The following is a 51,819-nucleotide window of genomic DNA, read 5'->3' on the forward strand; positions in this document are numbered from 1 at the left end:
CCTCCCTCCCACCCTGTCGAGCATTCCTGTGCAGACCGTGCATCTGACCCTGTTGTGCCACGCCCGGACGAACGCCCAGCGAACCGGCCATTTCGGCCACGATGAGGATGACCTTCTCCCTGGTCTGGAAAGGCTGCCCAGGACGTGCCAGCCGGTGCTGTGCGCACCTGAATTACGTACTCGGCAGACCGCTGCATGGGTGAGCGATGTCCCCGAGATCGATCCGCTGCTGCGGGACGTGAACCTGGGCCGCTGGCAGGGCCTGTCGCTCAAGCAGGTGCAGCACGACGAGCCTCAAGCCTTGGCTCGGTGGACAAGCGACCCCGACAGCGTGGTCCATGGCGGAGAGTCCATCGGCGGCTTGTGTCAGCGAGTGGCGTATTGGCTGCAGACGCGCAGCACGATACCCGGCAATTGTCTGGCGGTGACCCACCCCTTCGTCATTCGCGCCGCCCTGATGCACGTACTGGGCAGTTCACCGGCCAGCCTGCACCGCATGGACGTGCTGCCCTGTGCCAGCGTTCATCTGGTCCATACCGGCCAATGGCGCCTGCGCCTGATTCAGAACGCCAGCTTGTAGCCGATCAGCAGCAGCATGGTCGCCAGGCAGGGGCGCAGGATGCGATCGGATACCCGGCCGGCCAGATGGCTGCCCAGGTAGATGCCTGGCAGCGAGCCCAGCAGCAGGTAACCCAGCAGCGACCAGTCCATGTTGCCCATGCTGGCATGGCCCAGGCCTGCCACCAGGGTCAGTGGCACGGCGTGGGCGATCTCCGTGCCGACCAGGCGTCGCGTGACCAGGAACGGGTACAGCAGGAACAGCGCCACCGTCCCCAACGCCCCGGCGCCGATCGAAGTCAGCGTGACCATCACGCCCAGCACCACACCCGTGAATACCGTCAGCACGTTCAGCGTACGGTCGCTGAGGTGGTAGTGATCGCCGGCATGGCGGTTGGCGAAGGCCTGCAACCTGGAACGGAACAGGATCGCCAGGGCCGTGATGATCAGCACCACGGCCAGGCCCTGCTTGATGATGGCATTGAGCGCCGAGGTGTCGGCGTGCAGGGTGCCCAGGAACCACAAAGTCAACGCCGCGGCCGGCACGCTGCCCAGGCTCAGCAGCCCGGTGATCTTCCAGTCGATGTTTTGGTTGCGGCTGTGGACCCAGACGCCGCTGGCCTTGGTGATGGCCGCGTACAGCAGGTCGGTGCCGACGGCCGTGGCCGGGTTGATGCCGAACCAGAGCAGGATCGGCGTCATCAGCGAACCGCCGCCGACCCCCGTCATGCCCACGATGAAGCCTACGACAAGCCCTGCAAGGGTGAAACCGAACGAACCTACATCCATAACGCTCTCGACTGCCCAACTGTGCCCGTGATCGGATGGAGCCAGCATATAGAATTTTTTATAGCGAAATAGACTTGTTGGTTATTAGGTTATAACCGGCCATAGGGGAGGGGGTGTCGTAAGTTGCAAGCCGCAAGTTACAAGCGGATCGATGTCGCTTTGGCATAGCGAAGGGGCTCTCGCCACGAGGTGCTGCAAGCCCAGCGATACGGTATCGCTCTTGGCTTGCAGCTCGTAGCTCGCAGCTTAGATCCGGAAACTCCCGACCAGCTGCTTGAGGCGACCGGCCTGCTGGCCCAGCGCATCGCAATGACGCAGGGTCTGGTTGAGGTTTTCCACGCCCTGTTGGTTGAGGGTGTTGATCTGGGTGATGTCCAGGTTGAGGCTTTCGACCACGGCAGTCTGTTCCTCGGTGGCCGTGGCCACGGACTGGTTCATGCCGTCGATCTCGCCGATCTGCCGGGTCACGCTGTTCAGGCGTTCACCGGCCTGGTTGGCCACCTGCACGCTCTGCTCGCTCGAGACCTGGCTGGCGTTCATGGTGTGCACCGCTTCGCGCGACCCCACCTGCAGCGTGGTGATCATGCGGTGGATCTCCTCGGCCGATTCCTGGGTCCGGTGGGCCAGGTTGCGCACCTCGTCGGCGACCACCGCGAAGCCGCGACCGGCTTCCCCGGCACGGGCGGCTTCGATGGCGGCGTTGAGCGCCAGCAGGTTGGTCTGCTGGGAGATGCCCTTGATCACGTCGAGGATCTTGCCGATGTCATCGGTGCTGGCGTTGAGCACTTCGATCTGTTCGCACGACTCGCTGATCTTCTGCGACAGCGCGGTCATCGCCTGGATGCTTTCCTCGACCACGCGACGGCCATCGTGGGCTTGCTCGCTGGCGCCACTGGCATGTTGCGAGGCATCGGCGGCATTGCGCGCGATTTCCTGGGTGGCGGCACCCAACTGATTGATCGCCGCCGCCACGCTGTTGGTGCGCAGGCTCTGCTCCTCCGAACCGATGATCGAGGCGTTCGAGGCGCTCATGACCTTTTCCGACAGATCATGCACCAGGCGCGTGGCCGACGAGACTTCGGTGATCGAGGCATGGATGCGTTCGACGAAGCGGTTGAACGACCCGGCCAGCTCGCCGAACTCGTCCTTGTTCTGCACGGCCAGACGGCGGGTCAGGTCACCTTCGCCCTCGGCGATGTCGTGCATGGCACGGCCCATGGTGGTCAGCGGGCGCATCAGCACCGGGATCAGCAGGCCCAGCAGGCCGGCGATGGCGATGACCGCGACGATCATGGCGATGATCGCCGAGACGCGGAACTGGCCGAGCGCCGCATAGGCCTGGTCCTTGTCCACCACCAGGCCGACGTACCACTGCGCCGACGGCAGGCCGTCGATCGGGGCGAACGAGACGATCCGTTCATGCCCGTCGAGCACCACGTCCTGCATGCCCGGCTCGACCCGCAGGCCGCTGTCGGGGTAGAGATCCTTGAGGAACTTGGTCAGGTGGTCCTTGTTCTGGCTGACGATGACCTGGCCGTTCTTGTCCACCAGGTAAGCATGGCCGATGCCGCCGAAGTCGACCTTCTCGATGATCTGCACCAGGCTGTCGAGCGACAGGTCGCCGCCGACCACGCCCAGCAACGGACCACCGTTCTTGGGCTTGACCGGGACGGTGATGGTCACCACCAGACCGCCGACGGAGGCCTGGTAGGGCGCGGTCAGCACGGTCTTGCCGGCGGTTGCGGCCTCGCCGTACCACGGACGCTTGCGCGGGTCGTAGTCGGCCGGCATCTGCACGTCCGGGCGCTGGGTGAACACGCCGTTGTTCTGCCCCAGGTAGGTGAACTGGAAGTTGCGCAGGTAGGACGGCTGATCGATCAGGCTGGCCACGTTGCCATTGCCGGCAGCGGCTTGTTCGGCAATGTCCTCGGCCAGGTTCTCCACGATCAGGATCCGGCCGCTCATCCAGTTCTGCACGCTGCTGGCTGCCAGGGCGCCCGACTGACGCATGGACGAGTCGAGGTTCTGGGCGATGGTATGGCGCTGCAAGTAATCGTTGTAGAGCGTGAACAGGGCGAACGCCAGGATGACGATGCCGCTGGCACTCAGGAGGATCTTGTGGCGGAACTTCAGGTTCATGCGCGTTGACCTTGCATCCGTTGAGAAAGGGGGCGCGACTCGACACCGTGGCGAGAACGACCCGTTTCCCGCGTATCGGCAGAGAACGGCCAAGATTGAATGCCTGGGTCAACTATTTTGCGCAGCCTCCAGGGGTGGTGCGATCCAGGTCGCTGATGAGACCATGGCTACGATATCCATAGTCTTTCGCTGCTCTTTATAAGACCTGCCATAGCCAAAACCAATCGGCAGCATCAGCTTTGCCAATGAGCCATCGGCCGGTCGATTGGCTAGGATACTCCCCGTCAACGCATTTAAACCCATGAAGGAGCGCTTTCTGATGCCACTCATCAACAGCCAGGTAAAACCGTTCAACGCTACCGCCTACCACAATGGCGATTTCGTTCAACTGAGCGAAGCCGATCTTCAGGGCAAGTGGTCCGTGGTGTTCTTCTACCCGGCCGACTTCACCTTCGTGTGCCCGACCGAACTGGGCGACCTGGCCGACAACTACGCTGAATTCCAGAAACTGGGCGTGGAGATCTACGGTGTGTCGACCGACACCCACTTCACCCACAAAGCCTGGCACGACACCTCCGACACCATCGGCAAGATCCAGTACCCGCTGATCGGTGACCCGACCCACCAGATCGCTCGCAACTTCGACGTGCTGATCGAAGAGGCCGGCCTGGCCGATCGCGGTACCTTCGTGATCAACCCACAAGGCCAGATCAAGATCGTCGAGATCAACGACGGCGGCGTCGGCCGTGACGCCAGCGAACTGCTGCGCAAGGTCAAGGCGGCCCAGTACGTCGCCGCTCACCCAGGCGAAGTCTGCCCGGCCAAGTGGCAGGAAGGCGAGGCCACCCTGGCCCCATCGCTCGACCTGATCGGCAAGATCTAAGGCCATGCGCCTGCTGCGGACGGTGAACGACCGTCACCGGTAATGCTTCACCGCCCTGCAAAACGCCCGGGCGCTTGTGCCTGGGCGTTTTCATTTACAGCATTTGAAAGAAGGAAATCGCCCGCATGTTGGACGCCACGCTTAAATCGCAACTCAAGACCTACCTGGAGCGGGTTACCCAGCCGATCGAGATCGTCGCTTCCCTCGATGACGGCGCGAAGTCCCGCGAACTGCACGACCTGCTGGTGGAAATCGCCGGTCTGTCGAGCCTCATTACCCTGAGCGTGGACGGTGACGATGCCCGTCGCCCGTCGTTCTCGCTCAACCGCCCTGGGGCGGACATCGGCCTGCGTTTTGCCGGTATCCCCATGGGGCATGAATTCACTTCCTTGGTCCTGGCCTTGCTGCAAGTCGGTGGCCACCCGTCCAAGGCCAGCGCCGAGGTGGTCGAGCAGATCCGCGGGCTGCAGGGTGAATTCGTCTTCGAGACCTACTTCTCGCTGTCGTGCCAGAACTGCCCGGACGTGGTCCAGGCGCTGAACCTGATGGCGGTACTCAACCCCAACGTTCGCCACGTGGCGATCGACGGCGCGCTGTTCCAGGCCGAGGTCGAGTCGCGCCAGATCATGGCCGTCCCGAGCCTCTACCTCAACGGCGAGCCGTTCGGTCAAGGCCGCATGGGGCTGGAAGAAATCCTCGGCAAGATCGACACCAGTGCCGGCACCCGCCAGGCCGAGAAGATCAACGCCAAGGAGGCCTTCGACGTGCTGGTGGTCGGCGGTGGTCCAGCCGGTGCTTCGGCAGCGATCTATGCCGCACGCAAGGGTATTCGTACCGGTGTCGCCGCCGAGCGTTTCGGTGGCCAGGTGCTCGATACCCTGGCGATCGAGAACTTCGTGTCGGTGCACGAGACCGAAGGGCCGAAGCTGGCCGTCGCGCTCGAAGAGCACGTCAAGCAGTACGACGTCGACATCATGAACCTGCAGCGCGGTGAAGCGCTGATCCCTGCCGCCGAAGGCGGACTGCACGAGGTGCGCCTGAACAGCGGTGCTTCGCTCAAGGCCAAGACCGTGATCCTGGCCACCGGTGCGCGCTGGCGCGAGATGAACGTGCCGGGCGAGCAGGAATACCGGGGGCGTGGCGTGGCCTACTGCCCGCACTGCGATGGTCCGCTGTTCAAGGGCAAGCGCGTGGCGGTGATCGGGGGCGGCAACTCCGGCGTGGAAGCGGCCATCGACCTGGCGGGGATCGTCGCCCAGGTGACGCTGATCGAGTTCGACGGCCAGCTGCGCGCCGACGCCGTGTTGCAGCGCAAGCTGTACAGCCTGCCGAACGTCACGGTGATCACCAGCGCGCTGACCACCGAGGTGCAGGGCAATGGCGAGAAGGTCACGGGCCTGAGCTACAAGGACCGCACCACCGAGGTCGTGCATGCGCTCGAGCTCGAAGGCATCTTCGTGCAGATCGGCCTGCTGCCCAACACCGACTGGCTCAAGGGCACGGTCGAGCTGTCGCCGCGTGGCGAGATCATCGTCGATGCCCGTGGCCAGACCAGCGTGCCGGGGGTGTTCGCCGCCGGTGACGTGACCACGGTGCCGTACAAGCAGATCGTCATCGCCGTGGGCGAGGGTGCCAAGGCCTCCCTGGCGGCGTTCGACCATCTGATCCGCACCTCGGCGCCTGCCTGAGCCGTCGCGCCGTGTCGCTTGTCAGGCGACGCGGCCCTCGACGGTAAAATCCGCTGACATGTCCATGCAGGGCCCCTCCGGCCAGTGTCTATAGTCAAACTAGACACTGGCCGGAGGGGCCCTGCATGCGTTTGATCAGCCGTGAACCCTGGTGGCTCGTGCCGCCACGACCCGGTCAGCAGGAGCACGACCTGCACTGGGGCTACCTGGAAATCTATGCCGATGGACGCGCCGTGTTCATCGACCAGCGGCCCAGCGACCGTGAGCTGGCCGAGCGCAAGAGCTGTCGGCATTTCCCCGAGCCGGATCCGGTGTAGTGCCGCGCAAGATCAGCCTTCCCATTCGGCCAGACGTGTCTCGAGCGCGGCGATACGGCCCTCCAGGGCCTCGAAACGCTGTTCCGTGGCCGCGTCCGTACTGCCTGCGCCGCGCTCTGCGGTTGCGGCCTGGCGGGCGCTCAGAATTGCCTCGATCTCGGCGGGGTCGCCCAGCGCGTGGGTGTAGCGGTCTTCTCGCTGGCCTGCCTGTCGTGGCAGGTGCACCGCCAGTTCACGTGACACCAGGCGTTCGACCTGATGCTGCACTTGCGCCAGGTCCTCGAACGCGTGCAGGCGGCTGCTGCGGGTCAGCAGTTCGCTGAGCGTCTGGGGGCCGCGCAGGAACATCAGGCCCAGTAACGCCAGTTGCGCCGGCACCAGCTCCAGCGCCTTGTCGACGCGCTGCTCCCAGCGATCGGCGCGATTGCCCATCTGCAACCGGGTCAGCCCCTGGCTTTCCAGCGCGCGCAGGGCTTGCCCGACCTGGCCGGTGGTGAGGCTCATCACCGGCTCGCGGCTGGTCTTCTGGTTGCAGGCCAGCACCAGGGCGTTGAGGGTGAGCGGATAGGTCTCGGGACTGCTCGCCTGTTTTTCGATCAAGGCCCCAAGGACGCGGATCTCGACGGCGTTGAAGCGTGCAGCGCTGGCATTTTCAGAAGCTGACATGGCCCGATCTCATGAAGAGGAAGTGCCCAAGCCTAGGGGCGTCCCTGCCCGAAGACAAGCCGAAACCTGAGCAAGGCCTGTGGCTACCAATTGAACAGTTCGCGCCGTGCGCCTTCGGTGATGGCCAGGATCCCGGGGTGCTTCACTTTGCGCTCCACCGAAATGGCATAGAACGACTCGCGTACCGCTTCGGTCTGGCCGATCAACTGCACGTCGTCATGGCGACAGACTTCCTCGGCGATCACGCTGGGCGCGATGAACAGACCGCTGCCGGACTGGCCGAAAGCCTGCATCAAGGCACTGTCGTCGAACTCGCCGATGATCCGGGGCTGCACCCGTTGTTCGCTGAACCAGCGCAGCAGGCGGTTGCGGACCATGGTTTCCTGCCCGGGGACCAGCAGGGGCGCGTCCTGCAGGCAGGCAGGGAAGGGCGCCGTCAGCCGGGCGGCAAGCGCCGAGGTGGCGAAGAAGCTCAATCCGCACTCACCGAGCTTCTGGCTGTAGCCCTTGATGTCCAGGTGGCTCGGCATCGGACTGTCGGAGATCACCAGGTCCAGGCGCTGGATGGCCAGGTCGGCCAGCAGGCGTTCGAGCTTGTCTTCACGGCAACTGATGCGCAGCGGGCTGTCCAGCTCCATGGTCGGCGCGAGCAGGCGGTAGACGATGGACTTGGGGACCACGTCGGCCACCCCGACCCGGAACAGGATCTGCTGCTCGTCCGGGCGTGCCCGCAGCATGGCCTCCAGCTCGCTGCCGATCTGGAACATCTGTTCGGCGTATTCCAGGGTCCGACGGCCCTGCTCGGTCAGCTCGAGCTGGCGCCCGACCCGTTGGAACAGTTCGATGCCGTAAGTCTGCTCGAGCAGCGTGAGTTGGCCGCTGATGGTCTGCGGCGTGAGGTTCAGGTGCTCGCTAGCGCGCGTGACGCTGCCGGTGCGGGCCACGACCCAGAAGTAGTGCAGTTGGCGATAGTTGAGCATAAAGGACCGGCGGATTCGGAAAACCCGAAGTATAACCCGTTTAAATACGAATTTTACTGAAGCGTGTGCACCTCTAGAATCCTTCCATCACGCGCATGAGCGCGACCTGAACAGGAATCAACGGGGTTTCTATGCTTGACTTCAAATCGATCGGTACGCCACTGGTGTTGTCCATTGCCTTGCTGGCCATGAGTGGTTGCGACGAGGCCCGGCAATCGACACGCCAGGCGCTCGACCAGGCCGCCGAATCGGCCAAGTCGGTCATCGACCAGACCCACGACGTGGCGCAACAGGCCTTGGACGAGGCGATGGGGCCTGCCGATACGCCGCGACAGCCTGTCGAAGACACCCGTGATACCCAGGACATCTGACCCTTCCACCTGACGCAGGAATGATTCATGGAATACTTGCTGGAACTCGCCTCGAGCCCCACCGCCTGGGTCGCGCTCGCCACCCTGGTGGCGATGGAAGTCGTCCTGGGCATCGACAACCTGATCTTCATTTCCATCCTGACCAACAAGCTGCCGGAAGCGTACCGCTCCAAGGCGCGGCGCATCGGTATCAGCATGGCGCTGGTCATGCGCCTGGCCTTGCTCAGCACGGTGGCCTGGATCGTCCAGCTGACCGAGCCGGTGTTCGAGGTGTTCGGCCATGCGTTTTCCTGGAAGGACATGATCCTGATCGCCGGTGGCCTGTTCCTGCTGTGGAAGGCGACCAAGGAAATCCACGAAAGCGTCGATCCCCATGGCGCCAAGGAAGAAGCCAAGGTCGGCAACACCGTGACCATCGGGTTCGCCTCGGCCATCGGGCAGATCCTGATCCTCGACATCGTGTTTTCCATCGACAGCATCATCACCGCCGTGGGCATGACCGAGCACCTGCCGATCATGATCATCGCCGTGATCAGTGCCGTGATCGTGATGCTGCTGGCCGCCGACCCGCTGGCCAAGTTCATCAACGACAACCCGACCGTGGTCATGCTGGCCCTGGGCTTCCTGATCATGATCGGCATGACGCTGATCGCCGAAGGTTTCGGCGCCCATGTGCCCAAAGGCTACGTGTATGCGGCGATGGCCTTCTCCACTGCGATCGAGGTGCTCAACATCATGGCGCGCCGGGCCAGGATGAAGAAGGAAACGGGTCAGGGTTGAGCGTCGCCTGACCGGTTGCAACGTGCTGAAGCCCCTTCGGGGGCTTCAGGCGTTTCTGGGGTGACGGGGTCGGCGTGCCTGTACGCCTGACGCACCTGAGCCTATGATCGGGGCGCCCTGCCTTTCAACCGTCCTGACCCTTGCAAGTGAGCGCCCATGCCATCGATCTCTCCACCATTGTCTGCCTTCGCTCGTCGTCTATTGGCCGTGTGCGTGACGACGGCCCTGTTGGCCGGGTGCGCCAGCGAACCGCCGACGCTGCCCAGCGGGCTGGCGCAGCGTGTCGAGATCGGCAGCGTGCCGTTCTATCGCGGATACGCCAACCACAGTGGCGCCATGGCGCTGGCCGCGTTGCTCACCCAGCAGGGCGTGCAGATCACCCCAGGCATGCTCGATGCCCCGTTGGGCTTGCCGGAGGCGGCGGATCGACTGCAGGCGCGCATCCCGCCCGTGGCCCGCGACCATGGCATGGTCGTCTACCCGCTCGACCCGCGGCTGGAGGCATTGCTGGTCCAGGTCTCGGCGGGCAATCCGGTATTGCTCAGCTACCGCGAAGGCACGGCCTGGTGGGGTGAGCCGCGCTATGCACTGTTGATCGGCTATGACCGCTACAAGCGCCATGTGCTGCTGCGCTCAGGGATGAACCGTCGGCAACTCATGGACTTCGACGATTTCGCCCAGGCTTGGGCGAAGGAGGGGCGTTGGGCGGTGCTGGTGCAGCCACCGACGCAACCTGCCGCGCAGGTGGATCGGCAGCGCTGGCTGCAGGCCGCCGATGAACTGGCGCGCGCCGGTCAGGAACGGGCCGCACGCCAGGCGGTCAGCAGCCTGGACCGCTGACCGGCAGGTACGGCGCCTGTCAGAAGCCCAGGCGATCGCGCAGGCTGTAGTACCAGGCGCCCAACGCACTGAACGGCACTCGCAGGGCCTGGCCGCCCGGGAACGGGTAGTGCGGCAGCCCGGCGAAGGCATCGAAGCGTTCGGCCTGGCCACGCAGCGCTTCGGCCAGCACCTTGCCAGCCAGGTGTGTATAGGTCACGCCGTGACCGCTGCACCCTTGCGAGTAGTAGATGTTGTCGCCCAGGCGACCGACTTGCGGCAGGCGCGACAGGGTCAACAGGAAGTTGCCGGTCCAGGCGTAGTCGATCTTCACCTGCTTGAGCTGCGGGAAGGCCTTGAGCAGCTTCGGTCGGATGATCGCTTCGATGTTCGCCGGGTCACGCGCGCCGTAGACCACGCCACCGCCGAAGACCAGGCGCTTGTCTTGGGTCAGGCGGTAGTAGTCGAGCAGGTAGTTGCAGTCCTCGACGCAGTAGTCCTGCGGCAGCAGGCTGCGGGCCAGGTCCTCGCCCAGCGGCTCGGTGGTGATCACCTGGGTACCGCAGGGCATGGACTTGGCGGCCAGCTCAGGCACCAGGTTGCCCAGGTACGCATTGCCGGCGACGATGATGAACTTGGCGCGCACCTTGCCTTGGGGGGTGTGCACGACAGGGTTGGCACCCCGGTCGATACGCACCGCCGGGCTCTGCTCGTAGATCGTGCCGCCGAGCGATTCCACCGCGGCCGCCTCGCCCAGGGCCAGGTTGAGCGGGTGGAGATGGCCCCCGCTCATGTCCAGCATGCCACCGATGTAGTTTTCGCAGGCGACGACCTCGCGAATCCGACGCTGGTCGAGCAGCTCCAGTTGCGTGTGGCCGTAACGCTCCCACAGGCGTTTCTGCGATTCCAGGTGGCCCATCTGCTTGGGCGTGAGCGCGGCGAACACGCCGCCGTCCTTCAGGTCGCACTGGATACCATAGCGCGCCACGCGATCGCGAATGATGCGCGCACCCTCGAACGCCATGTCGCCCAGCAGCTTGGCCTGCTGAGGGCCGACACTGCGCTCGATGACGTCGATGTCGCGGCTGTAGCTGTTGACGATCTGCCCGCCATTGCGACCCGAGGCGCCGAAACCGACGCGAGCGGCTTCGAGTACGGTGACCTTGAAGCCGTTCTCCAACAGGAACAGGGCGCTGGACAGGCCCGTGTAGCCCGCGCCGATGATGCACACGTCAGTCTCTACTTCGCTCTGCAGTGCCGGGCGCGCCGGCGCTGGATTGGCCGAGGCGGCATAGTAGGACTGGGGATAGGAAGTAGTGGCCATGCTGCAGCACCTCGTGTTTTATATTTTTAACGGATGCGCTGATTCTATCAATAATAATAAACGCATGCCAGCGGCCCGTTAAAAATTCCTGACGGCAAGTGAGCAGTGGGTCTGATCAGTGCAAGGTCGATAAAAGAGTGGAGATTCAGTGGCTTAGGAAAAATACTGGTTGACACGCCTGAGCAGGTGCGTAGAATGCGCCCTCATCGACAGGCACATAGCTCAGTTGGTTAGAGCACCACCTTGACATGGTGGGGGTCGTTGGTTCGAGTCCAATTGTGCCTACCAAATCGAAAAGAGGGGCGATCCGAAAGGGTCGCCCTTTTTTTGCGCGCGTTTTTCGAAGAAGGCGCCGCCATGCACGGAGGTGTAGGCCTGCACGCAAAGTTTCTGATTTTTTTGAAGAAAACGCTTTACAAGATCAGGGCGCACTCGTAATATGCGCGCCACACGACAGGCACATAGCTCAGTTGGTTAGAGCACCACCTTGACATGGTGGGGGTCGTTGGTTCGAGTCCAATTGTGCCTACCAAATCGAAAAAGGGCGATCTGCGCAGATCGCCCTTTTTTATTGCCCGCGAAAACCCGTCAGGTGGCTGCGGCCTTGTGTCGCAAGGTCCGCTTCGGTCACCGATGATCATTGGCCTGAGCAGTGCGCCGTCCCAGGCACGCCCCTGACGAGGCGGTCGACCGTGTTAGAATCCCCGCTTCTGAACGGGAGATGATGGCGTGCGCAAACTGGCAGTGGTAATGGCGGTGCTGGCTCTGGCTGGCTGTGACAACGAAGTCGAAGGCGTGCACAAGCGGGTCGCTGAAAGCCTGGCGCGCCCTGACACGGCCAAGTTCGCCAACGTGCGGATCTCCCCGGAAGGCACCATCTGTGGTCAGTTCCGTGGCAAAGACCAGGCCGGTCAGTACGAAGCCTACCGCAGTTACGTCGCTATCAAGCAGGGCAGCGACTACCAGATCATCGTCGACGAGTCGGGCAACGACCTGCGCATCCGTGAAGTGTGCGGCGGCGCCGACCTGCAGCGCCGCGCCGATGCGTTGGCCGACCAGCCGGCGCCCGAAGGCTGGGACGTCGAAGTCGTCCAGGGCGCCAACATGGGCGCCATGACCGACATGACGGCGCGCTTGCTGGAAAAAGGCATCCCTTCGTCCGTCGAGTACCGCAACGGCAAGCCGGTGGTGCTGATGGGGCCGTTCCCGAGCAAGGCCGAAGCCGAAGCCCGCAAGACCGAAGTCATGGCCAAGCTGGGTACCGACTCGGTGGTGATCCAGCACGGCGCCACGCGCTGAGGTTCTGAGGGGAGTATTGGTGCCGACCTCGCTGTCACAGCTATGCTCAATGGCACAGGCTGCGCGGGAGGGCCACATGTCTACCTTGGAGCGGGCGATCGCCTTGGCGGCCCAGGCCCATGAGGGGCAATACGACAAAGGCGGCAACGCCTACATTCTTCACCCATTGCGGGTCATGCTGCGCGTGGCGACGCCAGAGCAGCGCATCGTCGCCGTGCTGCACGACGTGCTGGAAGACACGCCCACCACCCTGGCCGACCTGGCGCGCCAGGGGTTTTCGCTGAAGATCCTGGCGGCCGTGCATGCCTTGAGCCGCCGCCAGGACGAGTCGTACCTGGACTTCGTGGTGCGCGTCGGTGATGACCCCCTGGCACGCGTCGTCAAGCTGGCCGACCTGGCCGACAACAGCGACATGTCGCGCATTCCCTGCCCTGGGCCGGATGACGTCGCGCGGATGGCCAAGTACAGCGAAGCGAGCGCCTACCTCAACACGCTGGCCTGACAGTCAACGGCAGGCGCCCAGGTCCACCGGGCCGACGAAGGGGTTGCCGTGGCCCATCAGGCAGGCCACGCGCTGGTTACGCTGGCGTTCCCACGGTTGTACCGGGTAGGTCTTGTCCCAGGCCTCGAGCAACTGGCGGTCCTGCTTCGACAGGCGCAGGGCGTAACGCTGGCTCATGTAGAAGTGCGTCCGCGCGATCATGCCGCGGATCGACGGCCGTGGCATCACCCGACGTGCCTTGAAATCGACCTGGGTCAGGCACTGGCCATACTGGCCATGCTTCTCGGGCAGCCAGCCGAAGCTGTAATTGCTGCGATCCCCGTTGACCTCGCCGATACTGGGCACCAGGTTGTGCAGATCGGCCTCGGCGCGCCGGAACACCTCATCGTTGCGTGCGCAGTTCTTGCGCCCGCCGTGCTGCCAGCACTGGCGCTGATGGCCGATCTGCCAGGCCGAGACGATGTGCTCCCATTCGATGCGCGAGGCGCGCTTTGGGTTCTTGCGCGGTGTGTACCCGCAGGTGCGTGGATCGACCTTGTTGCCGCTGTACTTGCAGCCGCAGTAGAACTCGGTGGATTGCGGCGCATACAGTGTCCAGGCGACTTTCTTCGCCTCCTGGAACGTGCGCGGCGCATCGGCATGGGCATAGGCAAGAGGCAGCGCGAGCAACAGGCCCGCCAGGGTGAGCGTCAACACGTTCATGGTCGGTCAGTCATCCTGCGGCACGGTCCAGAACAGCTGCACACCGCCATCGTCGCGATGGGCGATGGTCACGTTGTCGTTCTCGGCGATCTCGTCGAGCAACGTCAGCCAGTCTTCGGGCGACTCGCCCTCGAGCCGGTAGATCAGGGCTGCGCGACTGCGCTGGGCGGCGGGGCTGTTGATGATCTTCTGGATGCGGGTTCCCAGTAGCGCAAAGCTCGAGGGGGTGGCAGGTGCAGGGCTGGCCATGGCGGATCCTTGGTGGGCTGTATGCGCGTACAGTATTTCACCGTAGGACATTTCGCAACCAAGCATAAGTTTCTTTACCGTCACGCTCGGGGATATCGCCATCGCCCGTCGACCGGGCTGTCGTGTCTTTGGGAGGTACGGCGAGGTCGGCCTGTGCTCTGTTACGAAAACAGCAAAAGCTTATCTTTCAAATTGTAAAAATAACAATTGCCAATGCGAATTATTTCCACATAGCATTCGCTCGTTTTTCAGGCCCTTACGGTTTTCCCACTTTCAGGATTCGTCTATCGATGCGCCGCTCGATCGCCTCGCTGTGCCTGCTGCATGCCTTACCCGCCTTGGCCCTGGCCGCCGAAGCCCCTGTCACGCCGCCTCCCAGCATCGAACTGGGCGCGGTGAACATCGACGCCGATGCTGCGGATTGGCAGACCGCCACGAGCCCGGTGCAAGGCTACAAGGCCGAGCGCTCTGCCAGTGCCACGCGCACCGATACCGCACTGCACGAGACGCCCCAGTCCATCAGCGTGGTGCCCCGAGACGTGCTGCAAGACACCTCCGCCACGCGCCTGCAGGACGGGTTGGACTATGCTGGCGGTGTAGGGCGCGCCAACAATTTCGGAGGCCAGGGCCTGACCACCTTGACCGTTCGCGGCTTCACCACGGGCGAGTTCTACCGCAACGGGTTCCCCATCAACCGGGGTTACCCCAACGCGCCGGATGCCAACACCGTGGAGCGCCTCGAGGTGATCCGTGGGCCGGCGAGCACCTTGTACGGTCGGGGCGATCCGGGCGGCACTTTCAACATCGTCAGCAAGCAGCCGCAGCTCGACGACAAGGTCACTCTGGGCAGTCAGGTCGACGACCAGGGCCTGCGCCGTGCCACGCTCGATGCTACCGGCGCGCTCACCCAGGACGGTGCCTTGGCCTACCGGCTCAACGTGCTGGGTGAGGGCGGCGAGAGTTTCCGTGATGAGGTGGGCAGCGAGCGCTACGGTGTGGCGCCCGTGCTCAGCTGGCAGGTCGATGAGGCCACCCGGATCGTCTTCGAGGGTGACTTCATGCGCAACAACCACCCCCTGGACCGTGGCTTGACCCGCTTGCCCAGGCAGGCCGGCACGGCCTCGCGTGACACCAACGTCTGGGAGAAGGGCGGCGACAACCTGCTGCACAACGACAACGACATGGCCCAGTTGCGTTTCGAGCACCTGCTCAATGACGACTGGACCCTGACCGGTGGCATGCAGTGGCTGGACGGCTCGCTCAAGGGCAATGCCGTGGAAGCCAACGGGCTGCAGGCCGATGGACGCACCCTGGGGCGCAACTTCAACTACCGCGAACTGGAATGGACCAGTCGCGACTACCAGCTCAACCTGACCGGGCATTTCGACACCGCCGGCCTGTCGCACACCTTGCTGACCGGGCTCGAGTACGAGGACTACGACTACAGCTCGATCATCCTGCGCTCGGCGGGCGGCGCGAGCGCCTATCCGGTCGATCTGTTCAGTCCTGTGCTGGGGCAGCCGCGACCTGCGCTGACGCGCACGACGACCCACGATCGGGAGAACCTCAAGACCTGGGCCGCTTTCGTCCAGGATCAAGTCACCCTGACCGAGCGGCTCAAGGCACTGGCCGGTGTGCGCTTCGAACGCTTCGAGCACGACTACGAGGACAAGCTCAGCGATGCTCGCGACTTCTCCAATGGCCAGAACGGCGTGACACCGCGCGTGGGGTTGATGTACGACCTGACCGAGACCCTGGCGCTCTACGCCACGGCGTCACGCTCGTTCAAGCCCAACAGTGGCACCAGCCTGCAAGGCGGCGGGTTCGACCCGGAAAAGGGCAAGTCCTATGAGGTCGGGGTGAAGTGGGAGAGCCTCGACCGTCGGTTGAGCGTCGATGCCGCCGTGTACCACACGGTCAAGGAAAACGTGTTGACCCGCGATCCGAACGACCCGACCGGTACCTACAGCGTGGCCGCAGGCGAGGTCCGCAGTCGCGGCTTCGACCTGAACATCGCCGGCAACCTCACGCCCGAATGGCGAGTGATCGGCGGCTATGCCTACGTCGATGCCGAGGTGACGCGCGACAACACCCTGGCGCGCGGTATACGCCTGGCGAACATTCCGCGCAACAGCTTCAGCCTGCTGAACACGTATGAGTTCCAGGACGGTGTGGCGAAAGGGCTGGGGTTGGGGGTGGGCTTCAAGCATGTGGACGACCGTGCCGGGCAGACGGCAGCCTCGACCTACACCATGGACCACTACAGCGTGGTGGACCTGTTGAGCTTCTACACGGTCAACGAGCACGTGCGGCTGAACCTGGACGTGAAGAACGTCTTCAATACGCGGTATGACGAGGGGGCCTTCAACACCTATGTGTACCCAGGCGCACCACGCACCGTGCAGGCGGGTGTTTCCTACACGTTCTGATCGAACGGTGTGAGCGAGAGGGCCGTCCGGCCCTCTCGTCAGGCGGAGCGTTTAGTATTCCCAGAAGATCCGCTGCAGCTCTTTGCTGTCCTGGGTCTTGGTCATGGCGACCATGGCCAGGATGCGGGCCTTCTGCGGGTTCAGGTCATGGGCGACGACCCAGTCGTTCTTGTCGTCGGGCTGCTCGGCGTTACGCAGGACGAAGCCGCCCTGGTTGACGTGCGAGGAGCGGATGATCTGCACGCCGTTCTTGCGCAGCTCCTGCAGGGCCGGTACCACGCGGGAGGACACCGAGCCGTTGCCGGTGCCGGCGTGGATCAGTGCCTTGGCGCCGTTCTGGGCCAGGGCCTTGTACGCGGTGTCGGTCACGTTGCCGTAGCCGTAGGCGATGTCCACCTGCGGCAGGCTGCTGATCTGCTTGATATCGAATTCCGAGTCGACGGTGTGGCGCTTGGCCGGCAGGCGGAACCAGTACGACTTGCCTTCCACGACCATGCCCATCGGGCCCCAGGCGCTCTTGAACGCTTCGGTCTTGATGTTGACCGACTTGCTGACATCGCGGCCCGACTGGATTTCATCGTTCATGGTCACCAGGACGCCCTTGCCACGCGACTGCTTGTCGCTGGCGACGGCCACGGCGTTGTACAGGTTGAGCATGCCATCGGCGGACATGGCCGTGCCTGGGCGCATGGAGCCGACCACCACGATCGGTTTCTCGGTCTTCTCCACCAGGTTCAGGAAGTAGGCGGTTTCTTCCAGGGTGTCGGTGCCATGGGTGATGACGATGCCGTCGACGTCTGGGCTGTCGGCCAGTTCGGCGACGCGCTTGCCCAGTTGCAGCAGGTTTTCGTTGCTGATGCTTTCCGAGGCGATCTGCATCACCTGTTCGCCACGCACCTTGGCCAGGTTGCCCAGTTCCGGCACGCCTGCGATCAGCTTGTCGACGCCCACCTTGGCCGCCTGGTAGGTGGCGCTGTTGGCGGTACTGGCGCCGGCCCCGGCGATGGTGCCGCCGGTGGCCAGGATCACGACATTGGCCAGAGCCTGCTGTTGCTTGGCCTCTTCGGCGCTGACATGGGCTGGCAAGGCCAGCAGCAGTGCAAGGGCACTGGGGATGAAGGTCTTCATGGCGACGTGGATCATTATTGTTCTCGCTCTTCCTAAATGAGATGGGCTGTATTGCCCAGCAAATTCAGGCAGTTTTCGTACCAACCTGGTCACACTGCCTGATGGCGCAGCTGATGGACATTCGCGAGGCGTGGAGCCGGTGCGCAAGGCAGGCATGCAGGGGCGGGCGTTCGGTGCTCCGAACGAGCTGTCGCGGCCTCGTTCGGTTTTTCGTGCAGGTTCGTTCAGGCGTGGTCGCGTGCGGGGTGCGATGCCCACGCACGCCCGGTCACGGCGCAGGATCTTGCGCGGTGATGGCGCGCGGTGCGTGCCGCTCGAGTACCTGTTCAGTGAAGGCGCGTGCCGCCTGACCGCCCAAATCGCGCACCAGCAGGTCGATCGCGATCAACAACAGCTCTTCAGGGGTGCCTGGGCTATAGGCGCTCTGGCCCTCCGGCCACTTGACCTTGATGTCGGCATCGATGCTATGACGGCTCATGAGTGTTCTCGTGGCAGGGTGGACGTGGGTGAGCGGCAGGCATTCGTCTCCTCGCTCAGCGGAGCAGGCCAAGGCCTTGGGCATGTGAGGGTGTCTTGGGTGTGCATGGCGGACTCTACGGCATGAGCATGAAGGTCTGGGTTGGCCTGGCGGGCGTGCCGTTTCGAAGGGCGTAAGATCCGGTCACGATTGCAATGGGCCAGCCTGTGCGGATTTAAGGCACACTCGACAGGTTTTGCAACAAACGCTTGATGGCATTGTCGCATTAGGCAGCCCACGTGATCGATTAGGAGGATTCATGTTTCATACTCGCGCTTCCCTGGCGGCCTTGCTGGTCGCTGCAGCCCTGGCCGGGTGCAGTATCGGAGGGGGCTCGGACGATCGTGACGCTACGTCTGCGGCTGCAGCGGCCGATGAGGGCGGGCGCTGCTCGGCCAGCGGTGCCGACTTCGCCATGGGCAAGCCGGCCAGCGCCGACTTGCTGGAGCAGGCGCGCAAGGCCAGCGGCGCCCAGTATGCGCGTATCCTCAAGCCTGATGACATGGTGACGCTGGAATACCGTTCCGAGCGCCTGAACCTGAACGTGGATGGGCAAGGTGTGGTGAACCGCATCAACTGTGGCTGAGTGCGTCCAGCGGGGGGCGTCCGTGCGCTGCCCGTTGCGGTCGGTTCGGCGCCCTGGCAGGGACGACCTGCGGCACGGCAGCGTGACTGCGGGGCAGGGAGCGGCTCCTGCGGCACATGCTCGTACTGCCCGTTCCGGGTATAAAAAAACCCGCCAGAAGGCGGGTTCTTTTACAGCGGTAAGCCCGAATTACTCCGGACGAACCTGTGCAGCCTGCATGCCCTTCTGACCACGTTCAGCAACGAACGAAACGGTCTGGCCTTCTTTCAGGCTCTTGAAGCCGTCGGATTCGATGGCCTTGAAGTGAACGAACAGGTCGTCGCCGCCGCCTGCTGGGGTGATGAAGCCGTAGCCTTTTTCATCATTGAACCATTTGACGGTGCCTTGTTGGCGATTGGACATGGGTGAATCTCCGGAATCTTGAAATTTTTCAGTAGTGCGATGTGGCCGAGGCTACAGACTGCACGCGTCACATCATAGTCTAATTTTGCGCGTGTCGCGTCAATTACCTTTGCACAATCGTGATCCAGCGCAAAAGAACGATGAATCCTGTACGAAGCTTCAGCGCGCAGCGCAGGCCTTGGCCACGACAGCCTGGGCTTTTTCCATCAGCTTGGCATCGACGCCCTGCTTGCTGTCGAGCTGCTCGATCTCCTTGGTGCTGAAGTTCTTCTCGATCGCCCCAGCGCCGCATTCGCAGTGCTGCTTGGCAGCGGCGGCATCCAGGCCTTTGCTGCTCGCCACCTGGGTGCATTGAGCCATGTAGGCGTCTTTCTTGCCGGCTGGCCACGCTTCGGCGTGGGCTGCCAGGGGCAGCATCAGGGCACCTGCCGCGGTCAGGGCCAGAAGAGACTGAAATCGCATAACCGTTAACTCCTTCGGTAAGGTCTCATCAAGAGTAGGGTGGTTCCGGCAATTGTGACGGGCAATCAAGGCCACAAGTTCACCGGCAGGTTGGGATTCCCAAATATTCATAGGGTGGCTCGGCAGGGCGTGCTAGCATGACCGGCTCACGACGGGCCAGCCTGGCCTCGTCGTCATTCTTCCAGTCACTCTGGTTCGACCCTGGCAAGCTCAACGGCTTCTGCCACTGTGAGGCAGGCTTTCCCGCGGGAAAGGCAGGGCGGATCTTGTACTGGCTCATCCCAACCCACGTGACCTTTGGTAGGGGTCACCACTAGGAGAGGAGGCGCCATGCCCGTAATCACTCTTCCCGATGGCAGTCAGCGGTCCTTCGAGCAGGCCGTCAGCGTTGCCGACGTCGCCGCATCCATCGGCGCAGGCCTGGCCAAGGCCACCCTGGCCGGCAAGGTCGACGGCAAGCTGGTCGACGCCTGCGACCTGATCGACCACGATGCCACGCTGCAGATCATCACGGCGAAGGACCAGGAGGGGCTGGACATCATCCGCCACTCCTGTGCCCACCTGATCGGTCATGCGGTCAAGCAGCTGTACCCGACGGCCAAGATGGTCATCGGCCCGGTGATCGATGAAGGCTTCTACTACGACATCGCCTACGAACGCCCCTTCACCCCCGAAGACCTGGCGGCCATCGAAGCGCGCATGCGGCAGCTGATCGACACCGACTACGACGTGATCAAGAAGATGACCCCGCGCGCCGAGGTCATCGACGTCTTTGCCAGCCGTGGCGAGGACTACAAGCTGCGTCTGGTCGAAGACATGCCGGACGAGCAGGCCATGGGCCTGTACTACCACGAAGAATACGTCGACATGTGCCGGGGTCCGCACGTGCCGAACACGCGCTTCCTCAAGGCGTTCAAGCTGACCAAGCTGTCCGGCGCCTACTGGCGTGGCGATGCCAAGAACGAACAGCTGCAGCGTGTCTATGGCACCGCCTGGGCCGACAAGAAGCAGTTGGCCGCGTACATCCAGCGCATCGAGGAAGCCGAGAAGCGCGACCACCGCAAGATCGGCAAGCAGCTCGACCTGTTCCACCTGCAGGAAGAGGCGCCAGGCATGGTGTTCTGGCACCCGGCCGGCTGGACGGTGTACCAGGTGCTCGAGCAGTACATGCGCCAGGTCCAGCGTGACAACGGCTACCTCGAGATCAAGACGCCGCAGGTGGTCGATCGCGTGCTGTGGGAGCGTTCCGGCCACTGGTCCAACTACGCCGAGAACATGTTCACCACCTCGTCGGAAAGCCGCGACTTCGCCGTCAAGCCGATGAACTGCCCGTGCCACGTGCAGGTGTTCAACCAGGGCCTGAAGTCCTACCGTGACCTGCCGCTGCGCCTGGCCGAGTTCGGTGCCTGCCACCGCAACGAGCCCTCTGGCGCTCTGCACGGCATCATGCGCGTGCGCGGCTTCACCCAGGACGACGCGCACATCTTCTGCACCGAAGATCAGGTGAAGAAGGAGGCTGCCGACTTCATCCGCCTGACCCTCGACGTCTACAAGGACTTCGGGTTCACCGACGTCGCCATGAAGCTCTCGACCCGTCCCGCCAAGCGTGTGGGTTCCGAAGAGCTGTGGGATCGCGCCGAAGGTGCTTTGGCCGATGCGTTGAACGAATCGGGCCTGGAGTGGGAATACCAGCCGGGCGAGGGCGCGTTCTACGGGCCGAAGATCGAGTTCACCCTGCGCGACTGCCTGGGCCGTAACTGGCAGTGCGGCACGCTGCAGTACGACCCGAACCTGCCTGAGCGCCTGGACGCCAGCTACATCGCCGAGGACAACAACCGTCGTCGTCCGGTGATGCTGCACCGCGCCATCCTCGGTTCGTTCGAGCGCTTCATCGGCATGCTCATCGAGCATTACGCCGGTGTCTTCCCCGCGTGGCTGGCGCCGACCCAGGCGGTGATCATGAATATCACCGACAAACAGGCCGATTTTGCCCTTGACGTGGAAAAAACTCTGAATTCCAGCGGATTCCGTGCCAAGTGCGACTTGAGAAATGAGAAGATCGGCTTTAAAATCCGCGAGCATACCTTGCTCAGGGTCCCGTATCTTTTGGTTATAGGGGACCGCGAGGTCGAAACGCAAACCGTCGCTGTGCGGACTCGTGAAGGTGCGGACCTGGGCTCCATGCCCGTCACCCAGTTCACCGAGCTCCTGGCGCATGCGGTTTCCCGGCGTGGTCGCCAAGAATCGGAGTAATGACTATTAAGCGTGATATGAGAAACGATAAACGAGCTGCCCCGAAGGCCCCGATCAACGAGAATATCTCGGCACGCGAGGTTCGGTTAATTGGCGCGGATGGCGAGCAGGTTGGCATCGTCTCGATCGATGAAGCGCTTCGTATCGCTGAAGAAGCGAAGCTGGATCTGGTAGAAATTTCTGCCGATGCCGTACCTCCTGTCTGCAAGGTCATGGACTACGGCAAGCACCTCTTCGAGAAGAAGAAGCAGGCCAACGAGGCCAAGAAAAACCAGAAGCAGATCCAGATCAAAGAAATCAAGTTTCGTCCAGGGACGGAGGAAGGGGATTACCAGGTAAAACTACGCAACCTGGTACGTTTCCTTAGTGAAGGGGACAAGGCCAAGATCTCTCTGAGATTCCGTGGTCGTGAGATGGCCCACCAGGAGCTGGGCATGGAGCTGTTGAAGCGGGTCGAAGGTGACCTCGTGGAATACGGCACCGTCGAGCAGCATCCTAAGATGGAAGGACGCCAGCTGATGATGGTCATCGCCCCCAAGAAAAAGAAATAACCACCAGGGCACGGCAGGCCTTGCGGTTATGTTTATCCACTCAATGCGGAGTTCCGAACATGCCAAAGATGAAAACCAAAAGCGGTGCAGCGAAGCGTTTCTTGAAAACCGCTTCCGGCTTCAAGCACAAGCACGCTTTCAAGAGCCACATCCTGACCAAAATGTCGACCAAGCGTAAGCGTCAATTGCGTGGTAGCAGCTTGCTGCACCCGTCCGACGTCGCGAAAGTCGCGCGCATGCTGCGCGTTCGTTAATTCTGGTCAACGATAGAGGAAGTTACTCATGGCTCGTGTAAAGCGTGGCGTCATCGCTCGTAAGCGTCACAAGAAAATCCTGAAACTGGCTAAAGGCTACTATGGTGCACGCTCGCGCGTGTTCCGCGTTGCCAAGCAGGCTGTCATCAAGGCGGGTCAATACGCCTACCGTGACCGTCGTCAGAAGAAGCGTCAGTTCCGCGCACTGTGGATCGCTCGTATCAACGCCGGTGCCCGCACCAACGGTCTGTCCTACAGCCGTCTGATTGCTGGCCTGAAAAAGGCGTCGATCGAAATCGACCGCAAGGTTCTGGCCGATCTGGCAGTGAACGAAAAAGCGGCGTTTGCTGCGATTGTCGAGAAAGCTAAAGCCGTTCTGGCTTAAGTACCCACGACAATCACCCGGCGGCGCTCGCGGCGTCGGGTATTGAACGTCATCGATAGGGGAAGAGCCTGTAAAGCTCTTCCCCTATTTCGTATCTGGAGTCTGTACATGGAAAACCTGGATGCGCTGGTCTCTCAAGCCCTGGAGGCCGTGGAGCGCGCTGAAGACATCAATGCCCTGGAGCAGATCCGGGTTCACTACCTCGGCAAGAAAGGCGAACTGACCCAGGTGATGAAGACCCTGGGCAACCTGCCGGCCGACGAACGACCGAAGGTCGGGGCGCTGATCAACGACGCCAAGGAACGCGTCACCGTCGTGCTCAACGCCCGCAAGGCCGCGTTCGAAGAGGCCGCCCTGAGTGCGCGCCTGGCCGCCGAGTGCATTGATGTGACCTTGCCAGGCCGTGGCCAGACCACCGGTGGCCTGCACCCGGTCACCCGTACCCTCGAGCGCATCGAACAGTTCTTCACCCACATCGGCTACGGCATCGCTGAAGGCCCCGAGGTCGAAGACGACTACCACAACTTCGAAGCGCTCAACATCCCCGGCCACCACCCGGCGCGGGCGATGCACGATACCTTCTACTTCAACGCGAACATGCTGTTGCGCACGCACACCTCGCCGGTGCAGGTGCGGACCATGGAGTCCAGCCAGCCGCCGATCCGCATCGTCTGCCCAGGCCGCGTGTACCGCTGCGACTCGGATATCACCCATTCGCCGATGTTCCACCAGGTCGAAGGCCTACTGGTTGATCGCGACATCAATTTTGCCGACCTCAAAGGCACCATCGAAGAATTCCTGCGCGTGTTCTTCGAGAAGGAACTGGCCGTGCGTTTCCGGCCTTCGTTCTTCCCCTTCACCGAGCCGTCCGCCGAAGTCGACATCCAGTGCGTGATGTGTTCCGGCAAAGGCTGCCGTGTCTGCAAGCAGACCGGCTGGCTGGAAGTCATGGGCTGCGGCATGGTGCACCCGAACGTGCTGCGCATGTCCGGCATCGATCCGGAAGAGTACCAGGGCTTCGCCTTCGGCATGGGGGCCGAGCGCCTGGCCATGCTGCGTTACGGCGTCAACGATCTGCGTCTGTTCTTCGACAACGACCTGCGGTTCCTCGCGCAATTCCGCTAGGCCCGTACCCGACGCATATTCCAGGAGAACAGCATGAAATTCAGTGAACAGTGGCTGCGCGGTTGGGTCAACCCGCAGGTCTCCCGTGACGAGCTGGTCGCTCGTCTGTCGATGGCCGGTCTGGAGGTCGACAGCGTGACCCCGGCGGCGGGCCAGTTCAGCGGTATCGTGGTCGGCGAAGTGCTGGCCACCGAGCAACACCCGGACGCCGACAAACTGCGCGTCTGCCAGGTCAGCAACGGCAGCGAGACCTTCCAGGTCGTCTGCGGCGCGCCCAACGTGCGCCCGGGCCTGAAGATCCCGTTCGCCATGATCGGCGCCGAGCTGCCCGGCGACTTCAAGATCAAGAAGGCCAAGCTGCGCGGCGTCGAGTCCTTCGGCATGCTGTGCTCGGCGGCCGAACTGCAGATCAGCGAAGAGAACGATGGCCTGCTCGAGCTGGCGGCCGACGCGCCGGTGGGGAAGGACATCCGTGCCTACCTGAACCTCGACGACGCCAGCATCGAAGTGGACCTGACCCCCAACCGCGGCGACTGCCAGTCGCTGGCCGGTCTGGCCCGCGAAGTCGGCGCGCTGTACGGCGCGCCGGTCAGCCGCATCGACGTGCCGGCGGTTACCGTCGCGCACGATGAGGTTCGTCCGGTCGAGGTGCTCGCGCCTCACGCCTGCCCGCGTTACCTGGGTCGGGTGATTCGCAATGTCGACCTGTCCCGCCCGACGCCCCTGTGGATGGTCGAGCGCCTGCGCCGTAGCGACGTGCGCAGCATCGATGCGGCCGTGGACATCACCAACTACGTGATGCTCGAACTCGGTCAACCCCTGCACGCCTTCGACCTGGCCGAGATCAACGGCGGCATCCGCGTGCGCATGGCCGAGGCCGGCGAGAAGCTGGTCCTGCTCGATGGCCAGGAAGTCAGCCTGCGTCCCGACACGCTGGTCATCGCCGACCATGCCCGCGCCCTGGCGATCGCCGGCGTGATGGGTGGCGAGCACAGCGGCGTCAGCGCCGGCACCCGCGACCTGTTCCTGGAAAGCGCCTTCTTCGACCCGATCGCCATCGCCGGCAAGGCCCGCTCCTACGGCCTGCACACCGATGCATCGCACCGCTTCGAGCGCGGCGTCGACTCGCAGCTGGCACGTGAGGCCATGGAGCGCGCGACGGCCCTGGTGCTGGAGATCGTCGGCGGCGAGCCGGGCCCCATCATCGAAAGCGTCAGCCAGCAGCACCTGCCGTCGGTCGCCCCGATCACCCTGCGCGCCGAGCGCATCGACCAGATGCTCGGCATGCAGATGCCGGCCGACCAGGTCGAGCAGCTGCTCAACGCCCTGGGCCTGACGACCCGTGCGAGCGGGGCAGGGCAGTGGACCGTCGAGGTGCCAAGCCACCGCTTCGACATCAGCCTGGAAGTGGACCTGATCGAAGAGCTGGCACGCCTGTACGGCTACAACCGCCTGCCCGTGCGTTACCCGCAGGCGCGCCTGGCCCCGCAACCGCGTGGTGAAGCGCGCAGCGAGCTGCCGACCTTGCGTCGTCTGCTGGTCGCACGCGGTTACCAGGAAGCGATCACCTACAGCTTCATCGATCCGAAGCTGTTCGAGCTGTTCACGCCAGGTGTCGAACCCCTGCTGCTGGCCAACCCCATCTCCAGCGACATGGCCGCCATGCGCGCCTCGCTGTGGCCAGGTCTGGTCAAGGCCGTGCAGCACAACCTCAACCGCCAGCAGGACCGCGTGCGCCTGTTCGAGAGCGGGCTGCGTTTCGTCGGCCAGTTGGGTGCGCTCGAGCAGCAGCCCATGCTGGCAGGCGTGGTCACCGGCAGCCGTCTGCCCGAAGGCTGGGCCAACGGACGTGATGCGGTCGACTTCTTCGACGTCAAGGCCGACGTCGAAGCCGTGCTCGGTCATGCCGGTGCCCTGGACGCCTTCGCGTTCGTGCCAGGCAAACACCCGGCGCTGCACCCCGGTCAGACCGCCCGTATCGAACGTGACGGCCAGGAAGTCGGCTACCTCGGTGCCCTGCACCCGGAGCTGGCCAAGGCCCTGGGTCTGGAGCGTCCGGTGTTCGCCTTCGAACTGATCCTGGGCGAAGTGGCCGAAGGCCGTCTGCCAGCGTTCAGCGAACTGTCGCGCTTCCCCGAAACGCGCCGCGACCTGGCCTTGATCGCTGGCCGCGACGTCTCGGCCAGCGCCGTGCTCGACACCATCCGTGCGCACGCAGGCGAGTGGCTGACCGACTTGCGGCTGTTCGACGTGTATCAGGGCAAAGGCATTGATCCGGATCGAAAAAGCCTGGCGGTCGGCTTGACCTGGCAGCATCCATCGCGCACTCTTAATGACGATGAGGTGAATGCCACCTTGCAGACGATCCTCACCTCGCTCGAACAAGGGTTGAACACCACGTTAAGGAAATAGCGTATGGGTGCTCTGACGAAAGCTGAGATGGCTGAGAGGCTGTACGAAGAGCTGGGTCTGAACAAGCGCGAAGCCAAAGAGCTGGTCGAACTCTTCTTCGAAGAGATTCGGCACGCGCTGGAAGACAACGAGCAGGTCAAGCTGTCCGGATTCGGCAACTTCGACCTTCGTGACAAACGCCAGCGGCCGGGCCGCAACCCCAAGACAGGGGAAGAGATCCCGATCACCGCTCGCCGAGTCGTCACCTTTCGTCCAGGGCAGAAGCTGAAGGCCCGGGTTGAGGCCTATGCTGGAACCAAGCCATAACGACGAGCTGCCGCCCATACCCGGCAAACGCTACTTCACCATCGGTGAAGTCAGCGAGCTTTGCGCGGTCAAGCCCCATGTACTGCGGTACTGGGAGCAGGAGTTCCCGCAGCTCAACCCGGTCAAGCGGCGTGGCAACCGGCGGTATTACCAGCGCCAGGACGTGCTGATGATCCGCCAGATCCGTGCCTTGTTGTACGAGCAGGGCTTTACCATCGGTGGTGCGCGGTTGCGCATGTCCAGTGATGAGGCCAAGGAAGATTCTTCCCAGTACAAGCAGATGATTCGGCAGATGATCGTCGAATTGGAGGATGTACTGGGGGTCTTGAAGAAGTGATCCACCGAGGCGTGAAAGTTTTTTGAAAAAAAGCTTTCACTTATCAGATGGTTAGGGTACATTTCTCAACGCTTTCAGCGGTTTTGGAAGCAGCTGTACTTGTCGGGGCGTAGCGCAGCCCGGTAGCGCACTTGCATGGGGTGCAAGGGGTCGAGTGTTCGAATCACTCCGTCCCGACCAATAATCCCAATGACTTAGCCACCTTCGGGTGGCTTTTTCATTTCTGCGTGTGGGGAGTTTTTCGGGACATCATCCGATTTTCCTCTTCAAGATCGTCAGCACAGGCCCACGCGAGTCTGTTGTTGATACCATGTTCGCAGCCTCAATCAGTTTGCCCAGCTCAGCGCCGGAGTAGTGACTGGTGATGCTGCCGTTCTTGTGCCCAAGCAATGATTTGCGATCCTCTTCTGTCACACCCGCTGCCCGCAACCGGCGGCCGAAGGTGTGCTTGAGATCATGGATCCTGATCGAGGCATACCCAGGGTGAGCGGGGCGAAGGTTTTCCTCCTGCCAGAGTTTCGCCGCTCTCACCCGCGCCTTCTTCCAAGCCGAGTCATTCATCCTGTGCATGGCCGTGCCGTTGTACGGAAACACCCATTCCTTGCTGATGCCGCGCTGCTTTTCGATGATCGACTTGGCCACGCCATTCAGCACCACCAAGCGCTCGTCGCCATTCTTGACGCCCGACCGGGCGTGCCTCCCGCCGAAATCAGCGGGGATCAGGAAAACACTGGTCCCAAGTTCCGGTACCGCAATCTCCCAATCCCACCTCAGCTTGCACACCTCCTGCTCTCGGCAGCCCGTGTTCACCTTGAACAGAGCCATCGTTTGCAGGTGGCCAGGCAGCTCGCCGAACAGAATCGACTGCTCCTCCCATGACATCGGGTATGGCTTGCGGCTCGACTTCTTCTCCTCGAGCTTTTTCAGCATGGGCACACTGTCCAGCCACGGCCGGCGATCATCGTCGCGCCACTTTCGCGCGCACAGGGTGAGAACCCGGACGGCGCGCTCGATGGCGATGTTGATGGTTCGGTTCGTCACAGCCTTCTCGATGGAGCCGTCCGGCAGCACCTTCTGCGTTTGCCGGTCTTTGATGAATGGCTCGAGCGCCTGGTCATCGATGTGCGTTAGAGGCAGGTGACCCAGGTACGGGTGCAACTGCTTCAGGCAGAGCGCGGTCAGGTGAATAGATGGCTGATCCTTGAACTCGATCAGGTAGCGCGTAGCTGCCTGCTCCCATGTCCGAATCTGCCGAACCCCGTACACCTTCTCCTGGCGCAACTTCTCCAGCTTGTGGATCAGGTACTGCTCTGCTTCTTCCCGGTCACCAGTTCCAGTGCTCTCTCGAATTCGCTCCCCCCTGTAGACCTTGTCGATTTGCCAGATGCCCCCTTTCTCGTAGAGGCCAGTGATCGTTTTTCGCGCCATGTGTTCTCTCCTCGGCGCTCGCTGCGGGGCCGATTGTTGTCCTGTGAGCCTGCTTTTTCAATCGCCTTGGCCTCGACATAGGCGTCGGCCCATGCGTCCAACTCTTGGCGGTCGAAAGCCACGCCCTGTTTTCCGATGGGAAACTCGCGCACGTTCGGGCGTACCGTCTTGTTGAACTCGTCCCGGCACATACCGAGGTAGCCGGGTGCATCGCCGAACCGGATGAACCGTGGCTGAATGCTGGATGGCTTTGCTGCTGTGGCATTCGCCATGGTGGTCTCCGCGCCGCCGGCGGCGGCAGGTTGGTGGTCAGTCCCAGTCGTGGCTGAGCTTTTCAGGTGATGCCGGGCGGGTTTCAAGCGTCGCCAGATCCAGCAGCGTGAAATAGCCGCCGTCCTCTGGCCGCCAGCCCATGGTGTCGATGTGGATGACGTTGCCGAGTGTCGCCGGCTTGTGCAGTGGCGTGTGGCCGACTACCAGGGCTCGGAGGCCCGCGACGCCATTGGTCTCGCCCAATTCGATGCGGCTGCGCGACCACATGCAGGTGTTCTGCGTCAGCTTGAGCTGCCTTGCGGTGTCCGGCTGCTCGAGCCTGGCGCGCAACTCACTCCAGGACGGGAATGGGCAGTCGGCGTGCACGATTCCAACCAGGCCATTGTCGGTCTCGACCTCGATGGCGATCGGCAGACCACGGAACTCGGCCGCGAACTCGCGCTGCTCATCCCAGGCCAGGCCGGCGAACCAGGCGCCGCCGTTGTAGACCCAGTTGTCGACGTCGCAGGTATCGAAGCGGCAGACGTAGTCGTCATGGTTGCCGCGCACCGGGTGGAACCATGGCTTGGCCAGCCACTCGAGCACGTCCCGGCACTCCGGCCCCCTGTCGACCAGGTCGCCGACGCTGAAAAGCCTGTCAACCGTCGGATCAAAGCCGGCCGCATCCAGCGCGGCCTGCAGCCTGGTGAAGTGCCCGTGAATGTCGCCGACCGCAAAATCGCGGCCAGCCGTGTTCCTGGCGAAGCGCTTGATGCGCACCACCTCGATGTTTTCGAGCATTGGTGATCCTCGCCCGCACACATCGGCGGGCCTCGGTAATAAAGGAAGGGGTGGGTTACAGCAGGTGGGCGCCGGCTTCGAGCAGGCCGTCGCGGTCCTTGCGCACGTCGTCGCGCTCAGTGACCAGGCGCTGGATGCCGCGGTGCAGGTAGTCGGCAGTGGATTCACCGGGGCGCAGATCGCTGGGCTTGACGCCCTGCAGCACGGCCTTGAGCTCATGGAGGGTCAGTTGCTCGATCATGGCGTCACCTGTTGCGTGTTGCACAGCACGACTTCGTCGCCATCCAGGGCCTGCACCTGGCCAAGTGAGGCCATGGCTTCGATCGCGGCGATTCGGTTGGCCTCGAGAGCTCGGCGCTCTGCCGACATCCAAATGGTCAATCCGGTCCCGCTTCCGCCGGTGCCGCCATAGCTGGAGACAGACTCGGCCTCTTCCTTGGCCGACTCCAGAAAATCCTGTGTTCGGCAGTGCGGGCACAGGTGCGTGCAGTCCTGCGGATCGTAGCCTTCACCAGCGCCTGCATCAAAAAGGTAGCCGCCCGGTCGGCACTCCCAGTCGCCGACCGAATAGCCGCAGGCTGCAGCTTCAATGTGTTCGCTCACAGGTAATACCTCACGTCGACCCAGCGCCCGGGCGCCTGCGCGGGCATGGGTTCGGGTTGTTGTTCGTGCGGGGATAGCTGGTGCTCGGTACCGGCCTGCAGCTGGCTGTCAGGGATGCAGCTGATCGCCATCTGATTGAGGATGTAGCAGGTGACGCCCCGGTGGCTGTCGTGCTCAATGTCGATGACGTTCTCGCTGGCGCTGGCACCGGTGGCCAGCAGCAGGAGGCAGAGGGCGAAGCGGGTCATGGCCTGCTCCCAATCGCGGCGGCCGCCTCAACGATCGCCCGGCGAGTTGCCCGGAATGGGTCGTCGCCGTGGTAGATGTCGAACTCACCAAAGCGCTCAGCATCCACGACGGTGTACGGGTCCGAGTCGCCGTCGAACGGCTCTACGATGTGGATCTGGATGCCCAGGCGGTCACCCCGGCCCATCAATACGGCCACTCGCAGTGCGTCGCCATCGTTGATCAAGGGGTTCCAGTGAGCACGTACACCCGATTGACCCTTCAGGCGAAAAGGCCACTTCGGATCGCGGCAGGTGCATGGCTCGATCTCAAGGCGTGCGGCCTTGGCGGCCAGCTTGAGCAATTCGAGGTCGCGTTCGTCTACTTCAGACACAGGCACTCCTTTGCCGCCACATCGCGGCAGTGAATAGAGGGGAGAGGGGTTGCAGCGGGGCGGGGTTACTGTTTGCCGATCAACGCATCAGCCTGCATAAGGACTTTGCACGCTGGGCAGCTTTCATCCCGGGAGTCGTAACCCTCGATCTGATCGGGGCATAACCCATTCGCAATGTGGTTCAGCTGGTTTGTGCCGACGCCGCGTAGCCGCTGGATCAAATCAAGCTTCACTGGCTCCAAGGCGGCGCCAGCCTTACAGCGGCTGCACTTGCCGCACGCAGTGCCCAGCTCCCAGGCGCCTTTGCACACAGTCTCGTTGATCTCAACCGGCGTGCTCGGCTCTGCGCTGGCGGATAGGACCTTTTCGATTTCTTCGAACCAGTACCTAGCCGGGCAGGGATCGCGCTTGCCGAGGATTCGAGCCAGCAGCGCATGCGCCTGGGCCAGCTGGGCGCGCAGGGCCTCCACCTCACCGCTCGCGGCATCCATCGCCAGCTTGTGCTGGCCCGCGTTGGCGCGCAGCCGCCCAACCTCGGCAGGATCGGCAGCGCTGGCGAAGACCGGCCGAATCTCTCGCATGATCCCGAACTGATTGAAGCGGCCTACCTCATGGCCGTGCAAAGCCCGCTCGGTGTCGCAGCACTCCCGCCACGGCTTCCACTGTGACCCGGGTCGATCGGTCTTGCTGCGGATCTGGTAGCCCACCGGCTCGCCCTGGCCCTGCTGGGCTGGCAGCAGATCGGCAAGCGTGACCTCGGGCGCCTTGCACTGGGCGGCATCTATGGCAGCCATCGCCAAGTCGCGGTCGCGCATGCCGGGGACGCCCTTAAGGCGAGTGATGCATGCTGTAGCGGCCTCGACCTGCCGCTCGGTCCAGATGCTGCGCTCTGCCAGCATGTAGCCCTCAGGCAACGGTATCGGGTTGCGTTGCCCCTGCTGGGCTGGCTGGTCCAGAATTGCTCGCAACTGATCGCCATGATCCTTGCTGAAATACCCTTGAGCCGCATTGCCAAGGATTGCGCGGATAAGGTCTTCGCCCACCATCTTCTCTGCGTTGCTCATGAGCGGTTCTCCAGGGCAGTGCGAGCCACAGTCCCGTCCTCAATGAACTCGGGTTCTTCGTCATGCCACAGCATGTTCAGTGGCTCACCGCTCACTGTGTCCCATCTGCCACTTTCGACATGGTAGTGCTCGCCGTCGGCGTAGAACTTCAGCGCCGACCGCAACCGATCGTTCTCTTCCTCAACCGCATTCAGCCGCTGCTGGAGGGCGTTACGCTCGGCGGTGAGGCGTTCGTTGTCTTCCTGCCCGGCCTGGTGCCCGGCGCGGAAAGCGTTGAAGTCCTGGGAGGTGTGCGGATCTACGAAGCCGAGGCTGTCCTTCTCCAGGTCTTCGTCGCACCATCCGTTTGGATTGAGCTTGATATACAGGTCGCGTAGGTCGTTGGGGTGGTTTTGTGTGGGCATGGGGATACCTCGCCTGGGGTGTCATAGGGTTTCGAGATAGGCGGCTATGAAGTGCGCCGCCGCTTCAGCATTGATGGCGTTTCCGTAGGCGCGCAGGCGTCCCACTCGGCTGGCAGCCCCATGAGCCAACGGGGATGTTCCGGGCTCAACTGGCCTCCACTTTCCATCCCTGCAGAAGAGCCAGTCAGCATCTGACCACAGGCCGTTAACCGGGCCGGGCCGCAAATTGAAGCCGTGTCTTGCAGGCGCTCCTGAATCTTCGTTCCGTCTTGGCGATACCAGCTCAGCGAGTCCTGCGGCCTGGGCTGGCGATCGTTGCATGTGTTCGGTGTCGGCCATCCGCTCAGCACCGCCGCATGGTTCAACGTTATGTTCGGCGTGGTGAAGCTTTGCGATGGTTTTCTGTTCGAATCGCAGGCCGTTGGGCTCGGCCAACCCGACAGCAGCGCTGAGCCGCCGAGCGTCTGCAATCCTCGACGTGTCTCGACCTGGTCCTTTGCGTTGGCCGTGGGAGTCGGCCATCCCACCAGGCAGGCCGCTGCCGCCAGGTCCGGACCATGGTTGCGCATCGCCTCCATGAGGCCGCCCTCGAAGGTGCGCACCCCTTTTTCTGCCAGTGCTGCCGTGGGCGTGGGCCACCCAGTACGTGCGATCTCGGATGTGCGGAGCACCGACGCCCGCAGACGGGAACGCGACAGCCCCGAAGGCATAAGCCATGGCTTCCACGTCAGCCTGTACAAGGTCGAGCCAAGGGTCTGCGTCCTTGCTTGCAACCTGCTCTCCAAAGACGACTGCAGGCTGGCGCTCGCTGATGAGCCAATGGAAGTGCGGCCACAGGTGCCGCTGGTCATCAAACCCAGCGCCCGCGCCTGCCGCGCTGAAAGGTTGGCACGGACAGGAACCGGTCCAAACAGGTCGGTCATCTGGCCAGCCGGCGCGGCGAAGGGCGTAGGACCAAACGCCGACGCCGGCGAAGAAGTGGCATTGGGTGTAGGGCTTGAGGTCATCGGGGTGTACGTCCTCGATCGAGCGTTCGTCAACGTCGCCTGGCGCGATGTGTCCTGCGGCAATGAGGTTGCGGAGCCACTGCGCGGCGTATGGGTCGATCTCGTTGTAGTAGGTAGGCATGGCTCTACTCGCAGAGGCCGTAGGCTGAGGAGCAGCGGTGCTGGCTATCGGCGCGGACGATCAGGTTGACCATGTCGAACTGGCGGCCGCCGCGGGATGTGTTGGCCCACTCGACCATGCGGTCGATACCGTGAGTGGCGGCTGTAATGTCGTCGCCTGCCTGCACGGTCGGGTCGTTGGTCGAGGTGAAGAAGGTCGCGGATCCACGCTTGCTGGCGATGCTGACCAGGCGCTCCCACTCGCGGACCCGGGCGACCTCTTCCGGCCACCTGGAGGCGATCTCGCGCAGTTCGTCCTTCGCGCAATTGACGCAGGGCATGCAGCCGACTCGGTTGCAGCCTTGGAGGTACAGCGGGTTCGGCTTGATGCCCGCGGCGCGGTGGGCTTCGAAGACAGCAGCAACCGGCCACTTGAGGATCGGACGGTAGTTGAACAGGCCGCCGCCAACCTCATCGCATTCCGGCAGGTACCGGCGGCTCAGCGATTCATCGGCCCGGACGCCTTGCCAGGACAGCAGCATGCTGTCGCCGTCCATCAGCGGCATGAATACCTGCTCGATGATGGGGTTGCGCTTCAGCTCGTCGGTACAGAAGCGCGCCTTGGTGCTGGGGAACCGGCCTTTCCAGAGGCACATGTCCAAGAAGGGGTTGCCTGTGGGATGCAGCACCTCCAGCGCGCCGACCACGACGGCTTCCGCCACTCCTTTCTCCCGCCACTTCGTTTCGATGAACTTGCGCTTGCCAGCGATCTGCCTGGCGAAGTCCGCCTTGACCCAGCGAATCGGCACGCCTGTGGCTTCGGCCAGGTAGTGCACGTAGTCATAGGTGGCCGGGTGTTCGTGCCCGGTATCGGCGAAGACGGCGCTGAGGTTCGGCACCTCCAGCTCGCGGGCCACCAGCAGCGTGGCTGTGCTGTCCTTTCCGCCGCTCATGCTGACGATGTTGTGTTCGGCCATGGTGGCTCCATGCGTGCAGGCGCCGCCCTCGCCGGGCAGACGTTATCGTTGAATAGGGGAAGGCGCTGGAGGGCAGCGCGGGTTCAGCCGTTGCCGAGCAGCAACAGGCCGGTGTCGTCTGGATCTTCGTCAGAGGGCAGTGCAGGGGCGCGCAACGCCCGCCTGGCGCAGAACATTTCAAGCTTGCGCGCCACAGAACTGCTGATCTCGTATGTGTGGCGCGGGGGTAGTTTCAGCAGAGCGAAGGCCTGGAATGAACCCAGAGCATGGGTTTTCTCGATCAGCATCCTGACCGTAAGGCTGCGGTCAGCCGGGCCAAGCCATTCGCCCATTTCGTCAAGCTCGCTGAGCGTCCCAGGCCTGGCGCGCATGCGTACCTCTCTGCGGCTGGACTTGGCCAGCCCTGCATCCTCGATCTGCAACTGGGCACCGCCCATGAACCAGTGAAATCGGTCACGCCCCAGGCGCCTGGCGTTGTAGATCAGCAGCGTCAAAGCCTCGCCGCTCTCTTCAATGCTGGCCCAGCTCATCAGCTCCTTGAGCTGCTCGACGTTGCGCAGGTGCAGCTTTAGGCGAAGGTCGTACTCCATGAGCCGAGCTGACTTTGCCTTGCGCCGTTCCTCCCGGTCTTGGGCTGACATCGCCATACGGCGCCTCCTTCAAGCCGCTGGGCGGCAAGGTGAATTGGTCACGCCGCCTGTGCAATTGCAGGGCGCGGTGTATCTTCCTGTTCAAGCAGGATCTCCATGTCTTTGTCGTTCCAGCCAGCGAGCCACCAGCCGCAATCGACAGTGAGGTGGCCGTAGGGCTGGGAGAGGCGGCACCGGCCCGCTTGGCGGTCAGCGCGGCCCTGGTAGTAGGCGGTGGGGTGTTCGAGGCGTGGGGCTCGCTTCTTCATGGCTATGCACCTGAGAGGTGATGGAGCGGCTTGAAGGGGATGTCATCGTCGAAGTTCGGGCTGTCCGGGCCGTCCATACCCTGCTGGTGCTGCTGACGCTGATGCTGCTGGGGTCGTTGTTGCTGACGCGCCTGCTGTTGACGACCCTGCTGCTGACCGCTGCCCTGGTCGTCCTGGCGACCACCGAGCAGCTGCATCCGGCCCTGCATGTCTACGATGATCTCGGTGGTGTAGCGCTTGATCCCATCCTTCTCCCACTCGCGGGTCTGCAGCTTGCCCTCGACGTACACCTGAGAGCCCTTGCGCAGGTACTCGCCGGCGATCTCGGCCAGGCGCCCGAACAGCGAGACACGATGCCACTCGGTGCGCTCGACCTTCTGGCCGGACTGCTTGTCGGTCCACTGCTCGCTGGTGGCCAGGCTAAGGCTGGTGACCGCGTTGCCGTTCGGCAGGTAGCGGACGTCGGGATCCTGGCCGCAGGTGCCGACCAGGATGACTTTGTTTACGCCTCTCATGCTGCTTTCTCCGTGAGTTCTGCTTTGCGTTGGTCTTTGGCCGCATTGAGCTGCGCCAGGTGGTCTGGTGATTGCTCGAGGATTCGGTAGGCCGCCGAGTACACGCTTTGCAGTTCCTGCATCGTCTCGGTTACCGGAATCTTGGAGAGCGCATCCTTCAATGCAGTGGTCTGCAGGTCGCCCTGGGCCTTGCCGTCGTTCAGCCAGGCCAGAAGGCGTCGGCCGGTTTCGACGCTGACCACCTCCGGCTGCTCGAAAAGACGCGTGCGGTCCTTGGTAGCCACCGCGACGTTGCCGTCGTGCACCAGGTCGAGAACGACAGTGAACTCATAGTCCGAGCCGTCGCGCTGCTCTGATTTCATGCCCAGCTTGAGGATTTTTTTACCCTCACCCTGGACCGTCTCCGTCTTGCTGCGCATCGTGCAGATGATGTGCAGAGGGCTGGTCAGGATGGTGTCGACGAGCTTGCGATGACGGGGCGTGGTTTCATTCCAGGCCGACCAGGTGTTCCCCTTGTAGCGCTGCTTGGCAATCGTGTCGTTGATCTCCAGGCACCCACCAGATCCAATCCACTCGTGCGAGTAGCTGTCGATGATGAGCGTCGAATAACCGGCGTCCTCGGCGGCCTTGATGGCCTCGATGTAACGTTCAGGTGAGTAGGGCGGAGCCAGGCCCATCACGTCGAAGTCGGTCAGGTCGGCGTACAGCGAGGCGCTTTCGTGCTCGGTATCAATGACCGCGATGGAGCCGCCCAGGCCCATGGCGAGGAGAAGGGCGGAGTAGGTCTTGCCTGATCCAGATGGGCCGGTAAGTGCGAGCCGTAGCCTTGCCTGCTTACGTTCGGCTTTCTTGAACATGGGGTTTCCTCAGTTCGGTTGGTTGTCCCACTGCCGCTCGATGCGCGCGGCTTCGTCTTCGTACTCTTTGCGCTGCTCGCCCGAAAAACGCTCAGGCGAGAAGGCGCCTGCCGCTATCCAGTCGAGCTGGGCGGCCATGCGTGGCGTGGTGTTCATGGGTTACCTCAGGGGGCGGGACGGACGGCGATGTGGCCTGCCTTGAGGGCGGCAGCAACCTCAGGCTGCAGCTTCTGCACTGGCAGTTCGCGCGGAAGCGGCAGGCTTATGCCGATGATGGCCAGGCTGCGTTCGATCTGCTCGATTTGGCGCTCGAGCGTGGCGACGTCCGGACCGATCATGCGACCACCCTCAGGCTGTGGAAGTGGGCCTCGGTGATGCGGTTGATCTCCTCCGCGAAGGCCTGCTTCTCGTCGAGGCTGACCAGGCGCAGTACGGTCGCGAGATTCAGGACCGACAAGACGGCAGATGCCGCGTTACGCTGGCCAACGTTCTGCGCGAAGATCTGCAATTCAGTGGTGATCCAGGTGATAGCGGTCTGGTGGTCGAGCTCTTGCTGGGTCGGTAGCTGGTTCATTGTTGCCTCCGGGCGGCGATCAAACCGAACATGATTTCCATCTTGTCCATGGCCGCGGCGATCTTCTTGCGGCTCCTGATGGCTTGCTGCTCGCGCTGTATGCGCATGGCTTCAGTGCGCTGCTCAATCAGCGCTTGGATTTCCTTCTCGCTCAGGCGAGGTAGGGATGGGGTTTCGCTCTGGCGGGCGCGCCGATCGGTGTCGCGCGCTTGAGGGCTGTCTGCATAAAGCTCGCTCTCTCGCTGCATGGTCGCCTCCAGGGCGTTGATCCGGCCGCATTGGTCAGGCGTCAGGGCGGGTGACCAAACCCCCGCGCAGCCGAGAGCGCGGGCCTGGCGCCTGCCAATGCGGTCGTATGTGAAGGGAAGGGGTGCGGGGTGTATCGGTGGAGCAACTGGCTTCATGGCTCGACCAGCTTCGCCCGGGGCATGAGAGGCTGGGTGGTCCTTCACCAATTGATCCACCGATGCACCCCGCTAAAGGAGCATCGGGCCTGCTTTTGGCTCACTGCAGGCAGGTGGTTGAAGGCCGCTGGCAAGACAGCGGATGCCACGCTCGAAGCTACCAACATCGAGCGCTTCCCGTTGCTGATACCCGCCGGGATTAGGGTAGAGGGGTAGACTGCTCGGGCGAGCAGCCTCACTGATCAGCTCAGTGTTTCGGGGTGTATCGGTGATGCGATCTGGCAGGTAGCGAACTCACTGCTTGCGCTGACTCACCCGAGGTCAGCATCGCGCTTTTCAGGTGCGGGTCACCCGTCCGACGGTATAGCCCACGCTACAGGGCATTCAGATCACATCCCGATGCACCCTGCGATGGGGAGCAGAGCATCGGGCCGTCTTTCCGGCTGCCAGGGAATCAGCTCTTTCCCAAGAACGCCTTGGTGACGACCTTGGGAAATTTCTTGGTTCGAATCTCATTCGCCTGCTTGTCGGTAAGCAGGCCAGCCAGATACAGCGTGGTGATGGACGTGTTGATGTGGTCGAGGCGCTTGGCATCGTCGGCGTTCATTTCCGGGAACTGCTCGGCGAACGGTCGCGCCGCCCAGCCTTGTTCGAATGTTCGAGACATCGTCTTGCCCTCCTGGGCGGTTGATTATCTGGTCAGCCACCGAAGGCCTTCGCGCATAGCGGATTGCAGATGGTTTTGCAGGGCCGCCTGAAGCAGCTCGCTACCATCGGCCTTGCTGATGGCGTCGCAGATCTCGCGGCCCGCCTTGGTGTCTGGCTTGAACTTCACTTTCACTGTTCGCATAGCTATCTCCAGTGGATTCCCAAAGCACCCGGTCGCCCAGGTGCTTCAGTGAATCGTTCTGTCCCATTACCGCCGGGATGGCGGGGCGCATTGCGTACCGGGTCGTTCGTGCCTACTGGGCGTAACGGTTCGAGCCTGTCGCTCTCGATCAGCCGTACAGGGTTCTCCCTGTCGTGGGCAGCCTTTCGGGGCTGTCTGATCGCCGGTCGCCGGTAGAGGCAATGCGGTCTGTTGGTTGTTGCGCTGGTTGTTAAAGAGCGGGCGGGCCGCTTCAGGCCCTCTCTCAGCGCGGGTCCCTCATGGGGGACTGCATTGCGATGGAGCAAATATCACGTATCGTGTTTTTAATGTCAACACGAAATGTGATTTATTTTGGTGGGGCGTGTTGAGAATTTTTCCTACGGGATGGGTTCACGTTTCACGGGTCGTGATATAAGCTCCCCGGAACACTGGATGGATATACAGCTAAAAAGGAGGTGACATGGCCAATCAAAAGAAGTCGGCGCAGGAGCGTCAGGTGATGACAGGCCTAGATCGTTTGGGGTTGCGGGTGTCGTCGATGATCAATCACCCGATCGCGCAGCTTCAGCGCTGGGTGACAATCCACCGGCTGGACACCGATGGTGACGCGGAATGGGAGGAGGTGATGGTCTTGCTAGCAGAGACGCCGGAGCTGGACCTTAACTTCAACGATGACGGCAGCGTGACTGTGAGGTGGGAGAAGCAGGAAGTGGAGGGGTGGCTGACGGAGACTAACCTCGAGACGGAGGAGGAGGTGGCGCCCTTCTGACAGGCATGAAAAGGCCCGCCGGAGCGGGCCTACAGTGGCACATATACGGGCTTCATGCGGCCGCCTTCGCCTTCGCCTTCGCTCTCGGCATTTTGGCATCCGGCACAGTGAGGGCGTCTTTGAAGAACATAACCTCGTCGCCGACATACCGGGCCTGGGCCGTGTAGTGGAGGCCGTATTTCAGTGCTTCTGAACCGCTGTACATCTCGCAAATCTCAGGAGCGCTGTCGTACGACACCACCCACTGTCTCAAGAAGTCCGACGACTGTAGCAACTGAGCGATCTGCAAATGGTCATCGTGTTTGTAGAAATTCCGGTATAAGTCGCGACCCTTCACATAGTACGGAGGATCTAGGTAGATCAGCGAGCGGTCAGGAAGAAGCTCTGATGCTCGGCTGAGAAGACTATATGCATCTTCCTGATGCACCGTGATTCTATGTGCATGCTGACCGATGCGCTCAAGCCTCGCTGCGATCATATCTTTGTTGAATCGAGCGTCCAGCCTATACGCTCCCGCTTGCGCCTTTCCTCCAATCACGCCTCCTTTGAGAATGCCAGAGCGATTGGTCCGATTGATAAAAAGGGTCGCAAACCCTCTGTCAGTGACAGACAGATCAGGGTCTTGGTCAAGCATCACCTGCCTTAGGCGATGCCATTCGTCCATGGTGATGGGTGTGTCGTGCAGCAGGCGTAGCAAGCCTTCAGGGTCGGAGGTCGCCGCGGACCAAAAAGCATGCACAGCTGGATCCAGATCATTGATATGGGCATGGGTCGCGTGCCCATCGAAGAGAAGCTCTAGAGCTACCCCGGCCCCGCCTGCAAAAGGCTCCAGGTAATGGCCGCCATCCAAGCTGTTGGCACGCATGACCTCAGCGAGGAATGGCGCGAAACGCGCCTTGCCGCCAGGGTAGCGTAGCGGGCTATACAGCTTATTGGAGTACATCAGGTCGTTTCCTACGGAGCTTGTCGGCCCAGTTTAGCGGCCGGCAGTATACTTGGCCAGCCTCCTTAGAGGCATCAGAGGGACGGGCGGTCATCCTAAGACGGAGACCTTAGCGGCGTCTAATCCAAAGCCCTTGACCAGCGTGCTTTTCAAGGTCCGAACCACAGCTTCACGAAATTCGTTCGCCGCTTGCTCGTTCCGCTTCACCCATATGCGATACGGGTTAAATCCGACGGGGCCGTTTACAACTCTGCAGAAATGCGAGTCGTGGGCAAAGTCCTTGAAAAGTTCTCGGAGCGGACGCTGGTTAGCTTTTTTGTTCTTCGAGTACTGTTGGATGTAATCTGATAGAGTTATCGATTTTTCATGAATAGGGAGTTCTAGTGCTTCTATGATGCCGCGTGCTGACTTTAGAAAAACCTGCCTGGTGTACATGTTTTTATTTGTCCAGAATCGGTCCTCAGCTGGGGTGTTGAGAAGCATTTCAAATATCATCTGGTCTGGCGGTAATATTGATGGAAGCTTTATGACGCTCGGGAGATGATCGACTCCATCCACGTCGCCGTCTAAAATTATGATGCCTTTGGATGTGAATTCTGGGACTTTTCGATCAATGAGTTTTTTGTATTCATCGCATCCAAGTGCAATGTCTTTTAGCTTATTAGTAATCCTATTTATGGGTCTAGAAGTAATTATTGCTGAATAAAGGTCTGCGCACTCCCTGTCTTCGAAATATATGTTTACGACAGGGAAAGAGATCTCCTCATTAAGTGCTCGTGTTTCCTGATGAAGATCTGCATAGATCTCGGGCCAACTAAAATTGGTTCTGATCGATATGGGGCCGTAGCTGTCTGTAAGATAGACGGTCTTATTGTCTGACTGTTCGCGCTGGTTAGACTCATGGATTAATTCGATCATCGTAGGCGAGTGTGAGGTCATAACCACTTGAAGATCAAGTCTCTTGCATTCCCTGTTCAGGAACCTGAGCAGTTCTATCTGAGCGGCTGGGAAAAGACCAGCATCTGCCTCGTCTATGAGCAGTAATCCGCCTTTATAATTAGGATATTCTTCCTTGAGCTTACGGAATGAGAACACAGCCATCAAAAGTTGACCGATATTGTCTTCTCCTGCGGATACGGAATCTTGATCGTACTCATCGCTATGTGCGACCGCTGAGTGCAACGTTCCTGCTGTAGCGGTTAATCTCGTAGTATTGAATTTACCCAGTATAGCCTGTGTTTCTCGAATAAAATCTTTTTCGTGGTCGTGCAGGTACTGCAGGCTATGGGCCGTATATTTCTCACGAAACGAAATGGGTATGAGCCGTTTGAGGCTTAAGTAGATAACTGGGTGCGTAGCGTTTCGGCTCGTATTTATTCCTGGGGCTGTTGTATTTCCCCTTACAACGGGTCTGGGTTGGGGGCGGTCTGCAGAGTTGTACAGCTTCAAGCTGAATTCTGCATCGGTTTTCGTATAACCATCATAGATCTTAATGATGGTATCCATTGAGCCGGAGATGTCAAATATCTTCGATAGTCTAAAATGTTCAGATATTTGTGATTTGAAGTTGTCGCCGGTAAGTGTCTTGAATGCAATGTCTTCGTCAGAAGCGTAGTCCTTTCGGAAGCTGAAGACCTGGGCGGCAATACCTAGAATGGACGATTTAGATGTGCCATTTTTTCCGCAAATCAAAGTTATTCGATTGGCTATATCGATGGTTATATCGTTTAAGCCGCGAAACTTCTTAATGTGTATTTGGCGGAGCTTTGTTGGGGTGATCTTTGCCAATTCCAATCCCTTTAATTGGGTCGAACATCTACTGTGTCATCTAGCTTTTATTCGATGTCACACGAGGTGAGCATTCCACACTAACAAAACACGAGCTTGAATATACGTGTCATCCCTTCGGATCGTCCGATCCTTGTGGTTGGAGTTGTCCGAAATCATCTCAAAGTGCTCCTCATCGGCGATCTGTAGTCGTTTGATGTAGAGCATGTCCCCATGCGAGAGCAGATAAATCCCATCCCCTACAAACTCCCGGATGCTGACGTCGACCAGGAGCGGGTCCCGGTGCTTGATCGTAGGCGCCATGGACTGGCCCCAGCCGGTAACCAGCTTGAGGTGGAAGTGCTCGGCGAACTCCACCCCAATCTCTCGCAGGTGCTTGGGGCTCACCCGTACATCTTGGAGCATCTCCGGGAAGTCATGCGCCACCTGCCCGCCACCCATAGCGGCTCGCACGTCGTAATGAGCGATCCATACCTCGTCACCGACTTGACCTGGGCGGGTTACGCCAGATGGGATCATGCTTGTGACGGCTGGGTCCTCTGCTGCAGCAAGGAGGCGCTGACGCGCTTCCTGCGGAATCTTCTTTCCGCTCTTCGCGAGCATTTGCTTAACCAGGTCAGCAGTGCTTAGCACGGGCGCGGGGCCGCTATCGGGTTGCGGGGAATTCAAAAGCAATTCCGATTGGTCCACGCCAAGCGCCGATGCAATAGCCGCGATATCCGCCAATGTCGGTTCGCGAGTGCCGACTTCGTAGTTGCCCACGCGGGACTGGGACTTCCATCCGCAGGCCTCGGCCAGCTGTGCCTGCGACATGCCGGAGGCCTTTCTCAAGCGCTTTAGGCGCTGACTCAATGATTCATTCATGCGCGGAATTTCATCACGAAACGAAATACCCGGCTTTCACTTATTGTGATTGCAATTAACACGATGCGTGTTTATCCTTTGAGCATCAATGGAGGAAGACCGTATGAACCAAGTCCGAATGATCCGCGAAAGGGCTGGCGTGACCCAGGCAGCGCTGCGCCGTCAGCTCGGCTGGAACCAGTCTCGTCTGGCTAATTACGAATCCGGCCTTAGAAATCCAGGCCTACAAGAGGCGCGCCAGATAGTCGAAGCGCTGAACGAGTTGGGCGCCCGATGTGCGCTCGACGATGCGTTCCCGCCAGAAAAAGCAGCTGCCTAATCAACTTCAACAGCAAGGAGCCACCCCCGCATGTACGCCAATCCCAAGCACCTGCATGACCGCGAGATCAAGGTCAGGGTTGATGAGGACACTTTCAACTTGATTCAGGCCTTGGCCGCGTACCACCGCACGCAGCGTGCCGTGCTGTGCCGCGAGCTGTTGGAGGCGCAGTTGGCCGCGCTGGCTTCGGAGAATACAGGCGATCAGACCGCAGCCTGAAGGCCGCGAGGAGGCCCTATGCCGACCGAACAATTCGGCTTGGACCAGGGATCGATGGATGTGCTCGAGCGAGAAGCGCGGAAGAGGGGTATCACCCCGGAAGCGCTTGCAGCCGAGCTGATTGATCGAGAGCTGGCCAGCCGGACGAAACCTCGAAACGCGAGGGGGACGGTTCAGCCGTTTCAGCGCAAGGCCTGAATAGGCCCTGAATAGCCCGAAAAGCGGGCACAAAAAAACCACCGGGCAAGGGTGGCTTTTTCAACAACAAATCAACGAGACCGATCATGACAAATATCGTCCCACTGCGCAATACCGGGGGGTTTACCCGGATGGACAACCAGCTGATGGAAGCACTGGCGGCCGTGCACCTGTCGCCAGCTGAGTTCAAGACCCTGCACGCCATCACTCGCCTCACTGTCGGCTTTCAGCTGCAGGAGCGCCGCATCACCGCCGAAGAGATCGCCAAGAAGACCAACATGCTGGCTGCACACGCTTCACGCGCCATCAGCAGCCTGCTGGCCCGTCGCGTCCTGTATCGGGTGGGTGGCAGCCGTGGTGATATCGGCATCTGCGATCCTGCAGAGTGGGTTTATCAAGAGCCGAAGAAAGACAAATCGACTCAACCAAAATCAGTCGAAATTACCAAAATTGGTAGTCTCGCCAGCGTCACGAAACTACCAATTTCCGACGACTCCCATCTTTATACGAAAGAAAAACCCCTTGTAACTGTTCCTACGGAACAGATTACAGCCCCCCAGGGGGCAGAACCCGCCCAGCCTGAAGCCAGCCAGGTTTCGTTCAACGGCGAAGAATTCCACGTCTCCACCGACCTGATCAACAAGTGGGCAGCAGCCTACGCCCCGATGGATGTCGAGGCCGAGATCAAGCGAGCAGCGGCCTGGGCCAGCGGCAGCAAGCCGAAGAAGAACTGGCGCCGCTTCCTGGTCAACTGGCTGGGCCGTGAGTTCAAGCGCAACCCGAATGGCGCCAGCGAGGCAGGCGTTCCGGTCGACAAGATCATTGAGCTGTACCACCGCGTTTGCCCGAACCTTCCAGCCGTGACCGTCGCCAGTGACCGCGTGCTGCGCAGCATGATCGCCGAGCGCTGGAACGAGTCCCCGGCCCACCAGAGCGGGCAGGGCTTCTGGCTCGGGTTCTTCCAGAAGGCCAACAACCGCAGCCAGGTGTTCTTCCGGGGCGCGAACGTCATACCGCGCCTGGAGGCCCTGGTCAGCCGCGCCGTCTTCCGCGAGATCTCGGAGGCCGCGCAGTGATCGAACTCCATAGCCTCGAAGCCGAACACGGCGTACTGGGCGCCATGCTTCGCCAGCCGCACCTGATCGACGTCCTGTCCGACGACCTGGCCGCTGACGCCTTTGCCTGGGAAGACAACGCCGACCTGTACCGCCTGATTTTGGAGCTGCACACCGACGGCCAGCCGGTTGACGTGATCACCCTGAGCGATCGCCGCGCCGAGCTGTCCAACGGTACTCGCACCCTGGCCTATGCCGGCGAGATCCAGGCCAACACGCCAAGCGTGGCGAACGCCAAGAGCTACGCCCAGATCATCCGCGAGCGCGCCATCTGCCGACAGCTGGCCGCGGCCGCCGAACGGATCAGCGAAGTCGCCCACGAGCAGGCTGACATCGAAGACAAGATCTCGCTCGCCCAGTCCATCGTGCTGGGCCTGGACGGCGCGGGCAAGGACGGCGAGTGCCAGATGATCGGCGACATCCTGGCTGAGCACGTCGAGATCCTGCAGGAGCGCTTGGACCGCTTCGAGCAGGGGATCGTCATGGATGGCCTGAGCACAGGCATCCCCGATCTGGACAGCTACACGCTGGGACTCAAGCCTGGGCAGATGATCGTAGTTGCGGGCCGTCCAGCAATGGGCAAGACCACCCTGGCGATGAACGTCGCGGCAGACGTGGGAATCAAGCAGCGCAAGCCGGTGCTGGTGATCAGCCTGGAGATGAGCAAGACCCAGCTCATGGACCGCCTGATTGCAGCCGTTGGCGGCATCCCGCTGCCGTCGCTCAAGACCGGTGTGTGCGCAGCTGACTACACCACCGAGCTGAACCTTGCGGTGCGCACGCTGCGCGAAGCCCCGATCTGCGTGTCGGACGTGCCAACCATGACCATGCCGCGCATTCGCTCCATCGCCCGGCGCCAGGCTCACCGCATGGGCGGGCTGGGGCTGGTCGTCATCGACTACCTGGGCTTGATGGAAGGTGAGGGCAAGGGCCGCACCGAAGACGTCACCGCCATGTCGCGGCAGATCAAGCTGCTGGCGCGTGAGCTGGGCTGCCCGGTGATCGTCCTGTCTCAGCTCAACCGTGGCTGTGAAGCCCGTCCGGACAAGCGTCCGGTGTTGAGCGACCTGCGCGAATCTGGCGCGATCGAGCAGGACGCCGACATCGTGATGTTCGTGTACCGGGATGAGGTGTACCACCCGAACACCCAGGACAAGGGCATCGGCGAAATCCTGATCCGCAAGAACCGAGATGGTGAGATTGGCATGGTGCCAACCGCCTTCCAAGGCGACCGCTCCCGATTCCTGCCACTGGCCACCAGATCCAGCCAGGAAAACGTGGTGCAGGTGAATTTCTGATGACTACGAAAGCCGAGATGAGGCGCCTGCTTGAGGCAGAGGTTGCCCTGCGTCCGACTACTGCCGGTGACGCCGAGCAACTCCAGGCATGGGTAGAGTCGGTGTCTGCGCTGCGCCAGGGCATCCCTGACTGGTCCGCAGCCATGCTCGGCTTGTTGAATGACCTCGATTCCCAGCGCAAGCCAGCCGTTGGCAAGGAGTAAAACTGATGGCTGACCGTATCAGCGTCAACAGCACCACCAAGCTCTCCGAAGCCATCAGCAAGCTGACCAGCATGTTCCGCGATAAGAAGTTCGTGGTGGTCAGCCTGCGCCCAGGCAAGGACCGCACCCTAGACCAGAACGCGCTGTGGTTCGGGTTCTACAAGCGCATCGCGGAGATGACCCAGATCGGCGACGCGGCCGACGCCCGGCGCTACTGCAAGCTGCACATCGGCGTGCATATCCTGCTGAACGAAGACGAGGAGTTTCAGCGGGCTTGGTACCGGGTCATGCGCCACCTGACCTATGAGGAGAAGCTGGCGGCCATGGGTGGCTGCAAGCTCTTCGGGCCTGATGGCATGCCTGTGACCAGTCTGTTCAACCGCGCCCAGGGCGTGGCCTACACCGATCGCATTCTGGCTGAGTTCACGGCCAAGGGCGTTTTCTTCGGCGACCTGGTGAGTGAGGTGGCGGCATGAAGAGCCAAGAAGCGAATCTCAAGCGAAACAAAGACGAAGGCGTCTTCACTGTGCCGGGATGGATCTGCCTGTATGGGCATGGCCTGACGCGGCGCGGCCTCCAGTGCGTTGTCTTGGCAGCGACCGGCAAAAGTGGCAAACAGATCGCCAGAGAGCTGGGAATCTCGCCCGGAACGGTCACTAACAGAATGGCGGATGCGCGACTGCACCTTAAAGCTACCAACCGCACCGAGCTGGTCGCAAAGGCAGTTGCTGCAGGAATCATCGCGGCAAATGAGGCCGAGCCATGCGCGTAGCCGATCCCAAGCCGAAGAAGTGCCGCGCCCCGGGCTGCGGCCAGCGCTTCAATCCCACCATGAGCACCCAGAAGGTGTGCAGCGTGGCCTGCGCCATCGCCATCTCTAAGGATTCGAAGCTCCAGAAGGTCGCGGCCAAGGCCATCACCAAGCAGGCGCGCCAGGACCTTCAGGAGCGCCGTGAGAAGCTGAAGACGCGAGCCGAGTACGCAAGGGAGGCCCAGGCGGCAATCAACCGCTACGTGCGCCTCCGTGACGCTCATCTCGGGTGTGTCAGCTGTGACAAGCCAGCGTCGTGGCAGGGGCAATGGCACTGCTCGCATTTCCGCAGTGTCGGCGCCGCCCCTCATTTGCGGTTCAACCTCTGGAACATGAACAAGTCCTGCAGTGCCTGCAACAACTTCCTGAGCGGCAACATCATGGCTTACCGGCCTGCGCTCATCCAGAAGATCGGCCAGGCCAGGGTTGATTGGTTGGAGTGCAACAGCGACATCGTCCGTCACGACATCCCATACCTGAAGCGGATCAAGACGATCTTCCTCAAGAAGTGTCGCCGGATCGAGAAATGGAGGATCGCAGCATGAAGTTGACTGCAGAACGCCTGCGCGAGCTTGTCAGGTATGAGCCGGCAACTGGAAAGTTCTACTGGATTGGCGAAAGCCGGGGCGGCTTCAAAGGATCGGTGATCATTCATCGGGCTGGCGACCTCGCTGGCGGCCGCAGGCGCAAGGATGGTAGGGCGCTGATCCGACTAGATGGTCGTCTCTATCTTGGTTACCGGCTGGCCTGGCTGTGGATGACTGGGAAATGGTCGGAGCTTGAAATTGACCACATCGACGGCGACCAGACCAACGACAGATTCTCAAATCTCCGCGAGGCGAGCAGACAGAAGAACCAACAAAACATTCGCAAGCCGCAAAGCAACAAGCGATCCAGCAGTCTCTTGGGTGTGTATGCCAATAAGCGGGGCAGGTCCGCACCTTGGAGGTCGGCAATAAGCGTCGACGGGAAGCAGCGAAGCCTTGGCGCATTCATGACCGAGCAGGAGGCCCACCAAGCCTACGTGGCTGCGAAGCGAATCCTGCATGAGGGCTGCACGTTATGAGCCACACCATCGAAGACCTGCAGGCCATCAAGGCCCTGTACCGCCAGAAACTACGAGACCTCAAGAGGAAAGCAGCATGAGCATTCAATGGGCATGGTTCGCACTGGCCGTGATGCTCACGGCTTCCGTCGGCACGGTACTGGTCGGGCTTGGCATCGCCGCCCGCAAGGCCCGCGCCGCCAGCTATCAGGAATTCATGGAGCGCAAGGCTCGTCGTACCGGGGGTGATGCATGAAATACCAGAACGTGATTTCCGCCGTAGTCCGAGCCCTGGCGGCCGAGACCATCAACAGCGCCGGCGGGTGCAGTGTCGAACCCCGGGTGCAGACCAGCAAGCTGAAAGGGGAGATCACCGGCAAAGAAGCGGCACTGCTGGCAGACTGCATCGTGCACAAGATGCTCCACGCACAGCTCAGTCCCAGGCAATGGCACGCGCTGCTGGCTAAGTACAGCACGCACAAGGGGCGCAAGCTCCAAGCCATCTGCGCGCTGGTGCCTGTCGTGCCAACGCCTGCGCCCAAGCGGTTCACCCAGCAGGCCGTAATGGTGTGGGCGGTGCCCGAGCAGCGAAAGGGCGTGCAACGGGCAGCAGCCCAGGTCAAGCCAGCCGAGGTGCGTGAGTGCGACAAGGGCGATGATCGCTGGGCCTGGCGGAATCAGGCCGCCCAGCGGGCCGTGGAGCGGGCCAACGCCCACGCCAAGGCAGTGGCCGAGGAGCGTCCGGGCGAGATGATCGTGCTGGCCGCGTCGAACTACGACATGACCACTTGGGATGATCAGGGTCTGACCGAGCGCACCTATCAGCGCTGGAACAAGGCCATCCGCGGCTCACTGGAGGGGCTGGTGAACGAGGCTCTGGTCGAGGCTCAGCACATGCTGGAGGCGGTGGGGGTGCTGGAAAGCGAGGCGGCATGAAAGAGTCCCTCAAAAGGGCTTGCAATGTCATGTCGCCATGTCGCAATATAAGCCCATCCTGTCATTCCTGCGCACGTTGAGGAGTGACCCAAAGAACCCGGCCATCGAGTCGGGTTTTTTTGTGCCCGGAGATTGTGCAGAGACCCACTGCCAGGGTGGCCCGAGAGGGGACCTGGACGCGGATAAGCCGGTAGTGCCGCGACGTGAAAAACACCGGCAGCCCAGGCGATCAGCCGCTTGCATGCGGATCAGCCTGAGGTTGGGAGAGCGAGACCAATGCATATGGGCGTTGGCGCTGGACCTGCCTGCGGCGGACGGCGGGAGAGACCGCACACCTAATCAAGGCTTCGTCATACAGAGATACTGGTTAGCGCGCCTGTAATTCGGAGTTGAGATTTTGTGAGGCGAATTTTTTATGGGTATATTGTTCAGATAGGTCACTAACAATCACTAGGACGTCTGCAATCATGAAAAAGATCGTCGCTGCCGTAACGCTTTCCCTGCTAGCTGTGGGCGCTCAAGCCGCTGAGCTTTCCGGGGCCATCGGCGCAACCAGTCAAGGCGGGCTTACGGCTCGTGCAGCAGTGGGGTTTGGCTGGGACAAGAGCTGGTTTGAAACCAGCACTGGTAGGCTCACTGGCTATTGGGATGCTGGGTATACCTACTGGGAAGCTGGAGACGCTTCGGGCGGCTCACACTCGTTGTCGTTCGCACCCGTATTTGTCTATGAGTTCGGCAGTGGCGATGTGAAACCATTCATCGAGGCGGGTATCGGGGTTGCTGTCTTCTCCGGCACGTCGGCTGGGGACCAAGAGTTCGGCTCGGCTTTCAACTTCGAGGACCGCATCGGCGCCGGTCTTAAATTCGGTGATAGCCAGAAGGTAGGCATCCGCGCTATCCACTATTCGAACGCTAGCATCAAGCAGCCAAACGATGGGATCGAGTCGTTTTCGCTGTTCTACAGCCACCGCATCTGACATCGCCGCAAATCGCTTGAAGCCCGGTCTAGTGCCGGGCTTTTCAGTTTTGGAGATGATCAAAGCCCAGCTGAGACGCGTAGGGGTAATAGTCAGCATAGCGGTGGAGAGAAACGCCACGACACCAACCTGACAGGGCTGGCATCTCCACTCATTCCAAGCCTCGCCACTATGCGGGGCTTTTTCATGCCCAGCGAGAGGTCGAGCATGGATTTTTTTCACCGCATGCTCGAAAAAGCGGACCTGGCTATTGCAGGACTGCTTGGGGCATTAGTTGCCACCCGCTGGCACAAGGACGACTTGCTCGACCGGAAGGCCTGGGTGCTGTTCCTGCTCACTGGCATGGCCTGCGCCCATTACCTCACCGGTATGGTGAGCGCCTACTTCGGCATCACCGAGCCGCGCAGTGTCGCCGGCGTCGGTTTCCTGCTGGGCACCTTCGGCGGATCGCTGATCGCCGCCATCACCCGCGCCATCAAGGCCGCTGATCTCTGGTCTGTCATCAGGTCCAAGTTCGGAGGGCCTAACCCATGATGCTCGAATACGTGAACGCGTTCGCTGCTGGGGGCATCGCCTCCTGGGCGGTGTGGTCGATCTTCAGCGGGAAGGTGCGCGACGGTGTGATCGGCAAGTTCCTGTACGCGGTCATCGCCCTGAGCGGCTACGCCATCCTGGCCCGGTCGGACCGGATGTTCTTCACCCCCAACACCGCCGGGGTCACGATGCACGTCGCCCTGTTCCTGGCCGGTCTCCGGCACATGTTCATGCTGACCTACTGGCCGCGTGTGAAGCGCTGGATCTGTCGGCGCCTGGACTGCGACATCTGCAAGCGGCCGAACTGATCCGCGCCACAAAATCGACATGCGCCGTTTCGTGGCGCGGGAGTGAGCATGAGCAGACCGATGCCGCCGGCCGAACTGCTCGAGTTGCCATTCCTCACACTGCGCCCGGCACCCGAGGTGTGGGAGTGGATACAGCGAGAGGTTCTTGCCGACACCGGAAGCATTCACAACCCAGAGCATGGTCATCTGATCGACGCCAACATCGGTGTGCTGTGGGCTTCCTCGTCGTTCAACAAGAAGGGTCGCAGTGTGTTGGGTCAGGCCGAACAGCTGATGATTCGCGCAGGCGGATGGCAGAAAGCGAGGCAGGAGCAGCAGATGCGCGCCTGGTTTGGCGACGAGCCTGAGTTCCTGATCACCCTGGCGGGTGACTACTGCGCCCAGTGCAGCGAGGCCGAGTTCTGCGCCCTGGTCGAGCATGAGCTGTACCACATCACCCAGGCGGTCGATCAGTACGGCGCACCCAAGTTCACCCAAGACGGCATGCCCAAGCTGGAGATGCGTGGGCACGACGTCGAGGAGTTCATCGGTGTAGTCCGCCGCTACGGTGCGAGCAACGACGTACAGCAGCTGATCGACGCTGCAAGCCGGCCGCCCGAGGTGGCTAAGATCAACATTGCGAGGGCCTGCGGAACCTGCCTGCTCAAGTCGGCCTGAGTCCTGACAGGTCCTGACGAGCGAATACCCTATGGCAACACTACGAAGCGAGGTCAAAGCCTTCATTGTTCAGGCTCTGGCCTGCTTCGATACACCGTCTCAGGTGGTGGAGGCCGTCAAGAAGGAATTCGGCCTGGAGGTCAGCCGCCAGGTGTGCGAAGGACACGACCCGACCAAGTACGCCGGGCGCGGCCTGGCGCAGAAATGGACTGACCTGTTCCATGAGAGCCGCAAGCGCTTCCGCGAAGA

The 51,819-nt window shown here is 61.7% G+C and carries 72 protein-coding genes, 3 tRNA genes and 2 pseudogenes (1 of these 77 only partly in view); 41 read left to right on the forward strand and 36 right to left on the reverse strand.

Translation table 11 applies throughout. From position 1 onward, the window contains the following. Positions 1–580, forward strand: a 580-nt coding sequence (locus G7007_RS16495; RefSeq protein WP_308852304.1) for a histidine phosphatase family protein, incomplete at its 5' end; no start/stop codon positions are given. Here G7007_RS16495 and G7007_RS16500 read toward each other — a convergent pair. The 3 genes and pseudogenes from G7007_RS16500 to G7007_RS22560 all read right to left on the reverse strand — a co-directional run. Further along, on the reverse strand, positions 562–1,347 hold the full coding sequence (locus tag G7007_RS16500) for a sulfite exporter TauE/SafE family protein (RefSeq protein ID WP_181103351.1): 786 nt from the start codon (positions 1,345–1,347) through the stop codon (positions 562–564). The genes G7007_RS16495 and G7007_RS16500 overlap by 19 nt on opposite strands. A gap of 246 nt (positions 1,348–1,593) precedes the next feature. Next, the gene (locus G7007_RS22555; RefSeq protein WP_369811790.1) at positions 1,594–2,379 is read right to left on the reverse strand and encodes a methyl-accepting chemotaxis protein; all 786 of its coding nucleotides are present in this window, start codon (positions 2,377–2,379) and stop codon (positions 1,594–1,596) included. 69 nt (positions 2,380–2,448) lie between these two features. Beyond that, positions 2,449–3,486, reverse strand: a pseudogene (locus tag G7007_RS22560) (HAMP domain-containing protein); the annotation flags it as partial. A 319-nt stretch (positions 3,487–3,805) separates the two neighbouring features. Here G7007_RS22560 and ahpC point away from each other — a divergent pair. From ahpC to G7007_RS16520, 3 genes are all read left to right on the forward strand, one after another. Beyond that, entirely contained in the window at positions 3,806–4,369 is a 564-nt protein-coding gene (gene ahpC, locus G7007_RS16510; protein ID WP_181103354.1) for an alkyl hydroperoxide reductase subunit C, read from the forward strand. Between the two features lie 125 nt (positions 4,370–4,494). Continuing rightward, entirely contained in the window at positions 4,495–6,057 is a 1,563-nt protein-coding gene (gene ahpF / locus G7007_RS16515; protein ID WP_181103356.1) for an alkyl hydroperoxide reductase subunit F, read from the forward strand. A 125-nt stretch (positions 6,058–6,182) separates the two neighbouring features. Then, positions 6,183–6,374 carry a hypothetical protein gene (locus tag G7007_RS16520; RefSeq protein WP_181103358.1) on the forward strand — a complete coding sequence of 64 codons (192 nt, stop codon included), beginning with the start codon at positions 6,183–6,185 and terminating at the stop codon, positions 6,372–6,374. Between the two features lie 12 nt (positions 6,375–6,386). On the opposite strand, the gene G7007_RS16525 is transcribed toward G7007_RS16520, so the two are convergent. Together G7007_RS16525 and nhaR are read right to left on the reverse strand one after the other, a co-directional pair. Then, positions 6,387–7,040: a YceH family protein gene (locus G7007_RS16525; protein WP_181103360.1), complete on the reverse strand. Its 654-nt coding sequence runs from the start codon at positions 7,038–7,040 to the stop codon at positions 6,387–6,389. An 83-nt stretch (positions 7,041–7,123) separates the two neighbouring features. Further along, positions 7,124–8,020 carry a transcriptional activator NhaR gene (gene nhaR / locus G7007_RS16530; RefSeq protein WP_181103362.1) on the reverse strand — a complete coding sequence of 299 codons (897 nt, stop codon included), beginning with the start codon at positions 8,018–8,020 and terminating at the stop codon, positions 7,124–7,126. Between the two features lie 131 nt (positions 8,021–8,151). Between nhaR and G7007_RS16535 the strand changes: the two genes are divergently transcribed. From G7007_RS16535 to G7007_RS16545, 3 genes are all read left to right on the forward strand, one after another. Then, positions 8,152–8,391: a hypothetical protein gene (locus G7007_RS16535; RefSeq protein ID WP_181103364.1), complete on the forward strand. Its 240-nt coding sequence runs from the start codon at positions 8,152–8,154 to the stop codon at positions 8,389–8,391. A 27-nt stretch (positions 8,392–8,418) separates the two neighbouring features. Then, the gene (locus G7007_RS16540; RefSeq protein WP_181103366.1) at positions 8,419–9,171 is read left to right on the forward strand and encodes a TerC family protein; all 753 of its coding nucleotides are present in this window, start codon (positions 8,419–8,421) and stop codon (positions 9,169–9,171) included. Positions 9,172–9,327: 156 nt separating this feature from the next. Further along, complete coding sequence (locus G7007_RS16545) at positions 9,328–10,011, forward strand: peptidase C39 family protein (protein WP_181103368.1); 684 nt, start codon at positions 9,328–9,330, stop codon at positions 10,009–10,011. Positions 10,012–10,030: 19 nt separating this feature from the next. Here the strand turns inward: G7007_RS16545 and G7007_RS16550 are convergent, their stop codons facing one another. Further along, positions 10,031–11,314, reverse strand: coding sequence for an NAD(P)/FAD-dependent oxidoreductase (locus G7007_RS16550; protein WP_181103369.1), 1,284 nt, complete (start codon positions 11,312–11,314; stop codon positions 10,031–10,033). 211 nt (positions 11,315–11,525) lie between these two features. Here G7007_RS16550 and G7007_RS16555 point away from each other — a divergent pair. The 4 genes from G7007_RS16555 (at position 11,526) to G7007_RS16570 (ending at position 13,115) form a co-directional block, all read left to right on the forward strand. Continuing rightward, a tRNA-Val gene (locus tag G7007_RS16555) sits at positions 11,526–11,602 on the forward strand. A 167-nt stretch (positions 11,603–11,769) separates the two neighbouring features. Next, positions 11,770–11,846: transfer RNA gene (locus G7007_RS16560), tRNA-Val, on the forward strand. A 197-nt stretch (positions 11,847–12,043) separates the two neighbouring features. Next, positions 12,044–12,613, forward strand: a complete 570-nt coding sequence (locus tag G7007_RS16565) for an SPOR domain-containing protein (protein WP_181103370.1) — start codon at positions 12,044–12,046, stop codon at positions 12,611–12,613. 76 nt (positions 12,614–12,689) lie between these two features. Beyond that, entirely contained in the window at positions 12,690–13,115 is a 426-nt protein-coding gene (locus G7007_RS16570) for a GTP pyrophosphokinase (protein WP_181103371.1), read from the forward strand. 3 nt (positions 13,116–13,118) lie between these two features. Here G7007_RS16570 and G7007_RS16575 read toward each other — a convergent pair whose 3' ends face one another. Both G7007_RS16575 and G7007_RS16580 read right to left on the reverse strand, forming a co-directional pair. Continuing rightward, a complete protein-coding gene (locus G7007_RS16575) occupies positions 13,119–13,817 on the reverse strand; it encodes an endonuclease (RefSeq protein WP_181103372.1) in 699 nt (232 codons plus the stop codon). 6 nt (positions 13,818–13,823) lie between these two features. Continuing rightward, a complete protein-coding gene (locus G7007_RS16580; RefSeq protein ID WP_181103373.1) occupies positions 13,824–14,066 on the reverse strand; it encodes a DUF1654 domain-containing protein in 243 nt (80 codons plus the stop codon). 290 nt (positions 14,067–14,356) lie between these two features. On the opposite strand from G7007_RS16580, the gene G7007_RS16585 reads away from it, so the two are divergent. After that, on the forward strand, positions 14,357–16,495 hold the full coding sequence (locus tag G7007_RS16585) for a TonB-dependent siderophore receptor (protein WP_181103374.1): 2,139 nt from the start codon (positions 14,357–14,359) through the stop codon (positions 16,493–16,495). A 51-nt stretch (positions 16,496–16,546) separates the two neighbouring features. On the opposite strand, the gene G7007_RS16590 is transcribed toward G7007_RS16585, so the two are convergent. Further along, positions 16,547–17,638, reverse strand: coding sequence for an asparaginase (locus tag G7007_RS16590; RefSeq protein WP_375139503.1), 1,092 nt, complete (start codon positions 17,636–17,638; stop codon positions 16,547–16,549). Between the two features lie 253 nt (positions 17,639–17,891). After that, positions 17,892–18,101, reverse strand: a complete 210-nt coding sequence (locus G7007_RS16595; protein WP_181103377.1) for a hypothetical protein — start codon at positions 18,099–18,101, stop codon at positions 17,892–17,894. A gap of 298 nt (positions 18,102–18,399) precedes the next feature. On the opposite strand from G7007_RS16595, the gene G7007_RS16600 reads away from it, so the two are divergent. Next, the gene (locus tag G7007_RS16600; RefSeq protein ID WP_181103378.1) at positions 18,400–18,726 is read left to right on the forward strand and encodes an I78 family peptidase inhibitor; all 327 of its coding nucleotides are present in this window, start codon (positions 18,400–18,402) and stop codon (positions 18,724–18,726) included. A gap of 189 nt (positions 18,727–18,915) precedes the next feature. On the opposite strand, the gene G7007_RS16605 is transcribed toward G7007_RS16600, so the two are convergent. Together G7007_RS16605 and G7007_RS16610 are read right to left on the reverse strand one after the other, a co-directional pair. Then, on the reverse strand, positions 18,916–19,128 hold the full coding sequence (locus tag G7007_RS16605) for a cold-shock protein (protein ID WP_003250656.1): 213 nt from the start codon (positions 19,126–19,128) through the stop codon (positions 18,916–18,918). Between the two features lie 159 nt (positions 19,129–19,287). Next, complete coding sequence (locus tag G7007_RS16610; RefSeq protein ID WP_181103380.1) at positions 19,288–19,590, reverse strand: hypothetical protein; 303 nt, start codon at positions 19,588–19,590, stop codon at positions 19,288–19,290. 330 nt (positions 19,591–19,920) lie between these two features. Here G7007_RS16610 and thrS point away from each other — a divergent pair, with 330 nt between their 5' ends. The 9 genes from thrS to G7007_RS16655 all read left to right on the forward strand — a co-directional run bounded on the left by thrS (position 19,921) and on the right by G7007_RS16655 (position 27,393). Further along, positions 19,921–21,843, forward strand: coding sequence for a threonine--tRNA ligase (thrS, locus tag G7007_RS16615; RefSeq protein WP_181103381.1), 1,923 nt, complete (start codon positions 19,921–19,923; stop codon positions 21,841–21,843). Continuing rightward, positions 21,843–22,394 carry a translation initiation factor IF-3 gene (infC, locus tag G7007_RS16620; RefSeq protein ID WP_181091294.1) on the forward strand — a complete coding sequence of 184 codons (552 nt, stop codon included), beginning with the start codon at positions 21,843–21,845 and terminating at the stop codon, positions 22,392–22,394. The genes thrS and infC overlap by 1 nt, the downstream gene beginning before the upstream one ends. Before the next feature lie 59 nt (positions 22,395–22,453). Further along, complete coding sequence (rpmI, locus tag G7007_RS16625) at positions 22,454–22,648, forward strand: 50S ribosomal protein L35 (RefSeq protein ID WP_008100408.1); 195 nt, start codon at positions 22,454–22,456, stop codon at positions 22,646–22,648. Positions 22,649–22,676: 28 nt separating this feature from the next. Beyond that, positions 22,677–23,033 (forward strand): 50S ribosomal protein L20, encoded by a 357-nt coding sequence (rplT, locus tag G7007_RS16630; RefSeq protein WP_003250671.1) that lies wholly within the window; start codon positions 22,677–22,679, stop codon positions 23,031–23,033. Between the two features lie 108 nt (positions 23,034–23,141). After that, a complete protein-coding gene (gene pheS, locus G7007_RS16635) occupies positions 23,142–24,158 on the forward strand; it encodes a phenylalanine--tRNA ligase subunit alpha (RefSeq protein ID WP_060393185.1) in 1,017 nt (338 codons plus the stop codon). Between the two features lie 33 nt (positions 24,159–24,191). Beyond that, positions 24,192–26,570, forward strand: a complete 2,379-nt coding sequence (pheT, locus tag G7007_RS16640) for a phenylalanine--tRNA ligase subunit beta (protein ID WP_181103382.1) — start codon at positions 24,192–24,194, stop codon at positions 26,568–26,570. A gap of 3 nt (positions 26,571–26,573) precedes the next feature. After that, entirely contained in the window at positions 26,574–26,876 is a 303-nt protein-coding gene (gene ihfA / locus G7007_RS16645; RefSeq protein ID WP_009394049.1) for an integration host factor subunit alpha, read from the forward strand. Beyond that, positions 26,857–27,213, forward strand: coding sequence for a MerR family transcriptional regulator (locus G7007_RS16650; RefSeq protein ID WP_060393187.1), 357 nt, complete (start codon positions 26,857–26,859; stop codon positions 27,211–27,213). The genes ihfA and G7007_RS16650 overlap by 20 nt, the downstream gene beginning before the upstream one ends. Positions 27,214–27,316: 103 nt before the next feature. Then, a tRNA-Pro gene (locus G7007_RS16655) sits at positions 27,317–27,393 on the forward strand. A gap of 69 nt (positions 27,394–27,462) precedes the next feature. Here the strand turns inward: G7007_RS16655 and G7007_RS16660 are convergent. The 21 genes from G7007_RS16660 to G7007_RS16755 all read right to left on the reverse strand — a co-directional run bounded on the left by G7007_RS16660 (position 27,463) and on the right by G7007_RS16755 (position 38,565). Further along, positions 27,463–28,626 (reverse strand): tyrosine-type recombinase/integrase, encoded by a 1,164-nt coding sequence (locus tag G7007_RS16660; protein WP_308852306.1) that lies wholly within the window; start codon positions 28,624–28,626, stop codon positions 27,463–27,465. Further along, positions 28,512–28,913, reverse strand: coding sequence for a hypothetical protein (locus tag G7007_RS22385; RefSeq protein ID WP_308852305.1), 402 nt, complete (start codon positions 28,911–28,913; stop codon positions 28,512–28,514). Before G7007_RS22385 ends, G7007_RS16660 begins: the two co-directional genes overlap by 115 nt. 37 nt (positions 28,914–28,950) lie before the next feature. Continuing rightward, the gene (locus G7007_RS16665) at positions 28,951–29,694 is read right to left on the reverse strand and encodes a metallophosphoesterase (RefSeq protein WP_181103384.1); all 744 of its coding nucleotides are present in this window, start codon (positions 29,692–29,694) and stop codon (positions 28,951–28,953) included. Between the two features lie 55 nt (positions 29,695–29,749). Beyond that, on the reverse strand, positions 29,750–29,935 hold the full coding sequence (locus tag G7007_RS16670) for a hypothetical protein (RefSeq protein WP_181103385.1): 186 nt from the start codon (positions 29,933–29,935) through the stop codon (positions 29,750–29,752). Continuing rightward, entirely contained in the window at positions 29,932–30,297 is a 366-nt protein-coding gene (locus tag G7007_RS16675) for a hypothetical protein (RefSeq protein ID WP_181103386.1), read from the reverse strand. The genes G7007_RS16670 and G7007_RS16675 overlap by 4 nt, the downstream gene beginning before the upstream one ends. After that, on the reverse strand, positions 30,294–30,545 hold the full coding sequence (locus G7007_RS16680; protein WP_181103388.1) for a hypothetical protein: 252 nt from the start codon (positions 30,543–30,545) through the stop codon (positions 30,294–30,296). The genes G7007_RS16675 and G7007_RS16680 overlap by 4 nt, the downstream gene beginning before the upstream one ends. After that, a complete protein-coding gene (locus tag G7007_RS16685; RefSeq protein WP_181103390.1) occupies positions 30,542–30,916 on the reverse strand; it encodes a hypothetical protein in 375 nt (124 codons plus the stop codon). The genes G7007_RS16680 and G7007_RS16685 overlap by 4 nt, the downstream gene beginning before the upstream one ends. A 65-nt stretch (positions 30,917–30,981) precedes the next feature. Further along, positions 30,982–31,980, reverse strand: coding sequence for a hypothetical protein (locus G7007_RS16690; protein ID WP_181103392.1), 999 nt, complete (start codon positions 31,978–31,980; stop codon positions 30,982–30,984). Beyond that, positions 31,977–32,384 (reverse strand): hypothetical protein, encoded by a 408-nt coding sequence (locus G7007_RS22240; protein WP_258198601.1) that lies wholly within the window; start codon positions 32,382–32,384, stop codon positions 31,977–31,979. Before G7007_RS22240 ends, G7007_RS16690 begins: the two co-directional genes overlap by 4 nt. Positions 32,385–32,405: 21 nt before the next feature. Next, positions 32,406–33,512: a DNA cytosine methyltransferase gene (locus G7007_RS22245; RefSeq protein WP_181103394.1), complete on the reverse strand. Its 1,107-nt coding sequence runs from the start codon at positions 33,510–33,512 to the stop codon at positions 32,406–32,408. Positions 33,513–33,516: 4 nt separating this feature from the next. Next, complete coding sequence (locus G7007_RS16705; protein ID WP_181103396.1) at positions 33,517–34,467, reverse strand: phosphoadenosine phosphosulfate reductase domain-containing protein; 951 nt, start codon at positions 34,465–34,467, stop codon at positions 33,517–33,519. 83 nt (positions 34,468–34,550) lie between these two features. Further along, positions 34,551–35,114 (reverse strand): hypothetical protein, encoded by a 564-nt coding sequence (locus G7007_RS16710; protein WP_181103398.1) that lies wholly within the window; start codon positions 35,112–35,114, stop codon positions 34,551–34,553. Between the two features lie 41 nt (positions 35,115–35,155). Next, on the reverse strand, positions 35,156–35,365 hold the full coding sequence (locus G7007_RS16715) for a hypothetical protein (protein ID WP_181103400.1): 210 nt from the start codon (positions 35,363–35,365) through the stop codon (positions 35,156–35,158). A gap of 2 nt (positions 35,366–35,367) precedes the next feature. Continuing rightward, complete coding sequence (locus G7007_RS16720; RefSeq protein WP_181103402.1) at positions 35,368–35,880, reverse strand: single-stranded DNA-binding protein; 513 nt, start codon at positions 35,878–35,880, stop codon at positions 35,368–35,370. Further along, a complete protein-coding gene (locus G7007_RS16725; protein WP_181103403.1) occupies positions 35,877–36,737 on the reverse strand; it encodes an ATP-binding protein in 861 nt (286 codons plus the stop codon). The genes G7007_RS16720 and G7007_RS16725 overlap by 4 nt, the downstream gene beginning before the upstream one ends. A 9-nt stretch (positions 36,738–36,746) precedes the next feature. After that, complete coding sequence (locus G7007_RS16730) at positions 36,747–36,893, reverse strand: hypothetical protein (protein WP_181103441.1); 147 nt, start codon at positions 36,891–36,893, stop codon at positions 36,747–36,749. 8 nt (positions 36,894–36,901) lie between these two features. Further along, on the reverse strand, positions 36,902–37,075 hold the full coding sequence (locus tag G7007_RS16735) for a hypothetical protein (RefSeq protein WP_181103404.1): 174 nt from the start codon (positions 37,073–37,075) through the stop codon (positions 36,902–36,904). Further along, the gene (locus tag G7007_RS16740; RefSeq protein ID WP_181103405.1) at positions 37,072–37,311 is read right to left on the reverse strand and encodes a hypothetical protein; all 240 of its coding nucleotides are present in this window, start codon (positions 37,309–37,311) and stop codon (positions 37,072–37,074) included. The genes G7007_RS16735 and G7007_RS16740 overlap by 4 nt, the downstream gene beginning before the upstream one ends. Then, entirely contained in the window at positions 37,308–37,559 is a 252-nt protein-coding gene (locus G7007_RS16745; protein ID WP_181103406.1) for a hypothetical protein, read from the reverse strand. Before G7007_RS16745 ends, G7007_RS16740 begins: the two co-directional genes overlap by 4 nt. A gap of 610 nt (positions 37,560–38,169) precedes the next feature. Beyond that, a complete protein-coding gene (locus tag G7007_RS16750; RefSeq protein ID WP_181103407.1) occupies positions 38,170–38,382 on the reverse strand; it encodes a hypothetical protein in 213 nt (70 codons plus the stop codon). A 24-nt stretch (positions 38,383–38,406) separates the two neighbouring features. Next, the gene (locus tag G7007_RS16755) at positions 38,407–38,565 is read right to left on the reverse strand and encodes a hypothetical protein (protein ID WP_181103408.1); all 159 of its coding nucleotides are present in this window, start codon (positions 38,563–38,565) and stop codon (positions 38,407–38,409) included. 481 nt (positions 38,566–39,046) lie between these two features. On the opposite strand from G7007_RS16755, the gene G7007_RS16760 reads away from it, so the two are divergent. Then, complete coding sequence (locus G7007_RS16760; RefSeq protein WP_181103409.1) at positions 39,047–39,355, forward strand: DUF1654 domain-containing protein; 309 nt, start codon at positions 39,047–39,049, stop codon at positions 39,353–39,355. 52 nt (positions 39,356–39,407) lie between these two features. Here G7007_RS16760 and G7007_RS16765 read toward each other — a convergent pair whose 3' ends face one another. The 3 genes from G7007_RS16765 to G7007_RS16775 all read right to left on the reverse strand — a co-directional run bounded on the left by G7007_RS16765 (position 39,408) and on the right by G7007_RS16775 (position 42,950). Beyond that, positions 39,408–40,298: a DNA adenine methylase gene (locus tag G7007_RS16765; protein WP_181103410.1), complete on the reverse strand. Its 891-nt coding sequence runs from the start codon at positions 40,296–40,298 to the stop codon at positions 39,408–39,410. A gap of 90 nt (positions 40,299–40,388) precedes the next feature. Continuing rightward, on the reverse strand, positions 40,389–42,086 hold the full coding sequence (locus tag G7007_RS16770; RefSeq protein ID WP_181103411.1) for an ATP-dependent nuclease: 1,698 nt from the start codon (positions 42,084–42,086) through the stop codon (positions 40,389–40,391). Positions 42,087–42,143: 57 nt separating this feature from the next. After that, positions 42,144–42,950, reverse strand: coding sequence for an XRE family transcriptional regulator (locus tag G7007_RS16775; protein ID WP_181103413.1), 807 nt, complete (start codon positions 42,948–42,950; stop codon positions 42,144–42,146). Positions 42,951–43,053: 103 nt separating this feature from the next. Between G7007_RS16775 and G7007_RS16780 the strand changes: the two genes are divergently transcribed. The 18 genes and pseudogenes from G7007_RS16780 to G7007_RS16860 form a co-directional block, all read left to right on the forward strand. Next, positions 43,054–43,269 (forward strand): helix-turn-helix transcriptional regulator, encoded by a 216-nt coding sequence (locus G7007_RS16780; RefSeq protein WP_181103415.1) that lies wholly within the window; start codon positions 43,054–43,056, stop codon positions 43,267–43,269. A 30-nt stretch (positions 43,270–43,299) separates the two neighbouring features. Then, on the forward strand, positions 43,300–43,488 hold the full coding sequence (locus G7007_RS16785; RefSeq protein ID WP_004573832.1) for a hypothetical protein: 189 nt from the start codon (positions 43,300–43,302) through the stop codon (positions 43,486–43,488). Positions 43,489–43,506: 18 nt separating this feature from the next. Further along, complete coding sequence (locus G7007_RS16790; RefSeq protein ID WP_181103416.1) at positions 43,507–43,686, forward strand: hypothetical protein; 180 nt, start codon at positions 43,507–43,509, stop codon at positions 43,684–43,686. A gap of 86 nt (positions 43,687–43,772) precedes the next feature. Continuing rightward, positions 43,773–44,762: a replication protein gene (locus G7007_RS16795; RefSeq protein ID WP_181103418.1), complete on the forward strand. Its 990-nt coding sequence runs from the start codon at positions 43,773–43,775 to the stop codon at positions 44,760–44,762. After that, positions 44,759–46,099 carry a replicative DNA helicase gene (gene dnaB / locus G7007_RS16800; RefSeq protein WP_181103419.1) on the forward strand — a complete coding sequence of 447 codons (1,341 nt, stop codon included), beginning with the start codon at positions 44,759–44,761 and terminating at the stop codon, positions 46,097–46,099. The genes G7007_RS16795 and dnaB overlap by 4 nt, the downstream gene beginning before the upstream one ends. After that, positions 46,099–46,302 (forward strand): hypothetical protein, encoded by a 204-nt coding sequence (locus tag G7007_RS16805; protein WP_181103421.1) that lies wholly within the window; start codon positions 46,099–46,101, stop codon positions 46,300–46,302. The genes dnaB and G7007_RS16805 overlap by 1 nt, the downstream gene beginning before the upstream one ends. A 5-nt stretch (positions 46,303–46,307) precedes the next feature. Next, on the forward strand, positions 46,308–46,778 hold the full coding sequence (locus tag G7007_RS16810) for a hypothetical protein (RefSeq protein ID WP_181103422.1): 471 nt from the start codon (positions 46,308–46,310) through the stop codon (positions 46,776–46,778). Next, on the forward strand, positions 46,775–47,074 hold the full coding sequence (locus G7007_RS16815; protein WP_181103424.1) for a helix-turn-helix transcriptional regulator: 300 nt from the start codon (positions 46,775–46,777) through the stop codon (positions 47,072–47,074). Before G7007_RS16810 ends, G7007_RS16815 begins: the two co-directional genes overlap by 4 nt. After that, entirely contained in the window at positions 47,065–47,658 is a 594-nt protein-coding gene (locus G7007_RS16820; protein WP_181103425.1) for a recombination protein NinG, read from the forward strand. Before G7007_RS16815 ends, G7007_RS16820 begins: the two co-directional genes overlap by 10 nt. Further along, a complete protein-coding gene (locus G7007_RS16825) occupies positions 47,655–48,179 on the forward strand; it encodes an HNH endonuclease signature motif containing protein (RefSeq protein ID WP_181103427.1) in 525 nt (174 codons plus the stop codon). Before G7007_RS16820 ends, G7007_RS16825 begins: the two co-directional genes overlap by 4 nt. A 5-nt stretch (positions 48,180–48,184) precedes the next feature. Next, positions 48,185–48,259 (forward strand): annotated as a pseudogene (locus tag G7007_RS22675) (recombination protein NinG); the annotation flags it as partial. Further along, entirely contained in the window at positions 48,256–48,414 is a 159-nt protein-coding gene (locus G7007_RS16830; RefSeq protein WP_181103429.1) for a hypothetical protein, read from the forward strand. The pseudogene G7007_RS22675 and the gene G7007_RS16830, both read left to right, overlap by 4 nt. Next, entirely contained in the window at positions 48,411–49,094 is a 684-nt protein-coding gene (locus G7007_RS16835) for a hypothetical protein (RefSeq protein WP_181103431.1), read from the forward strand. The genes G7007_RS16830 and G7007_RS16835 overlap by 4 nt, the downstream gene beginning before the upstream one ends. Positions 49,095–49,561: 467 nt before the next feature. Next, complete coding sequence (locus tag G7007_RS16840) at positions 49,562–50,071, forward strand: acyloxyacyl hydrolase (protein ID WP_181103433.1); 510 nt, start codon at positions 49,562–49,564, stop codon at positions 50,069–50,071. Positions 50,072–50,278: 207 nt separating this feature from the next. Continuing rightward, positions 50,279–50,605, forward strand: a complete 327-nt coding sequence (locus tag G7007_RS16845; protein WP_181103440.1) for an MFS transporter — start codon at positions 50,279–50,281, stop codon at positions 50,603–50,605. Next, positions 50,602–50,913, forward strand: a complete 312-nt coding sequence (locus tag G7007_RS16850; protein ID WP_144938394.1) for a hypothetical protein — start codon at positions 50,602–50,604, stop codon at positions 50,911–50,913. Before G7007_RS16845 ends, G7007_RS16850 begins: the two co-directional genes overlap by 4 nt. A 48-nt stretch (positions 50,914–50,961) precedes the next feature. Further along, positions 50,962–51,570 carry a putative metallopeptidase gene (locus G7007_RS16855; RefSeq protein ID WP_181103434.1) on the forward strand — a complete coding sequence of 203 codons (609 nt, stop codon included), beginning with the start codon at positions 50,962–50,964 and terminating at the stop codon, positions 51,568–51,570. A gap of 31 nt (positions 51,571–51,601) precedes the next feature. Then, positions 51,602–51,819: the beginning of a DUF2280 domain-containing protein gene (locus G7007_RS16860; protein WP_181103436.1), read on the forward strand. 259 nt of this gene lie beyond the right edge of the window; the window shows 218 of its 477 coding nt (coding positions 1–218); it begins with the start codon at positions 51,602–51,604; its stop codon lies beyond the right edge, outside the window.

It is taken from the genome of Pseudomonas entomophila (assembly GCF_013523125.1).
GTDB lineage: Bacteria > Pseudomonadota > Gammaproteobacteria > Pseudomonadales > Pseudomonadaceae > Aquipseudomonas > Aquipseudomonas entomophila_B.

Excerpts from the sequence above, each read along its gene's own strand:
- G7007_RS16500 (WP_181103351.1), bottom strand. The coding sequence starts at position 1,347 with ATGGATGTAGGTTCGTTCGGTTTCACCCTTGCAGGGCTTGTCGTAGGC.
- G7007_RS22555 (WP_369811790.1), bottom strand. The coding sequence starts at position 2,379 with ATGAGCGCCTCGAACGCCTCGATCATCGGTTCGGAGGAGCAGAGCCTG.
- ahpC (WP_181103354.1), top strand. The coding sequence starts at position 3,806 with ATGCCACTCATCAACAGCCAGGTAAAACCGTTCAACGCTACCGCCTAC.
- ahpF (WP_181103356.1), top strand. The coding sequence starts at position 4,495 with ATGTTGGACGCCACGCTTAAATCGCAACTCAAGACCTACCTGGAGCGG.
- G7007_RS16520 (WP_181103358.1), top strand. The coding sequence starts at position 6,183 with ATGCGTTTGATCAGCCGTGAACCCTGGTGGCTCGTGCCGCCACGACCC.
- G7007_RS16525 (WP_181103360.1), bottom strand. The coding sequence starts at position 7,040 with ATGTCAGCTTCTGAAAATGCCAGCGCTGCACGCTTCAACGCCGTCGAG.
- nhaR (WP_181103362.1), bottom strand. The coding sequence starts at position 8,020 with ATGCTCAACTATCGCCAACTGCACTACTTCTGGGTCGTGGCCCGCACC.
- G7007_RS16535 (WP_181103364.1), top strand. The coding sequence starts at position 8,152 with ATGCTTGACTTCAAATCGATCGGTACGCCACTGGTGTTGTCCATTGCC.
- G7007_RS16540 (WP_181103366.1), top strand. The coding sequence starts at position 8,419 with ATGGAATACTTGCTGGAACTCGCCTCGAGCCCCACCGCCTGGGTCGCG.
- G7007_RS16545 (WP_181103368.1), top strand. The coding sequence starts at position 9,328 with ATGCCATCGATCTCTCCACCATTGTCTGCCTTCGCTCGTCGTCTATTG.
- G7007_RS16550 (WP_181103369.1), bottom strand. The coding sequence starts at position 11,314 with ATGGCCACTACTTCCTATCCCCAGTCCTACTATGCCGCCTCGGCCAAT.
- G7007_RS16570 (WP_181103371.1), top strand. The coding sequence starts at position 12,690 with ATGTCTACCTTGGAGCGGGCGATCGCCTTGGCGGCCCAGGCCCATGAG.
- G7007_RS16575 (WP_181103372.1), bottom strand. The coding sequence starts at position 13,817 with ATGAACGTGTTGACGCTCACCCTGGCGGGCCTGTTGCTCGCGCTGCCT.
- G7007_RS16580 (WP_181103373.1), bottom strand. The coding sequence starts at position 14,066 with ATGGCCAGCCCTGCACCTGCCACCCCCTCGAGCTTTGCGCTACTGGGA.
- G7007_RS16585 (WP_181103374.1), top strand. The coding sequence starts at position 14,357 with ATGCGCCGCTCGATCGCCTCGCTGTGCCTGCTGCATGCCTTACCCGCC.
- G7007_RS16590 (WP_375139503.1), bottom strand. The coding sequence starts at position 17,638 with ATGATCCACGTCGCCATGAAGACCTTCATCCCCAGTGCCCTTGCACTG.
- G7007_RS16595 (WP_181103377.1), bottom strand. The coding sequence starts at position 18,101 with ATGAGCCGTCATAGCATCGATGCCGACATCAAGGTCAAGTGGCCGGAG.
- G7007_RS16600 (WP_181103378.1), top strand. The coding sequence starts at position 18,400 with ATGTTTCATACTCGCGCTTCCCTGGCGGCCTTGCTGGTCGCTGCAGCC.
- G7007_RS16605 (WP_003250656.1), bottom strand. The coding sequence starts at position 19,128 with ATGTCCAATCGCCAACAAGGCACCGTCAAATGGTTCAATGATGAAAAA.
- G7007_RS16610 (WP_181103380.1), bottom strand. The coding sequence starts at position 19,590 with ATGCGATTTCAGTCTCTTCTGGCCCTGACCGCGGCAGGTGCCCTGATG.
- thrS (WP_181103381.1), top strand. The coding sequence starts at position 19,921 with ATGCCCGTAATCACTCTTCCCGATGGCAGTCAGCGGTCCTTCGAGCAG.
- infC (WP_181091294.1), top strand. The coding sequence starts at position 21,843 with ATGACTATTAAGCGTGATATGAGAAACGATAAACGAGCTGCCCCGAAG.
- rpmI (WP_008100408.1), top strand. The coding sequence starts at position 22,454 with ATGCCAAAGATGAAAACCAAAAGCGGTGCAGCGAAGCGTTTCTTGAAA.
- rplT (WP_003250671.1), top strand. The coding sequence starts at position 22,677 with ATGGCTCGTGTAAAGCGTGGCGTCATCGCTCGTAAGCGTCACAAGAAA.
- pheS (WP_060393185.1), top strand. The coding sequence starts at position 23,142 with ATGGAAAACCTGGATGCGCTGGTCTCTCAAGCCCTGGAGGCCGTGGAG.
- pheT (WP_181103382.1), top strand. The coding sequence starts at position 24,192 with ATGAAATTCAGTGAACAGTGGCTGCGCGGTTGGGTCAACCCGCAGGTC.
- ihfA (WP_009394049.1), top strand. The coding sequence starts at position 26,574 with ATGGGTGCTCTGACGAAAGCTGAGATGGCTGAGAGGCTGTACGAAGAG.
- G7007_RS16650 (WP_060393187.1), top strand. The coding sequence starts at position 26,857 with ATGCTGGAACCAAGCCATAACGACGAGCTGCCGCCCATACCCGGCAAA.
- G7007_RS22385 (WP_308852305.1), bottom strand. The coding sequence starts at position 28,913 with ATGGCGAATGCCACAGCAGCAAAGCCATCCAGCATTCAGCCACGGTTC.
- G7007_RS16665 (WP_181103384.1), bottom strand. The coding sequence starts at position 29,694 with ATGCTCGAAAACATCGAGGTGGTGCGCATCAAGCGCTTCGCCAGGAAC.
- G7007_RS16670 (WP_181103385.1), bottom strand. The coding sequence starts at position 29,935 with ATGATCGAGCAACTGACCCTCCATGAGCTCAAGGCCGTGCTGCAGGGC.
- G7007_RS16680 (WP_181103388.1), bottom strand. The coding sequence starts at position 30,545 with ATGACCCGCTTCGCCCTCTGCCTCCTGCTGCTGGCCACCGGTGCCAGC.
- G7007_RS16690 (WP_181103392.1), bottom strand. The coding sequence starts at position 31,980 with ATGAGCAACGCAGAGAAGATGGTGGGCGAAGACCTTATCCGCGCAATC.
- G7007_RS22240 (WP_258198601.1), bottom strand. The coding sequence starts at position 32,384 with ATGCCCACACAAAACCACCCCAACGACCTACGCGACCTGTATATCAAG.
- G7007_RS22245 (WP_181103394.1), bottom strand. The coding sequence starts at position 33,512 with ATGCCTACCTACTACAACGAGATCGACCCATACGCCGCGCAGTGGCTC.
- G7007_RS16705 (WP_181103396.1), bottom strand. The coding sequence starts at position 34,467 with ATGGCCGAACACAACATCGTCAGCATGAGCGGCGGAAAGGACAGCACA.
- G7007_RS16710 (WP_181103398.1), bottom strand. The coding sequence starts at position 35,114 with ATGGCGATGTCAGCCCAAGACCGGGAGGAACGGCGCAAGGCAAAGTCA.
- G7007_RS16715 (WP_181103400.1), bottom strand. The coding sequence starts at position 35,365 with ATGAAGAAGCGAGCCCCACGCCTCGAACACCCCACCGCCTACTACCAG.
- G7007_RS16720 (WP_181103402.1), bottom strand. The coding sequence starts at position 35,880 with ATGAGAGGCGTAAACAAAGTCATCCTGGTCGGCACCTGCGGCCAGGAT.
- G7007_RS16725 (WP_181103403.1), bottom strand. The coding sequence starts at position 36,737 with ATGTTCAAGAAAGCCGAACGTAAGCAGGCAAGGCTACGGCTCGCACTT.
- G7007_RS16730 (WP_181103441.1), bottom strand. The coding sequence starts at position 36,893 with ATGAACACCACGCCACGCATGGCCGCCCAGCTCGACTGGATAGCGGCA.
- G7007_RS16735 (WP_181103404.1), bottom strand. The coding sequence starts at position 37,075 with ATGATCGGTCCGGACGTCGCCACGCTCGAGCGCCAAATCGAGCAGATC.
- G7007_RS16740 (WP_181103405.1), bottom strand. The coding sequence starts at position 37,311 with ATGAACCAGCTACCGACCCAGCAAGAGCTCGACCACCAGACCGCTATC.
- G7007_RS16745 (WP_181103406.1), bottom strand. The coding sequence starts at position 37,559 with ATGCAGCGAGAGAGCGAGCTTTATGCAGACAGCCCTCAAGCGCGCGAC.
- G7007_RS16750 (WP_181103407.1), bottom strand. The coding sequence starts at position 38,382 with ATGTCTCGAACATTCGAACAAGGCTGGGCGGCGCGACCGTTCGCCGAG.
- G7007_RS16755 (WP_181103408.1), bottom strand. The coding sequence starts at position 38,565 with ATGCGAACAGTGAAAGTGAAGTTCAAGCCAGACACCAAGGCGGGCCGC.
- G7007_RS16760 (WP_181103409.1), top strand. The coding sequence starts at position 39,047 with ATGGCCAATCAAAAGAAGTCGGCGCAGGAGCGTCAGGTGATGACAGGC.
- G7007_RS16765 (WP_181103410.1), bottom strand. The coding sequence starts at position 40,298 with ATGTACTCCAATAAGCTGTATAGCCCGCTACGCTACCCTGGCGGCAAG.
- G7007_RS16775 (WP_181103413.1), bottom strand. The coding sequence starts at position 42,950 with ATGAATGAATCATTGAGTCAGCGCCTAAAGCGCTTGAGAAAGGCCTCC.
- G7007_RS16780 (WP_181103415.1), top strand. The coding sequence starts at position 43,054 with ATGAACCAAGTCCGAATGATCCGCGAAAGGGCTGGCGTGACCCAGGCA.
- G7007_RS16785 (WP_004573832.1), top strand. The coding sequence starts at position 43,300 with ATGTACGCCAATCCCAAGCACCTGCATGACCGCGAGATCAAGGTCAGG.
- G7007_RS16790 (WP_181103416.1), top strand. The coding sequence starts at position 43,507 with ATGCCGACCGAACAATTCGGCTTGGACCAGGGATCGATGGATGTGCTC.
- G7007_RS16795 (WP_181103418.1), top strand. The coding sequence starts at position 43,773 with ATGACAAATATCGTCCCACTGCGCAATACCGGGGGGTTTACCCGGATG.
- G7007_RS16805 (WP_181103421.1), top strand. The coding sequence starts at position 46,099 with ATGACTACGAAAGCCGAGATGAGGCGCCTGCTTGAGGCAGAGGTTGCC.
- G7007_RS16810 (WP_181103422.1), top strand. The coding sequence starts at position 46,308 with ATGGCTGACCGTATCAGCGTCAACAGCACCACCAAGCTCTCCGAAGCC.
- G7007_RS16815 (WP_181103424.1), top strand. The coding sequence starts at position 46,775 with ATGAAGAGCCAAGAAGCGAATCTCAAGCGAAACAAAGACGAAGGCGTC.
- G7007_RS16820 (WP_181103425.1), top strand. The coding sequence starts at position 47,065 with ATGCGCGTAGCCGATCCCAAGCCGAAGAAGTGCCGCGCCCCGGGCTGC.
- G7007_RS16825 (WP_181103427.1), top strand. The coding sequence starts at position 47,655 with ATGAAGTTGACTGCAGAACGCCTGCGCGAGCTTGTCAGGTATGAGCCG.
- G7007_RS16830 (WP_181103429.1), top strand. The coding sequence starts at position 48,256 with ATGAGCATTCAATGGGCATGGTTCGCACTGGCCGTGATGCTCACGGCT.
- G7007_RS16835 (WP_181103431.1), top strand. The coding sequence starts at position 48,411 with ATGAAATACCAGAACGTGATTTCCGCCGTAGTCCGAGCCCTGGCGGCC.
- G7007_RS16840 (WP_181103433.1), top strand. The coding sequence starts at position 49,562 with ATGAAAAAGATCGTCGCTGCCGTAACGCTTTCCCTGCTAGCTGTGGGC.
- G7007_RS16845 (WP_181103440.1), top strand. The coding sequence starts at position 50,279 with ATGGATTTTTTTCACCGCATGCTCGAAAAAGCGGACCTGGCTATTGCA.
- G7007_RS16850 (WP_144938394.1), top strand. The coding sequence starts at position 50,602 with ATGATGCTCGAATACGTGAACGCGTTCGCTGCTGGGGGCATCGCCTCC.
- G7007_RS16855 (WP_181103434.1), top strand. The coding sequence starts at position 50,962 with ATGAGCAGACCGATGCCGCCGGCCGAACTGCTCGAGTTGCCATTCCTC.